Annotated in this window: 46 protein-coding genes and 1 pseudogene (1 of these 47 running past the window's edge); 20 read left to right on the forward strand and 27 right to left on the reverse strand. The window is 46.3% G+C overall.

All coding sequences use genetic code 11. From position 1 onward, the window contains the following. Positions 1 to 74: 74 nt before the first annotated feature. Entirely contained in the window at positions 75 to 521 is a 447-nt protein-coding gene (locus tag QU605_RS11605; protein WP_289725488.1) for a hypothetical protein, read from the reverse strand. Positions 522 to 697: 176 nt separating this feature from the next. On the opposite strand from QU605_RS11605, the gene QU605_RS11610 reads away from it, so the two are divergent. The 4 genes from QU605_RS11610 to QU605_RS11625 all read left to right on the forward strand — a co-directional run bounded on the left by QU605_RS11610 (position 698) and on the right by QU605_RS11625 (position 2,745). Continuing rightward, the gene (locus tag QU605_RS11610; RefSeq protein ID WP_289725489.1) at positions 698 to 976 is read left to right on the forward strand and encodes a p24 family protein; all 279 of its coding nucleotides are present in this window, start codon (positions 698 to 700) and stop codon (positions 974 to 976) included. An 18-nt stretch (positions 977 to 994) separates the two neighbouring features. Further along, positions 995 to 1,345 (forward strand): hypothetical protein, encoded by a 351-nt coding sequence (locus QU605_RS11615; RefSeq protein ID WP_289725490.1) that lies wholly within the window; start codon positions 995 to 997, stop codon positions 1,343 to 1,345. A 112-nt stretch (positions 1,346 to 1,457) separates the two neighbouring features. Then, entirely contained in the window at positions 1,458 to 2,216 is a 759-nt protein-coding gene (locus QU605_RS11620) for a DUF6090 family protein (RefSeq protein WP_289725491.1), read from the forward strand. A 40-nt stretch (positions 2,217 to 2,256) separates the two neighbouring features. Next, complete coding sequence (locus QU605_RS11625) at positions 2,257 to 2,745, forward strand: thermonuclease family protein (protein WP_289725492.1); 489 nt, start codon at positions 2,257 to 2,259, stop codon at positions 2,743 to 2,745. Positions 2,746 to 2,758: 13 nt separating this feature from the next. Here the strand turns inward: QU605_RS11625 and QU605_RS11630 are convergent, their stop codons facing one another. The 13 genes and pseudogenes from QU605_RS11630 to QU605_RS11690 all read right to left on the reverse strand — a co-directional run bounded on the left by QU605_RS11630 (position 2,759) and on the right by QU605_RS11690 (position 22,285). Continuing rightward, positions 2,759 to 3,607 (reverse strand): energy transducer TonB, encoded by an 849-nt coding sequence (locus QU605_RS11630; protein ID WP_289725493.1) that lies wholly within the window; start codon positions 3,605 to 3,607, stop codon positions 2,759 to 2,761. A 40-nt stretch (positions 3,608 to 3,647) separates the two neighbouring features. Further along, positions 3,648 to 4,331 carry a hypothetical protein gene (locus QU605_RS11635; RefSeq protein WP_289725494.1) on the reverse strand — a complete coding sequence of 228 codons (684 nt, stop codon included), beginning with the start codon at positions 4,329 to 4,331 and terminating at the stop codon, positions 3,648 to 3,650. Between the two features lie 322 nt (positions 4,332 to 4,653). Beyond that, complete coding sequence (locus QU605_RS11640; protein WP_289725495.1) at positions 4,654 to 6,417, reverse strand: recombinase family protein; 1,764 nt, start codon at positions 6,415 to 6,417, stop codon at positions 4,654 to 4,656. 228 nt (positions 6,418 to 6,645) lie between these two features. Further along, positions 6,646 to 7,482: pseudogene (locus QU605_RS11645) on the reverse strand (YifB family Mg chelatase-like AAA ATPase); the annotation flags it as partial. Between the two features lie 283 nt (positions 7,483 to 7,765). Continuing rightward, positions 7,766 to 9,547 carry a hypothetical protein gene (locus QU605_RS11650; protein WP_289725496.1) on the reverse strand — a complete coding sequence of 594 codons (1,782 nt, stop codon included), beginning with the start codon at positions 9,545 to 9,547 and terminating at the stop codon, positions 7,766 to 7,768. 5 nt (positions 9,548 to 9,552) lie between these two features. Then, a complete protein-coding gene (locus QU605_RS11655; RefSeq protein ID WP_289725497.1) occupies positions 9,553 to 10,770 on the reverse strand; it encodes a DUF4249 domain-containing protein in 1,218 nt (405 codons plus the stop codon). Positions 10,771 to 10,868: 98 nt separating this feature from the next. Beyond that, positions 10,869 to 12,143, reverse strand: coding sequence for a DUF4249 domain-containing protein (locus QU605_RS11660; protein ID WP_289725498.1), 1,275 nt, complete (start codon positions 12,141 to 12,143; stop codon positions 10,869 to 10,871). 8 nt (positions 12,144 to 12,151) lie between these two features. After that, complete coding sequence (locus QU605_RS11665; RefSeq protein WP_289725499.1) at positions 12,152 to 14,941, reverse strand: TonB-dependent receptor; 2,790 nt, start codon at positions 14,939 to 14,941, stop codon at positions 12,152 to 12,154. Between the two features lie 66 nt (positions 14,942 to 15,007). Further along, positions 15,008 to 17,398 carry a penicillin acylase family protein gene (locus QU605_RS11670; RefSeq protein WP_289725500.1) on the reverse strand — a complete coding sequence of 797 codons (2,391 nt, stop codon included), beginning with the start codon at positions 17,396 to 17,398 and terminating at the stop codon, positions 15,008 to 15,010. 83 nt (positions 17,399 to 17,481) lie between these two features. Next, complete coding sequence (locus tag QU605_RS11675; protein ID WP_353655888.1) at positions 17,482 to 19,506, reverse strand: protein-disulfide reductase DsbD family protein; 2,025 nt, start codon at positions 19,504 to 19,506, stop codon at positions 17,482 to 17,484. Further along, positions 19,494 to 20,801, reverse strand: a complete 1,308-nt coding sequence (tilS, locus tag QU605_RS11680) for a tRNA lysidine(34) synthetase TilS (protein ID WP_289725501.1) — start codon at positions 20,799 to 20,801, stop codon at positions 19,494 to 19,496. The genes QU605_RS11675 and tilS overlap by 13 nt, the downstream gene beginning before the upstream one ends. Before the next feature lie 62 nt (positions 20,802 to 20,863). After that, positions 20,864 to 21,712, reverse strand: a complete 849-nt coding sequence (locus QU605_RS11685) for an alpha/beta hydrolase (RefSeq protein WP_289725502.1) — start codon at positions 21,710 to 21,712, stop codon at positions 20,864 to 20,866. Between the two features lie 30 nt (positions 21,713 to 21,742). Next, positions 21,743 to 22,285: an NADPH-dependent FMN reductase gene (locus tag QU605_RS11690; protein WP_289725503.1), complete on the reverse strand. Its 543-nt coding sequence runs from the start codon at positions 22,283 to 22,285 to the stop codon at positions 21,743 to 21,745. Positions 22,286 to 22,404: 119 nt separating this feature from the next. Here QU605_RS11690 and QU605_RS11695 point away from each other — a divergent pair, with 119 nt between their 5' ends. Beyond that, positions 22,405 to 23,592, forward strand: coding sequence for a heparan-alpha-glucosaminide N-acetyltransferase domain-containing protein (locus QU605_RS11695; RefSeq protein ID WP_289725504.1), 1,188 nt, complete (start codon positions 22,405 to 22,407; stop codon positions 23,590 to 23,592). A 22-nt stretch (positions 23,593 to 23,614) separates the two neighbouring features. On the opposite strand, the gene lpdA is transcribed toward QU605_RS11695, so the two are convergent. Both lpdA and QU605_RS11705 read right to left on the reverse strand, forming a co-directional pair. Beyond that, entirely contained in the window at positions 23,615 to 25,015 is a 1,401-nt protein-coding gene (lpdA, locus tag QU605_RS11700; RefSeq protein WP_289725505.1) for a dihydrolipoyl dehydrogenase, read from the reverse strand. 122 nt (positions 25,016 to 25,137) lie between these two features. After that, on the reverse strand, positions 25,138 to 25,590 hold the full coding sequence (locus QU605_RS11705) for an Lrp/AsnC family transcriptional regulator (RefSeq protein ID WP_289725506.1): 453 nt from the start codon (positions 25,588 to 25,590) through the stop codon (positions 25,138 to 25,140). Positions 25,591 to 25,750: 160 nt separating this feature from the next. On the opposite strand from QU605_RS11705, the gene QU605_RS11710 reads away from it, so the two are divergent. From QU605_RS11710 to ribB, 8 genes are all read left to right on the forward strand, one after another. After that, positions 25,751 to 26,971 (forward strand): aminotransferase class I/II-fold pyridoxal phosphate-dependent enzyme, encoded by a 1,221-nt coding sequence (locus QU605_RS11710; RefSeq protein WP_289725507.1) that lies wholly within the window; start codon positions 25,751 to 25,753, stop codon positions 26,969 to 26,971. A gap of 70 nt (positions 26,972 to 27,041) precedes the next feature. Next, positions 27,042 to 28,520, forward strand: coding sequence for a Na+/H+ antiporter NhaC (nhaC, locus tag QU605_RS11715; RefSeq protein WP_289725508.1), 1,479 nt, complete (start codon positions 27,042 to 27,044; stop codon positions 28,518 to 28,520). A 109-nt stretch (positions 28,521 to 28,629) separates the two neighbouring features. After that, positions 28,630 to 29,136: a thiol peroxidase gene (gene tpx, locus QU605_RS11720; RefSeq protein WP_289725509.1), complete on the forward strand. Its 507-nt coding sequence runs from the start codon at positions 28,630 to 28,632 to the stop codon at positions 29,134 to 29,136. Then, positions 29,129 to 29,497, forward strand: coding sequence for a diacylglycerol kinase family protein (locus tag QU605_RS11725; RefSeq protein ID WP_289725510.1), 369 nt, complete (start codon positions 29,129 to 29,131; stop codon positions 29,495 to 29,497). Before tpx ends, QU605_RS11725 begins: the two co-directional genes overlap by 8 nt. Before the next feature lie 61 nt (positions 29,498 to 29,558). Further along, positions 29,559 to 31,919, forward strand: a complete 2,361-nt coding sequence (locus QU605_RS11730) for an FtsK/SpoIIIE family DNA translocase (RefSeq protein ID WP_289725511.1) — start codon at positions 29,559 to 29,561, stop codon at positions 31,917 to 31,919. Between the two features lies 1 nt (position 31,920). After that, positions 31,921 to 32,568, forward strand: coding sequence for an outer membrane lipoprotein periplasmic chaperone LolA1 (gene lolA1, locus QU605_RS11735; protein WP_289725512.1), 648 nt, complete (start codon positions 31,921 to 31,923; stop codon positions 32,566 to 32,568). A 43-nt stretch (positions 32,569 to 32,611) separates the two neighbouring features. After that, the gene (locus tag QU605_RS11740) at positions 32,612 to 34,111 is read left to right on the forward strand and encodes an LptF/LptG family permease (RefSeq protein WP_434967929.1); all 1,500 of its coding nucleotides are present in this window, start codon (positions 32,612 to 32,614) and stop codon (positions 34,109 to 34,111) included. A 4-nt stretch (positions 34,112 to 34,115) separates the two neighbouring features. Next, positions 34,116 to 35,246, forward strand: a complete 1,131-nt coding sequence (gene ribB, locus QU605_RS11745) for a 3,4-dihydroxy-2-butanone-4-phosphate synthase (protein ID WP_289725514.1) — start codon at positions 34,116 to 34,118, stop codon at positions 35,244 to 35,246. Here the strand turns inward: ribB and QU605_RS11750 are convergent. The 4 genes from QU605_RS11750 to QU605_RS11765 form a co-directional block, all read right to left on the reverse strand. Continuing rightward, positions 35,243 to 36,439 carry a DegT/DnrJ/EryC1/StrS family aminotransferase gene (locus tag QU605_RS11750; protein ID WP_289725515.1) on the reverse strand — a complete coding sequence of 399 codons (1,197 nt, stop codon included), beginning with the start codon at positions 36,437 to 36,439 and terminating at the stop codon, positions 35,243 to 35,245. The genes ribB and QU605_RS11750 overlap by 4 nt on opposite strands. Before the next feature lie 13 nt (positions 36,440 to 36,452). Next, positions 36,453 to 37,091: an NAD(P)H-dependent oxidoreductase gene (locus tag QU605_RS11755; RefSeq protein WP_289725516.1), complete on the reverse strand. Its 639-nt coding sequence runs from the start codon at positions 37,089 to 37,091 to the stop codon at positions 36,453 to 36,455. Positions 37,092 to 37,102: 11 nt separating this feature from the next. Next, complete coding sequence (locus tag QU605_RS11760) at positions 37,103 to 37,858, reverse strand: sulfite exporter TauE/SafE family protein (RefSeq protein ID WP_289725517.1); 756 nt, start codon at positions 37,856 to 37,858, stop codon at positions 37,103 to 37,105. Positions 37,859 to 37,950: 92 nt separating this feature from the next. Further along, positions 37,951 to 39,081, reverse strand: coding sequence for a helix-turn-helix domain-containing protein (locus QU605_RS11765; protein ID WP_289725518.1), 1,131 nt, complete (start codon positions 39,079 to 39,081; stop codon positions 37,951 to 37,953). Positions 39,082 to 39,369: 288 nt separating this feature from the next. Between QU605_RS11765 and QU605_RS11770 the strand changes: the two genes are divergently transcribed. The 3 genes from QU605_RS11770 to QU605_RS11780 all read left to right on the forward strand — a co-directional run bounded on the left by QU605_RS11770 (position 39,370) and on the right by QU605_RS11780 (position 44,155). Beyond that, positions 39,370 to 41,400, forward strand: coding sequence for an alpha/beta hydrolase family protein (locus QU605_RS11770; RefSeq protein WP_289725519.1), 2,031 nt, complete (start codon positions 39,370 to 39,372; stop codon positions 41,398 to 41,400). 276 nt (positions 41,401 to 41,676) lie between these two features. After that, positions 41,677 to 42,249, forward strand: a complete 573-nt coding sequence (locus QU605_RS11775) for a hypothetical protein (RefSeq protein WP_289725520.1) — start codon at positions 41,677 to 41,679, stop codon at positions 42,247 to 42,249. A gap of 109 nt (positions 42,250 to 42,358) precedes the next feature. Beyond that, positions 42,359 to 44,155 carry an adenylate/guanylate cyclase domain-containing protein gene (locus tag QU605_RS11780; protein WP_289725521.1) on the forward strand — a complete coding sequence of 599 codons (1,797 nt, stop codon included), beginning with the start codon at positions 42,359 to 42,361 and terminating at the stop codon, positions 44,153 to 44,155. Between the two features lie 166 nt (positions 44,156 to 44,321). Here QU605_RS11780 and QU605_RS11785 read toward each other — a convergent pair whose 3' ends face one another. From QU605_RS11785 to cphA, 6 genes are all read right to left on the reverse strand, one after another. After that, entirely contained in the window at positions 44,322 to 44,954 is a 633-nt protein-coding gene (locus QU605_RS11785) for a response regulator transcription factor (protein WP_289725522.1), read from the reverse strand. A 613-nt stretch (positions 44,955 to 45,567) separates the two neighbouring features. Next, the gene (locus tag QU605_RS11790; RefSeq protein WP_289725523.1) at positions 45,568 to 47,280 is read right to left on the reverse strand and encodes a PorP/SprF family type IX secretion system membrane protein; all 1,713 of its coding nucleotides are present in this window, start codon (positions 47,278 to 47,280) and stop codon (positions 45,568 to 45,570) included. A gap of 102 nt (positions 47,281 to 47,382) precedes the next feature. Next, entirely contained in the window at positions 47,383 to 48,672 is a 1,290-nt protein-coding gene (locus QU605_RS11795; RefSeq protein WP_289725524.1) for a TolB family protein, read from the reverse strand. A gap of 280 nt (positions 48,673 to 48,952) precedes the next feature. Next, entirely contained in the window at positions 48,953 to 49,369 is a 417-nt protein-coding gene (locus QU605_RS11800; protein WP_289725525.1) for a DUF1801 domain-containing protein, read from the reverse strand. A 154-nt stretch (positions 49,370 to 49,523) separates the two neighbouring features. Further along, entirely contained in the window at positions 49,524 to 50,288 is a 765-nt protein-coding gene (locus tag QU605_RS11805) for a DUF6090 family protein (protein ID WP_289725526.1), read from the reverse strand. Between the two features lie 94 nt (positions 50,289 to 50,382). Next, the gene (gene cphA / locus QU605_RS11810) at positions 50,383 to 53,016 is read right to left on the reverse strand and encodes a cyanophycin synthetase (protein WP_289725527.1); all 2,634 of its coding nucleotides are present in this window, start codon (positions 53,014 to 53,016) and stop codon (positions 50,383 to 50,385) included. 91 nt (positions 53,017 to 53,107) lie between these two features. On the opposite strand from cphA, the gene QU605_RS11815 reads away from it, so the two are divergent. Then, positions 53,108 to 53,965, forward strand: a complete 858-nt coding sequence (locus tag QU605_RS11815; RefSeq protein WP_289725528.1) for a cyanophycinase — start codon at positions 53,108 to 53,110, stop codon at positions 53,963 to 53,965. Here the strand turns inward: QU605_RS11815 and QU605_RS11820 are convergent. Then, positions 53,962 to 54,894: an isoaspartyl peptidase/L-asparaginase family protein gene (locus tag QU605_RS11820; protein ID WP_289725529.1), complete on the reverse strand. Its 933-nt coding sequence runs from the start codon at positions 54,892 to 54,894 to the stop codon at positions 53,962 to 53,964. The two genes, QU605_RS11815 and QU605_RS11820, sit on opposite strands and share 4 nt — an antisense overlap. Before the next feature lie 250 nt (positions 54,895 to 55,144). Between QU605_RS11820 and QU605_RS11825 the strand changes: the two genes are divergently transcribed. The 3 genes from QU605_RS11825 to QU605_RS11835 form a co-directional block, all read left to right on the forward strand. Beyond that, positions 55,145 to 56,017, forward strand: coding sequence for a lysophospholipid acyltransferase family protein (locus QU605_RS11825; RefSeq protein ID WP_289725530.1), 873 nt, complete (start codon positions 55,145 to 55,147; stop codon positions 56,015 to 56,017). Between the two features lie 182 nt (positions 56,018 to 56,199). Beyond that, on the forward strand, positions 56,200 to 56,787 hold the full coding sequence (locus tag QU605_RS11830; protein WP_289725531.1) for a hypothetical protein: 588 nt from the start codon (positions 56,200 to 56,202) through the stop codon (positions 56,785 to 56,787). Between the two features lie 307 nt (positions 56,788 to 57,094). Then, positions 57,095 to 57,671, forward strand: the beginning of a protein-coding gene (locus QU605_RS11835) for a sigma-54 interaction domain-containing protein (protein ID WP_289725532.1). Its footprint extends 1,475 nt past the window's final position; the window shows 577 of its 2,052 coding nt (coding positions 1-577); its start codon is at positions 57,095 to 57,097; its stop codon lies beyond the right edge, outside the window.

Here is a 57,671-nt window from a genome sequence, read left to right on the forward strand (position 1 = left end):
CACTTTGGTCTTGAACTTCGAGGTAAATTTTCTTCGTGTCATTTACAGTAAATTTAATCATTAAACTTACTGCCCTAATTTTTGGGGTATCTACAACCACAACTACTAGAATATCTTATGTATAATCGGGTCTTCTCTTTAAATAAATCCAGGAGATCTGATAGATTTAAGCTGTTGTAGTGAGAAACTTCATTATTATAATCAATAAATGCTGCATCATTATCTGAATTGCTATAAGAATTGTAGGTATATATTTTATCAGTATTATCAAATGTAATTTCGATTGCGGCTGAACCGCAACCTGTGTAACCAATATTAGTTAAGTAAATATTTGGCGTACTTGATTCAAATAAATTAATCACTAAGGTGGGTCTGTTATAGGGCCACTCACTTCCTTTACCAATCACCATTGCGCTCCTATATTTTCCATCAAACTTATTATCTCCTGAACTTGAAGTCCATTGACCAAAAGCCATTACTGGAATAATTAGAATGGTAAAAAACAATACTATTTTCTTCATTCTTTAAATCGGCATTTTAATACTTGGCTAAAATACAGACAACAAAATGTTATAACTATGACACATGTTAGCTCTGAGATTATATGCGCTTTCTTGTTTATGTCTCTGACAATTATCATAGCAACTTAATACGCGATCAAGCATCTTTGATGATTCTAATTAACAATAAGACATATATGGAGCAAAGAGGTTCAAAGGAAAGATCCGTAAATGATCTTGTTTCAACAAACCAAGTAAAGAAATCAAAAAGGCAAGAATACTTTGAAAGTCAAAGAGTAAACTGGTCTGACAGAGACATACAGATGGAAATAATCTATCAGCAAAAGTTACAACTAGAAATGATGGATAGAGTAAGGAGCAACACCAATAAAATGGTTTGGTGGCTAATCGCAATTCCAATTATCCTGGTATTATTTGTTTTCTTTATATCCATCTTGGGGGTAGCCATTGTATAATCATAAAGAAATCATAGAATGAAGAGATTTCTATTTTTAATAGTTCTACTTACCACACTAACTACTGCAGCACAGAATAATTATTTAAGTGATGAGGCTTTGGATATTAAAAAAAATAGTCCTAACCTTTTCTCGTGTATATCACACAATGTGGATCATATAATGCCCGAGATAAATCGACAAGCAATTTCGTATAAGTGGATAGAAGAAGTTGCAGATGCATACAACTATGATACACAGGCTCAGCTGATCATCGTAAGAGCAATAAGAAATTCTGCCAAGTACGAAAAATTTGATCCTGTGCCAGGCTGCGAGGTTGATTGGTACATGGCATACGAACTGATCAAAGATGAATTAAGCATTGATTAAAAATACCTTAAACTCATACAAACAGGGAAGAATCTAATTTGGATCAGTAACTGGAGGCGTATTCTGACCATTATCTTCTTTTTCGTAATTTGAGCAAGTAACCAACCAAACTATGCTCCGCTTCTTCCGCCAAATACGACAACGACTCCTTACTGATAATAAATTCAGTAAATACCTGCTGTATGCCATTGGGGAGATAATGTTGGTAGTGATTGGGATTTTGATTGCCTTGCAGGTGGATAATTGGAATGAAGAAAGGCAGGAGCGTATTGCCGAATTAAACTTCCTGTCCAGACTTCGTGAAGACTTGAAAGTTGATAATGCGTACTTCAGAAAACGGATTGAAGAAGCAAACTCCTCCGAGGCGGCAGGCAAAATATTTCTGAAGAAGCTTTTTGAAAAGCAGCAATCTCTGGAGGAAGCTGTTTCTCTATGGGATTTATTTCGAGAATTTCACAGTTCAGAGATGCTGACCATACAAAATTCGACCTACTCCGAAATGCTTTATGCCGGCAGACTGGAATTAATCACCGATCGCGAATTAAAATCGTTACTACTGGAATATTACAGAGAGTGCGAAAAGGCTGCAAAGCATACCACTGAATTTAATGCTTTCACGGTAGGTGAAATGAGTAATATGGTTGATCAGGCTCCAGGCCTTTATGTAATGCCAACTTACTTAAAGAATACCGACCTGGAATTTGAAGAAGAGTACGGATACCTAAACGATCCTTCTTCTGATGCTTTTAAGAAAATTGTGCATACCGCAGAGATGTACATCTCAAAGCATCATTTTTTAAATGATCTGTATTTCAAGGAGTTGGAAGCACTTTCTACTGATCTAATTACACGGCTTGAAAAGGTGGAGTAATGCTTCTACACACTATTCTCCAAACCTACTACCAAACCCCATGACACTAAGAATCTGCCTCCTCTTTTTTCTGCTATGTTCCACCGCTTGTCGCCCAACAACTACAAAGGAACAAGACACTCTTCAAGGCAAAGTAGTAGGCATAGCTGACGGAGATACTTTCACCCTACTGCTGGATAATAAAACCACCGTCAAAGTCAGATTAGCAAGCATTGATTGTCCTGAACGTAAACAGCCTTATTCAGCAGTTGCCACCAAGTTCATTTCCGATGCGATATTCAGCCGTCAGGTAAGCGTTGTAGTGGATTCTAAGGACAGGTATGGACGTTCTATTGGTTGGGTGTACTATGATGACAAATGCCTTAATGAAGAGCTTCTAAAGGCTGGATTAGCCTGGCATTTCAGAAGGTATTCCAAGGATGAGAGACTGCAAGCAATGGAGGATAAGGCTAGAGCTAATAAGATTGGTCTTTGGCAGGATAGTAAGCCAATTCCACCCTGGGATTGGAGAAGAGGCGTGAGGGATTAGGCTAGGTGTTTACTTAGAAGTTGACTACTACAAAACCTATCTGACGATCTGGAGCATTATCGTCAGAGTTCCAGCTGTATCCTAAGGCCGTCTTTCGTGCAGATTCCAGAAGGCATGAACTGTTATTGGTAGTTCCTCGCACTCCTGGCGTTACTTTGATGACTTTGCCTGAGCGGTCTACTTCAATTTGAACTACTACTCTACCCTCTTCATTACATTCCTGTCGGACAGCTTCTTTGCTGGCCAAGCTGCGACCGCTCAGTCCGTAACTCCCCGAACCAGAACCGCTTCCTGGGCTTCCATAGTAAGTACTTACATACGGGTCTACTAAAGAACTATTGGACTCTTCCACAGAACCATAAGACTCTTTCATTTCCATTTGCTTACTTCTGTACGACTTATCGAAAAAAGCTGTGATTATTTTGTCTGTTTGTGCATCCTTATTTGACGCTGAATAATTCTTCTCTACAAGATATTTTAGTGTATAACGCACTCTAAGTAGATTACTTCCTTTAAGTTGATTTAATTGTTCGTTCGTAAAAAAATAGACTGCTCTAGCGCGACCATCTACAATTTCGGATAATTCAACCTCATCACACGAAATGACATTGCCGTTACTTAGGTATATGATCAATTTACCACCGAACTCACCTAAATCGACCTTCCTATCAAGAGTAATTAGTCCATTGTTTTCCGCTTTTGCAAATGAAATATTCAGATCCTCTTCACCCGAAGAGTTGGATGACAGAATGATAGTTTCGGTACTAGGGAAACTATTCTCACCAATAAAGAAGAGATTCTGTCCATTTGTGGAAAGCGCAACGAAGAATGCTACAAATAGAATTTTCAGACTTTTATTCATATTTACTAATTTATAATCTGACCATCATTGTCTAACACTACTAAAGACCTTCTCCGTTTGCTTTGTTCAATTTATTATCATAGAACATTAAGATGCGATATTCACCATAATCCTCGTTAATCATAAACCAAACATTCTTATTCAAGGTATTCAACTCAACTTGCATCCTTTCCAGAATTAAATCATTAGCTTTTTCATAATCCTCTTCATTATTTCCTTCTTTCGCAATTAACTTATCAATTTCATAGGTTAAAGAATCAGATTTTATTGCTTTTTGTAAGAATGAAGCTTGATATTGTTTATTGTTAACACTCATTTCATATTGAATGTCCTCGTCTTTAGGAATTATGAATTTCGAAATTAATGAGTCAGATGGGGTTGAATACCTTTTGTTATTCAAAAATTGTTGAATTAGTTTATTGAATCTGATTTTAATATTTGTTTCATCTGTGGGATATTTATCTTGAACAGCAATTCGCCAAACCTTATTATTGTTCGTTATAATGAAAATATTAACATCATGTCCATTAAATTCACCATCCAAAATATCTCTAACTTCACTGTTATTTGTAAATCCTCTCGATTTCAATTTCTCAATCATTTCGGGCTTATAGCCATCAACAGGAATATCAAGAAATTTTGTTACATCTTCTTGGGCATATGATGCTACTGGAAATATTAGCAACATTAAAATCCACACTATTTGTTTCAAATTTTTATCCATTTCTTTTAGTCTTAATTGGCCTATTCTTTTCTAAATTTTAGTTTATCCGATTTACATGAAAAATGCCGTTAATAGAATTTTTGGACTTCTTTTCATGCTTACTTAATATTTCAGCGGGCAAACATAGATCAAAACGCAATATTGAAAAGTGACAATAGTCATATTTAACATATTTTAAGAGCTTGATATACTGATACATACGGTGAAATACAGAGTTCTTAGATTAAGTGAAGTCAGAGATAATAAATTATTGGTGGGGCCTTAACAATATAAACCTTTGTGGGTTCAGACTACAGATAAAAAAAGAGTCTATTTGTACGGATCATTCTGACTTGGCCTCCATATAATGCTTCCTAGCAAGTGAGTAATAATCAAAGCTAATGAGATCCGCCTTAGACTTTTTGCCTTCTTTTAATAATTTAAGAATTGACGAAGCCAGTCTATTAATTATCATAGTTTCCGACGGAAAATCATTAACGCCTTCTGGTCGCTCAAGAGGTTGTTGTGTAATATTGAAACCTATCGAATAATCTTTTTCTATATAGTATAATTCTGGTCTCATATTGGACTGCTTAAAATGTAATTTTAAAAAGTAAACATCATTCAGAAAATCCACTTCAATATAATCGAGATACTTGGCAACAAACGTTTGTTTTTCTTCAAACGTAAGTTTCTTCGCCATACTCTTTAGGTCTCGTTTTATCTGTCTCCTATCTTTATCAATGGACACCACGCTTTTCAATTCCTCTTCGGCTTTACTGAGACGTTCCTTAACCTCCTTTTGCTTCTTATCTAAATCTGCCTTGTCCTGTTCGTATTCAGATTTAGTAAAGACACCTTGTACAAGAAATTTCCGCAACTCCTGACGGTCTTTATCTATCTGGCCAAGGTCTTTATTGAGCTTCTTAATTTTCTTCTTTAGAACCGTCAAATTTGATTTGTCGCTGATGTCCTCGAAATAGTCCTCAATGTGCTTTTCAAACTCACCAGAACGGAAGAATTTCAGCCAAACAAATTCCTCAATAAATGGTCTATTAATTGAACGATTACCACAATTTTCTTTGGGGTAACGCTTACTCGTACACATATAGAAATTATCGCTCTTATTCACTCTGCCATGATAGTTTCTTCCACACCTTCCACAAACAAGCATACCACGCATGAGGTGATTATATCTCTTGGCATTACCATGTGTAGTGTTCCTATTATTCTTTATGTTATCATTCACTTTCTGCCAGTAATTAGACTCAAATATGGCAGGAGCTTCGTAGGTTTCACCAGAGAATTTCCGCTCTCCTTTATAAAGTGGATTTTTAACTATATCCAATACCGTTTTCTCTCTCCATTTCAGCTCTGAAATGTTTTTATATTTATATGTTTTTCTAACATTGTCAAATGCCCTATAAGCGGTCTTTCCACTCTTCTCTGCGATCTTTTGGTATCGAGTAGGTATTTCTTCGTCGTTTAAAATTTCAGCGATCTTACGGAATCCTTTGCCTTCCAAAGAGAGTTTGTAAATCCGCTTTACTACTTCTGACTCCTCAGGATCAATAACCATGTAGCCAGCTTCGTCTTTAGTATAGCCATAGGGCATAACTCCTCTGGTTTTACCTTGTCCCACGATCTTTCTTAATGAGTGTGCAATCTTCTCACTCGTCTGATCTATATAGAACTCATTGACACTAGTAACGATGCTATGAATCATCTTCTCTTGTGGACTACTCCAATCAAATTCTTTACCATTGAAGTAGATTTTTATTTCCTCCTTTCCTGCCTTTTTGTGTTTTGCGGAACGAGAAGCAATTAGGAAAAGAAATGTTTCTTTTGTTCGTGAACTACGGTATAACCTGGAATCGTCATACGCCCAGACCGCAGTAAGCTCAGAATCTCTTTTGTCCAGATCTTGAATCATCCTTTGAAATTCTGGTCTATCTTCAATCTCAGCACCACCAGAAACGCCTATATCTTCATAGACTTTTGCTTTTAAGCCTAATTTTTCGGCAAACTGCTCACCATGTTCTCGCTGAACCTCAGTTGAAACCTCATTGGATCGGTCTACGCTAATTCTAACATATACTGCAAGCATAATTTATTTGTTTTAAGGCAATTTAAAGCCCCTCTAATGATCTATCTCTTTTCTTTATCATAATGCCAAGGAATGGCAAATAAAGTCGCCTAAAAGGTTTGCTATGGCTTGGTGTTTCTGTCGGTTGAAAAACGTTAATAACTCCGTTTCTAACAAGCTGAACATTTGGCGATCTTTATATCATGTAAGGTAATGAAAATATTAATGTACCCACAGATATACCTATAAGACATCTGAAATCGAATGATGGGGACTACGGAAGGGACGCAACCGCATCAGACCCGGTCGATGTGTACCCCCTGCCACACTGTGTATTTTTGTGGTTTCCAGCGCTTCCTCCACATTCATCGGCGGCAGGATTCCGGGCAATCGCCGGGCAAGCATCGTCTTACCCGACCCTGGGGGACCAATCAAAATCAGGTTATGCCCCCCGGAGGCCGCAATTTCCATACAGCGCTTAACCGTTTCCTGTCCGCGGACATCACTGAAATCCGGAATAGCCTTCGCTGATCCCCCATTATCTTGGCGGTCTGTATCTTTTTGGGGCGCCAGCTCAAGGGTACCCCTAAAAAATTCAATCACCTGGAGGAGGCTTTCGGCCCCCCGAACGTCCAGATCCTGGACGACTCCGGCCTCTGGGGTGTTACTTATGGGAAGTACGATTCCCTTCAACCCGGCTTTCCGGGCCGCCAGGGCGATGGGCAGGGCTCCTTTGATCGGTTGCAGGTTTCCGTCGAGTGAAAGTTCCCCCATAATCATATATTCGGGCAGGAGATCGGATACCAATTGACCTGAGGCCTCCAAAATACCGAGAGCCAGTGGGAGATCATAGGAAGCCCCTTCCTTTCTCAGGTCGGCTGGGGCGAGATTGATGATAATCTTCTTCCCCGGAATGCGATATCCAATATGCTGCAGGGCTGAAGCAATGCGATAGTTGCTCTCCCTTATTGCGTTATCCGGGAGGCCAACCAGATGATACCCCACCCCTTTATCGATGTTTACCTCAATGGTTACGGGAACTGCTTCAATTCCATAAAGTGCGCTGCCGTAGATTTTCGATAGCATGAATTTGTTTCGGTTGGACAGTATACTGCCCTGGGGTGAAATTACCTTGCAGTTTCTGCCTTCACCTCTTGAGCCCGTAGCAGGTATTATAGTTATCATAAAATACTATATCACAGCGCATTGAGCCCTTTATGATGTTTTAGAAGCGATAGCTCCTACGGTCAAAAGTTGTAAACATTGGTCGTTTACTATGGACTTCAAAAAGCCATCTTCCGAGTAATGCTTACCGCCCCCGGCTTACCTGGAAAATTCCCCAAATCCGTAATTGAATATCGCGTGAAGGTTATTCGGAGGCCACCACAAACGTGGTATGCAAAGAAATCGGCTTTCCAAAGGTGGTAAACCCTTCCAGTCGCACCTCATAAGTACCTGGCACGGAGGAAGTTAAAAAAGAATAGGTTTGAGCTACCCCATTTAAGGCAAGGGTAGGTTCCCAAAGCAATTGATACCTAAAATCCGGTATATTCTCTGAAGGAGTTGCCTGTCGAAAATAATTTTTACGCGGACTGGTCGGAAGAAAAGAAAAACGGGAACCATAGGCTGAATCCCAATTCTCCAGATAGGCATTATCGATGGTTTCAATCGCTACCAGACCCTGATAATTCTGTCCTCCCAGCTGATATTTGTTACGAAGCACTTTTATGGTTTTGATCTTTCGGGCATCATAGCCAAGAAGTGCTTTGTGATTCGGCACGAGTATCCCATCAACTACGACCAAAGGAGGGTCTGTGGTGTAATACGTTCCTTCGCGGGACATAGGCTCCCGGACATAAAACGTATCGGTTCCGTCATCATCCTTTTTGATCCATACATACTCTATGTATTCGATAATGGTTTCCCTGAGGGTCTTGAATCGCGTGTAATCCTCCAGTTCATAGACCTGCGGCAATTCGCCTTCAAAAGGATCAGAAGTTCTATTAAAAATCAGGGTGTCCGGCTTAACTTCGAAGTAGTTGTTTTCGATCTGATTGTGAATACTCCTGTTCCGGATCACTTCCGCCATATCCCGTTTGAGTTCAAACTGAAAGAAATCTGAAAGTTCACCCTCAAATTTATAGGGGGAATACCATTCAAATTGCACATCGGCCTCCTCGAGCCCTGGTGACAATACCTCCGCCATTCCCGTCCTTTCATTATAGGCCCGGGTCAGATAGGTATAAAACTTACCCTCCTCATCGGTACGGACTTTTTTCACTTGAAAATCCGATCCCGGAAGCGATACCGCTATAGTCCGATCGGGTAGCGCTTCTCCTGCCGGGCTTGAGATACGGCCCGAGATCAGTTCTCCCCGCTGTTCGGGAACCGCGAGGATGTCATTAACGCCCTGGGGTATGCGTTTGAGAAGCCCGGCGTAGGCATTCCCGTATTTCTCTGCGGTTACCGGCCCGGGCCCCGGGAGCTCATCTGTTTTGCGGACCGAAAGGGAATACGTCCCATAGCCGCGAGCCCCTCTGAAATTCTTTATCCGCAGCGTGACGGCTTCTCCCATTGCATAGGACGGTTTATCGACTTCCAAACCCAGATCCCGGGACCCGGTGCCCGAATCCCTGGCAGTGACCTCAGAACTTTCAACGTTTGTTCGCTCCCTGTTATCCCCCGGGTTCAGAAACACATTCTGATCTGCCCGATATGGATTGATAAATGTGAGGTCAGAAAGAAAATATTGTGAAATACCTGCATTTTTCATCCAATGGGTATAAGCGACCAGCTTATAATTTCCTGAGGGCATATCTGTAGGGAAGAAATAATCCCCATAACCCCTGCCATCTTCCACATCGATTTTTTTTGTGAACATCACCGCATTGTCCTCATTGAGGAGTTGCACATAAGCCACTTCACTCAATTCGCTGAGCTTATAGGTTTGGGTATTAAAACAATAGGTGCTGTAATACAGGTATTCCCCTGGCATGAATACATTACCAGAAGTGTGCATGTATATAGCTTCCATGGGCGTTTCACGCAAGAGTGCTAATTCCTGTTCACTGGATATACGCACCTGGGCACTTAGAATAAGGCTGGTAAACAGGGTAAGACAAAGACTGATATTTTTGAGGTATGTATTCATATTGTTTATTCAATCCAAAATTCAGGTACTATATTACTCCCCAACACCGTACAATCTCCGCATTCCCTTTTTACATAGGCATAGGTCCCCGGACAGGTACCCAAACCTTCATCATTAGGTGAAATATATGCAATAAGCCCCAGGTTTACGAGTTCTACAATAGACTGTGGACAAGTGCTAGGGGGCATTGGTGCGCAGAATGAAGGATGGGCTTCCGGAGAAGAGGTGGGAACGCAATTTGTAATATACGGAGGCTGCTCCAACTCCGGAAAAATATCTTCGAAATTAAAAAAGAGACGCGCTTCCTGAACAGACGTTACTTCAAAAAAGCCGATAACCGGGGCCTCATCCCGATTTACGGCTTGAATATTACCCGTAAGAAATCCAGGTTGTACGCTGTTAAAAACAGATTCTGTTGCTGAAAAATCATTCAGGCTCTGAAAATATGAGAATGCCTCAGCAGATTGAACAAATTGCCTGACCAGTATGCTGTACCTGTGGCGAATCATAAAATCGGTAGCCCCAAGAAAGCGCACAGGATACTTCAGTATTGCAGGATCGGCGAGCGTGGTTACATCATTTTGTAAAACACGGGTCGAGGGAACCGTCTTATAACAGGTTTGTTGCTCTTCGGTCCTGGGAACAATCTCAAGGTTGTACTGTATGGGGACGGGACACGGATCGTAATCGGTAAGCAAAAAGTCCCGTGGTGTCCATTCCGGGGCGATTACTTTATAGGTTTCCTCATATTCGTACCTATAGTATTGAGCGTCATTGGTTTGGGGTGTCCCATCCAAATACACGAATACCCCATCAGTTCCAATCGAATTTCGATCCCGTTCCGCATAGAGGTTATCAATACTTGCAATTCCGGGCAGTTTTTCAGGGGTTGAACGGTACATTGTGCCCTCCGGAGTGGTAATCATAAGCTCATAAGTCCGATCCGGCACTATAGCAAACTGCTGGGTAGAACTATACACCCCATCCCCCGTATGTGAGAAAGTATAGGCTTCACCCACATCTGTGAGAATGGAAACCTCTGCCCTTGTTTCAACAGGTACACTATCGGTTTCAAACCCAAAACTCCGGGTCAGGCGCACTTGCTGGGTCTTCATTTCATCAGTCAGGGAAGCTTCAATCACAAGCAATGAAGGCGTATCCTGCTCTTCCAGATCCACGGATTCCACACAGGAGATAAAAAGAGACTGAAAAATTGATAACATAAAGGCAGTGGTCGACACGCTTACAAGGGGAAATCTGCGAAAGCAGGTACCCGATTGACGCCTTAAAAGGTGCTTAATACTATGTTTAAAATTCGATTTCATTCGATCCAAAATTCAGGAATTTCTGTACTTCCAACGGCCGTACAATCCACACATGACAGCGGTTTGGTCAGGTATGGCGCTGCACCACCGAGGCGACCTTCACGTTCAATATAATCCTCAAAATCTTCATTCTCTGCATGGTAGGCAATCAGGTTCGCCTGAATCGCATCTAAAAGCGGGGATCCGGTAACCCCATCGAGGACCCCGTCCGGACCGATGTGGAAGCCTTCGGGATAAAGTGGTGGCGCACCGGTGGCGCAATTCGTGAGATAGGGGGGTAAATCCTCGCCGGGGAATAAATCTTCATAGGAAAAGAACACCCGCTGCTCACTGTATGAACTCAGTTCAAAGTATCCTACCACCATACCGCCATCAGCCGCCCGCATGTTCCCTTCCAGAAAACCAGGCTGAATGGTATTAAAAATGCTCTCTGAACTCGAAAAATCTTCGAGGGTACTATAAAAAGAATGGGCCTCAGGACTTTGATGAAACTGACGGACCAAAATGCTGTATCTATGCGCAATTATATAGTTATCCTTTCCGATAAACCGAATTGGAAAATTAACAATCCTATTTTCTCCCAAATTGGCGGTATTGGCCAAGATAATATCCGTTGATTCATTGGTCGCATAGCAGATACTGACGTCAACTGCTCGGGGCTCAACGGCAACTCCCCAACCATCTCCATCATCAAAGGTATAGTCCACTTCACCCCACTCAAAGGGATTGTAAAAAGGAGGTACAACCTTATACGTCTCTTCATACGCATAGCGATAGGCGCCCGAGTTTTCTGACCTGCCCTGATTGCTGACTAAAACACTCACCCCCTCCTGCTGCAATCCGTTAATGTCCCGCACTATTTTAACTTCGGATATCGGTATCTGATCCGGCATGCGCTCAAAACTCGAGTAGTACTCCCTTCCGTCGGTTGTCCGGACCGCAAGACGATACCGCGAACCTCCTGTAAGTCCGAGGACCTGGCTTGAACGATATTCCCCCGCTTCGTGTTCCTGAAACTCATACTGCGGTCCCGATTCCGATTCCAGGAAGACACTGGCTCCGGAAACCGTATAGAGTGTGTCTGTTCCAAAAGCGACCGTACGTGACAAAAACACCACTTGAGTGCTTTCATGATTCGTTATACGCGCATCGATCACCAAAATATTGCCCGAATCTGATGTTTCTGCTTCAAAGGAATCAATACATCCCATGAGACTGCCCATGGCGAAAATGGCAGTCAGCAAGTATCTTATGATATACGGCAACTTCATTATCGGGGTCAGAATTTGAAATTATATGTGATCGAAGGCACCGGGATCGCAAAAATGGAACTCTGCAATGCCTTAACCTCTCCATTCTCCGAAACAAAAAACAAGGAATAGGGGTTGTTCCTGCCCAACACGTTGTAAACCGATATGGTCCAGAAACTGTGGGCGAGTTTATTCTTCTTGTGATTTCCCTCAATGTTGATCCCTAAATCCAATCGGATATAATCGGGAATCCTAAAGGCATTCCGGTCGCTGTAGAAAACGTAATCCGAATTATTAAAATTAAATTGTCCGATGGGATAGGTAATGGGTCTTCCCGTCTGATAGGAGAAATTCATAGAGGCGCTGTAGCGCTTGGTAAACTTATAATTCGCAATCAGGCTGACGTCATGAGGCCGGTCGTAATTGGAAGGGAAAAATTCCCCGTCGTTGATCCGTTCCTCGGGGAATTGACTGTCGTATCGTATCAGGGATCTTGAATAGGTATAACCCAGCCACCCATTGAGCCTGCCCTGGGTTTTCTTAAGGAGGAACTCAACCCCGTATGCCTTTCCGTCCCCCTGAATCACTTCGGTTTCTATGGCGTCGTTGAGCAATATTTGGGCACCGGTCTTAAAGTCCAGGACATCCTGGGCCCATTTGTAGAATCCTTCAACGCTCAATTCCAGGGCACCCTCCTCCAAATTCCTGAAAAACCCCAGGGTGACCTGCTGGGAGGTCTGCGGCCGGATGTTTAAATCGCTCAGTTTCCAGGTATCGATCGGGGAAACCGTCGTGGTATTGGAAAGCGTGTGAATGTACTGATACATATTGCTAAAACCTGCCTTAACCGAAAATTCCGGAGTGATCAGATAGCGGGTGGAGAATCGCACTTCAGGACCTCCGTAGGTTTTGATCGTCTCTCCGCTTCCATAATTCAGGGTATCGATTACCGTGCCCTCATTCCGGGGCTGTCCCGGGGCATAGACTTTTTGTTCTGAAGGCCCGGTAGCGGCAAATACCGAGAGCCGAACCCCCGCATTAATACTCAGTCTGTCTGTCACATCCCAGTCGTCAGAGATAAACACGCCCCCTTCAATACCTTGTTCCCGGGCCAGTTCCTGAGGAACAACATCTGAGTTCGACCCTGCAGGATTGAGGGTCCCCGGACTTACCCGGTAAAACTTTCCTGCCAGGCCAAAGGTCAGGCGGTGTGATTCGTTGATGCGAAACCGGTTAAAGCCTTTCAGTTCCGTTTCCTCAACGGAATATCCCAGGTTAAAATTGGTATTGGAGTTGGCGTCGTACCCAATATCAAAGGCATAGCGGCTGTTTGCGAGGGAAAACGTAGCGTTGTTGCGTTCGCTGAACTTGTGGTCCCAAACCACTGATGCTGCCCGATTTGAATAGGTGAAGGTAGAATCTGCGGTCAGGCTGAACCGATCATTGCTATAGTACCCGGTAGCCTTCAGGCGGTTGTTTTCATTTAACCGATCCGTATAGGTGGCTACAACATCGTAAAAAGAGGCGGTACTGTTGGCCAACTGCTCATCGTCCAGGGCCCTGAGGACCCAATCCGAATAGGCACCCCGACCTCCAACAACAAGAGAAGATTTGCCCTTTCGCACCGGAAGCTCTAAAGCGAGATTTGCTGTAATGGGCCCAATAGAACCCTCCCCTTTGATCTTATCTGTACTTCCGTCCTTGGTTGAAATATCGAAAACAGAAGAAAGTCGCCCTCCGAATTCAACCGGGATCACGCCTTTATAGATTTCCACCTGCTGGGTCACGAACGGATTCAATGCCTGAAAAATGCCGAAAAAATGCGTTGGGTTATACACCACTGCCTCGTTGAGGAGAAACATATTCTGGTCCGTTCTCCCTCCCCTTACATTCAGGCCAACAGCGCCCTCACCTGCCCTTGAAATCCCCGGAAGGCTCGCAGCAACATCAAAAAGATTCCGCTCCCCGAGCACAAGGGGTATGTCCTTGCTCTCTTCAGCATTTATGATTTCAGTACCGGCTATGACGGCCTGCACATTGCGCTCTTGTTCCGCCTGGACAATGACCTCTTCCAGCTGTTCAACCCCTTCCTCGATAAACCAGTCAAAGGTTCCATTATTGTAGATGATGACCTGCTTCACGGTACTTTCCTTCCCTACCGATCGGGCTTCGAGAACATTGAGGCCGGCGGGTAAACGTAATTCATAATACCCGTTTTCGTCAGTGGCACTACCCGCCCCGTTTGTTCTGTCGAGAATAACGAGGTCTGCAATGGGTCGTCCACTTTCGCGTTCGCGTACATATCCTGAGAGCACAAATGTGCTACCCTGGGTGGAAGCGTCCTGTTTCCCAATCCGAACCGTTTCTACCTGAGCGGGCTTTGAAGCCAATTCTTCCTGATTAACAAAAACAGGGACCGGAGCCCTTCCGCTTCGTTCCGTTACAGGCTGTCCTGCGCCCGGAAGTGAATCCTGTGATCTTCCGAAAAACCCATTTGGCAAAGCATCGTAAATCTGATTATTCCTGTTGAGCACGAAAATCTGTTCATTGTAACGATAAAATGTAATAGGCGTCTCCTTAAGCACTTCGCTTAGAAAGGCTTCAGGTGTTATGTCCTCAAAATTTCCCGAAATTGTCTCATCTCCAAACCACTGCGGCAGAAAGTACAACTGATAGGAGGATTGCTGTTTAAATTTTTGCAGAACCTCAGGAATGGTCAGGTCTTCAAACTGTATTTGAATGCGCTCCGGGGTCTGCTGAGCATACACGCCGAAGGATAGCAAGCTTAAGAGAAGAAAGAAACGGAATTTAAGAAGCATATTTAGCAATGCATATAGACATTTGTCCGGAGAGCCGAAACTACCGGATTATGAGGTGATGGTCAGTTATTCATTAAAGCTAAATATAAGTATTGATTTAGAATTCGCTTTGATTTCCTGTTCATTGAGCAACATTTTGCGAAATTTTCCCTGAATGTACATTTCGGCCTGATCGTCGTAATGCGGACTGAAAGGATTCCCGGACTGGCCTGTTGGGAGAATGCTCATGCTTGCTTCAATATCAGAAAAATCGATGACCCTACGGGTGGAAGGCCCTGCGCTCACCTTGTAAAATCCTGATGCATTGTAGGGGAACATCAAATTATTGATAACCTCCCGGGTTCCGTTTACAGGGAACGGGCCCACATTGAAATATGACCTCAGCGATTCCATCCTTCCAAAAGGGTGGCTGAATTCTACTGAATGTACGTCTTTCCATCCCCAGTCTCCTTCATATCCCCCAAAATCTGTATGGATGGAGGCTACGGCAGACCTATAGGACGCCCGAATGATATCCTTTCGCGTCTCGCGGATTTCAGGAGTACGCACGTCATCCCACCAAACAGATGCTTCCTTCCGGCTCATGGGTGAAATCATGCGTTTGAGCAGATGGGTATTTAAAAGGGATTCAAATCCTTCTGCACCCAATTCATCTTCAAAAGTAGCCGAGAGAAATTCATAAACCCATCGGTGGAAAAGCACAGCTTCCTTGCTTTCCAGATCAGCTGTTCCATCCCAGTTTTTTAACGCAATTAGCATTTTTTCAGCCGCTGCTTCCAGGGGTTCACCTGATAAATCGGCTGCCAGAGCGGCCACAATTTCCGGGTTCACCGGAGAGGTAACGTCCGTGATCATTTCCATAACACCATCCCGGTCCCAGTCACTTCTGGGTTCAAGCAGGTTTTCGATCCTGCGCGCGCGGTTCTCCGGCAAATAATACCCCGGGATCATCCCGTACTGAACGCTGTCTGGCTGATTGTTCGCCGAATACACATAGCCCCAGGGCGGGTTGATTGACCTTGGGTTTCGCTCGAATGCCAGGGGTTCTGGTGGGGTTACCGTAGCCCCGTCCAGAAAGAGTTTTGTCGACAAACTATCCGGGTGTACCGAAAGTCTCGCAGCGCCCCACCAGGCTACATTACCCTCTGCATCCCCGTACATTACGTTCAGGCCCGGGGCGTGAATATCGGCTACCGCTTTCTCAAAGCTGTCCATATCCCGGGAATGACTGATTCCGTATAACGCCTGGAGCACATTGTTTTCACCCTGGGTATAAACCCACGACATACTAACGGGTGCCTCTGCCTTCAGGGATTCGAGGGCTTCATTGAGAACCGGTCCCCGATCGGTCTCCCGGTAACGGAAGGTTACAGGTTCCTGATCCTTTACGGGAATTTGTTTTTCCTTTTGCACAAAAGTCCCCAATCTGCCGGGTCGGAGATACCGTGTACTATCCCCGGGGTCCAGGGTCTCCGAATAAAAATCGATATCGTCATTTTCAAACATCGTCAGGCCGTACGCAATCAGACGGTCATGACCCAATAAGGGGTATGGGACTCCCGCCAGGTAATAGCCGTATTTTTCAAAGTCAGGAGTTACTATATGGGCCTCGTACCAGACAGAAGGCTGGGCGAAACCGATATGCGGATCATTTGCAAACAGGACCTTCCCACTTTTGGTCTTTTCGGGCCCCAATACCCAGGAGTTACTGCCTTCAAGAGCCGGAAGGGGTGTTTTTTCGAGTATTTCCCTTATGTGGGCTGAAAGCTGATGGGATGAATCCGAAACAAATCGGGAGTCATGGGTTCTGATCATCGTCGCATTGGACGGTGAAGTCTGCAGTAATTCTGCCAGGTATTCCGGACCAAGGCGGTCCCGTACCTCCATCAGAAAGGGATCCGTTTTATGTGCCATGGCAAAGCTGAATGCCATATAGCCCACCGCGTTGTAGACATCTGCCAGGGTAAATGGCTGTTTGTCCAGCCCGGTGAGGTAAAACTCAATAGGGGTTGGACCTTCCGCAATATACTGGTTGATCCCATCGAGGTAGGCCTGGGCGAGTTGTACCGCAGGCTCTTCGGGATCCAGATCTGCCAGTATTTTTTGTGTCGCCTCATCAATGCCCAGTCCCAGAAACAACTTATCATTCGGCAGGGCCTCTTGGCCAAATACTTCAGATAACCTTCCTGGAGCTATCCGCCTGAGGAGTTCCATCTGCCACAACCGATCCTGGGCATGTACAAAGCCCAGAGCTCGGAAGGCATCCGGTTCATTTTCAGCGTAAATATGAGGAATCCCGTAGGTGTCAAAGTACACCGATACGGAGTCCTTTAATTGGGAAAGCTCTTTGTTGCCCTCATATTCCGGTTTTTGGTGCTGAACAAATAGAAAGCCTACCAGGAGGACAAGGGCCAGGAATATGGCAAGGAAGACAAGGATTCGTTTGATTAGTCTCAAGGATCGTATTTAAAAATTGAATTCTAAATATAGGTCCTTTCCCTTTAAATCAAAAGACCAGCGTAGCGCGGACAGGCAGAATGCTATTGTGGAAGGGAAAATGCATCCGGCACCTCAAAATCATTCGTCTGGAACGCCTTCAGTCCGGAATGCAGCCAGGCGCGATAGGTCTCTATATCTGTGTTTTGAACCGGTGGCGCCAGTATTTTGAGATCAGGCGCTAGCAATACGTAATAGGGTTGGGAAACGGCGCCGAAATTCAGGTTCTGGAATGTGCTCCAATAATCCCCTATGGATTCAATCTCCTTGAGGGTGCCATTCGCATAGGAGAAGGTAAACTGCTGATCTTCCGGGAGCGGTTTCCGCTCATCCACATATAAGGAAACCAGGATGTATTCATCCCGGATCAGGCGGAACACTTCAGGATTACTCCAGACCTGTTCTTCCATTTTCCGGCAATTCACACAGGCCCAGCCCGTGAAATCAAGAAGGATGGGTTTGCCGCTGGCCTGAGCCTGTGCCATACCTTCCTGAAAATCTTTGTAGCAATCCAATCCCAGGGGGCAGTCCGTTTCTTGTTTGCTCAGGGTATAAAAATCCGGTGGCGGAAAACCACTGAGCGCTTTTAAAGGTGCCCCTGTAAGCAAGCCATACCCAAGGTAGGCGGCAAAGCCAATAAAGAATAATGCGCCCACTACAGCCGTTTTGGAACGTCGCCTTTTCACAGTTCCCCCTTCTTTGAACCGGAAGGCTCCCAAAAGGTAGGCAGAAAGCAAAAGGGCCAGTAGAATCCAGATCCCGAGGAATACTTCCCGCTTGAGAAATCCCCAGTTCCCAATCAGATCGGCATTGGAAAGAAATTTTAAGGCAAGGCCCAATTCGAGAAACCCCAGGACGACCTTGACCGTTTCCATCCACCCCCCCGAACTCGGCAAGCGCTGCAACCAGGACGGAAACATGGCAAAGAGCGTAAAGGGTAAGGCCAGGGCCACCCCAAAGCCCAGCATCCCGGCCGTCAGGTTGGTCGCAACGTCCCCTTCGGAAAGCGCTGTGCTCCCTAATAAGCCACCGAGGATTGGACCCGTGCACGAAAAGGAAACAATCGCAAGGGTCAGGGCCATAAAAAAGATTCCAATGGCACCGCCAATCCGGTCAGATGCCCGATCAGCACCGGACGCCCACGAAGCAGGCAGGGTCAATTCGTAATAGCCAAAGAATGAGAAGGCAAAGACGACAAAGACCACAAAGAAGAGAAGGTTCAGCCAGATATTCGTCGCAAGCGTATTCAAGATTTGGGCGTCTACCGAATCGAAGAAATGAAAGGGCAAACTCAAGAGAAAATAGATCAATATGATACAGAAACCGTAAAATCCTGCCCGCGCAATCCCTTTGGAGCGGCTGTTGGTCTGCTTGGTGAAAAAAGATACCGTAAGCGGAATCATCGGAAACACACAGGGCGTAAGCAGGGCGAGCAATCCTCCCAGGAAGCCCAGGCCAAAAATAACCCAGATTCCCTTCCCCTTTCCGGTCCCTGTGGCGTTATGCTGTTCGAGGAAGGCTGTGTTTTTCAGGTCCAATCTGAGGGCATCGCTTTTCGTGAGGGATTCGGCATCGAGTTCCGGGGATTCCGGAACAAATGGTTGATCCGTCAGTGAAAACAAAAAGGTCTTTTCCGCCCCGATGCAGACCTCTTTGCAGACCTGATAAAATATATCAACTTGTATCCCGGGTAGCGATTTATCGTTTAGATAGATCTTCTGAACAAACCTGGCGGTCCCCTTAAAAAAGGTCTCATCAACTTCGAAGATATCGCTGAAAGCGGTCTCCGTCTCGCTCTCCTGGACAGGGCCCAAAGTCTGGTAACCCATGCCGTTGCCCTTAAAGGAAAACTCTGTGGGCAGGGCTCCGCCCTCTGGAGTATGCTGCGAGTATAAATGCCACTCGGGGTCTATGCTAGCCTCAAAAACCAGAGAAAAGGAAGTGTCGGACTCCCGGATCAGCTCCTGAGTCCATTGGACCGGGTGCGCTTCGATCTGTGCGTGTACCGGTTGCCAAAGGCAAACCGTGCACAAAAAAACCATCTGTAAAATTGCCCTTATCCGCGCCATTCAAGCCTGAGTATTTGTTTTGTCTGCCCTGTAACTTTAAAGCGTTCATCCGGGCGATGTCCTACCAGCCAAACGATCGCATCTCCACTGCATAGTATCCACTGGTCCTCTTTTTCAAAGAGGTTGAATTTATGATCTTTAAAGTATTTCGCTATTTTCTGTCTTCCCGACATGCCCAAAGGGTAAAAGTAATCGCCTTTTTGCCATTTTCGCAATTGCAATCCCTCCTTTAACGTTTCCCGATCCACATATAGTACGTTTTTCCCGGCCTGTTCCATATGGGCAACTTCGCTCAGGATCATGGGGAGGTCACTGGGATTGGGAGATACTTGCGGATATATCTGGTAAATCTCCTGGCTTTGTGCCTGGACGGGCCTTAACAACAAGGCGGTTCTGTCCCTGAGTAAGCGATGGGTCGCAGATCTGATCTCCTTCCCACTAATCCCGTCCATCAGCCTCCTTAGGGCCTGCCAGTCTGTGAACCCATAGGGCCTGAAAAGTTCATATAAATAAGGATCAAGCGGGCTCAGTTGCTCCAGGGCCTTCAGCGGGAACCTTACCACTTCTCCTTCTTTCTCGAGCACCCTATCCCGAACTTCAGCTATGTGGTTTCCCAGCAGGGCCCTGCTGCCCTTAAGGAAATCAAGTGACTTCTCGAAGTTTCCGAGCACCCTGGAATCGGCCTTTTTCAAATTCGGAATGACGGATTGGCGAAGCCGGTTCCTCAGGTACTTCTCTTCTGTATTCGAGGCGTCTTCCCGCCAAGGCGTTTTCGTATCATGCGCATAGGCGAGGATTTCCTCCCTGTCAAATGGCAACAAAGGTCTTCTGATTCCCTTCGCAGCAGCCGGAATTCCGGTAAGTCCTTCAAGGCCTGTGCCGCGGATAAGGTTGATTAAAAAGGTCTCCAGCTGGTCATCTGCATGATGGGCTGTGATTGTAAATGTGAGGTTGCGCTCCCTGAGGAGATCCGCAAACCACTCGTATCTCAGCACCCTTGCACTTTCCTGAAGTGATTGTTTATGTGAAGCACTATATGCTACTGTATTAAATTGTTTTACATGTATAGTTTGATTCCATATTATCCCCATCTCTGTCACAAAATCAGCATCCTTTGTACTGTCGTCTCCACGAAGGTTGAAATTGCAATGCGCAACTTCAAAGTCAAGTCCGGATTCCCGGCAAAGGGTCCAGAGTACCATACTGTCCACACCCCCGCTGCACGCGAGCAGGAATGGCTTTTGAAGCATCTCTGGAAAATGGGTTTCAATATGTGCCTTAAAGCGTGTTTTCACTCTGCAAAGTTAGGTACAAATTGTACAGAAACGGCAGGAATCTGAAGGCGTTGGCAGATGAATTACACTTTAAACGTATGGCTTTCCAGCCAGATGTGCATTGCCTCAAAATAGCGTTCCCTTTCAAGATCGTGATGCAATTCATGGTATCCGTCTTCGAGCAGTTCAAGATGGGTTGAGGTTGCACCGGCATGAAAGTCCCGGCTTCCATGAGGATCGATTATGGGATCCGCAGTCCCGTGGAGAATTAACGTTGGCACGTCCAGGTTATGTGCATTTTGAATCGCCCATTCCCCAGCCTCTATTACCGGAAAAGAGAATGTGGGACTGACCTTGTCATGGATAAGCGGATCGGCCTTGTATTTCAATACTTCCTCCGGATCTCTTGAAATCCCTGCAGGATCCAGGCCCGAAGGCACAGTTGCGGAGGGCGCAATACGCGAGAGCAGTTTCCCGAGTTTCCACTTCCATGCCGGAGGATTAAAAGCAAGTCGCAGATAGGGGCTGCTCGCGATTACACCTTCAGGCTTCCCAAATCCACGAAGCACAAAATTCAGGGCGAGGTTTCCTCCCATACTGTGCCCGTAGAGCAGCAGCGGGAGTTCCGGGTATCTCGACCTTAGTTTGTGATACCCTTTTTTGGTTAGTCCCATTAGCTGTTGGTATCCCTGGCAGTGACCTCTTTTCCCACCGCTTTTTCCATGACCAATCAGATCGAATCCGAGTACGGAAAAGCCATGCCGATTGAAAAAAGGGGCTACTTCCTTTAAATACCTTCCTGAATGTTCACCAAATCCGTGGATTAGCAGGATACTCGCCCTGGGATTCTCGACAAGAGACCAAAATCCATGAATGGGCACGCCTTCCCAGTCTTCCTTAAACGTTTGCACTTCGTATTTCCCTTCAGTCATAAAATAAATGTTTGTGGTTTTAACACATTTCTACCTGGCGTCAATATAGGCGAGAAAGTCATTGAGGGCTTGCTCGTGAAGGGAAGCCTGGCCAGGATCTGTGATGCCCGTCTGGGGATCGAAACAATCGTAGTAATTATGAAGCGAAAAGGTCGATACCACTTCGGCCCCAAAGCGTTTCAGCATTTGGGCTACGACATCCCGGGAAGAGGCTGCTCCGCGCTTTCCACCCGAAGCAGACATCAGGAAAACCGGGGTATTGACCAGGAATTTGCGCTCGTCCCTGGAAAGCCAGTCAAGAATATTTTTAAAAAAAGCCGAGGGATTCCCATTGTGCTCATTCACAGAAAGGATTAGGGCTTCGGCCTCTTCTATCTGTTTCCGAAATCCGGTTACTATTTCAGGGATTCCATCTGATTTTTCGAGATCTTCACTGTACATCGGAAAAGCGTATCCGGCCAGTTCAATACACTGAACGCCTCGATCCTTAATTAGGGAGACGGTGTACTTAACTAAATTGAAATTGATCGAAGTTGAGGAATTGCTTCCGGCAGTTGCCAAAATTGCTGACATAAAAACAGGTTTTCAGCGAAAATAAAGGAATTTAGGTGCTGAGGTCTGTAATTTTAATAATTTTGCCAGCGAAAACATCCATAGCAGGCTGTTTTTCAGTATATAGAGTATCTGAATTTATGAAAGAACAGAGTAAACGACTCTATTTTATAGATGCCATGCGCGCCTGGGCCATCCTCATGATGCTTCAGGGGCATTTTATCGATGGCCTGCTGGATCCCGTATATCGCGACCCATCAAATCTCTTGTTTTCCACCTGGAAATATTTTCGCGGGATTACCGCCCCCGTATTCTTTACGGTTTCCGGCTTTATTTTCACATACCTCTTATTGCTGGCACCTGTACAGGGAAAAAACAACCCCCGTATCCGCAAGGGACTAAAACGCGGCCTGGAACTTATCGGTATTGGTTACCTCTTGCGCACGAATCTGTTTGGACTCCTCAATGGTGTAATTTACCCTTCTTTTTTCCTGGTGGATGTCCTTCATTGTATCGGCATTGCCCTTTTACTCCTGATTTTGATCTATCTGGCAGTCCCAAAAGGTAAGATCGGAAGGCTTTCTGTGGTGTTTCTAACTTTGGGAGTACTGCTTTTTGCATTCGAACCCGTTTACAGCGCATGGGATCTTTCATTTATGCCTGTAGCATTGGCGAACTACTTTACCCGGGCAAATGGTTCGGTGTTTACGATTATTCCGTGGGTAGGTTACGCGTTTATAGGTGGTTTTATGGCTTCCCTTTTCTACAGGTATCGTAACATCAAGTACCTGTATCTAAAAAGTATTGGCGTTTTCCTACTTGGGGGTGTCAGCCTAATTTGGTACTCCTCTCCCCTTTTCGATTGGATTAGCGTTAGGGCCGGTATTGCCCTTTTCGAGCGAATCGCCCTGAACAATTACCTGTTTATCCGTCTTGGAGATGTCATGCTCGTTTTTGCAGTGTTCATTTTGCTCAGAGGCCTGATGAAACGAAAGGTATTTCTGAGCATAGGGCAGCATACCCTGTCCATTTATGTGATCCACTTTATGGTTCTGTACGGAAGTCTTACGGGAATTGGTTTATACCAGTTCTGGAACCAGGCGCTCACCCCCGTTCAGGTCATTACGGGAGCATTGATTTTTATGACCTTTTGCACCTGGGCTGCCCTGAGCTACAACCAGCACAAACAATTGCTCCTAACTTCACTGGGCCAGACCCTGGGATGGATTAAGAGCAAAGGGATTTACCTGATGGACCTGGGACTGCGCACGTGTCGCATAGTCTGGACGCGTCTTATCCGATATCTCACAGCTACACAGAGTCGATAAACCTCTGGATTCTTTAGGGCATTTAAGCGTGAAGTGCCCGGTCATCCGTAGCGGCTAAGGCAGCCTCTTTAACGGCCTCAGCATAGGTAGGGTGGGCATGGCTCATTCGCGCGATATCCTCTGCGGAGGCACGGTATTCCATTGCCGTAACGGCCTCTGCAATGAGGTCAGCCACCCGGGCCCCGATCATATGTACCCCCAGCACTTCATCGGTCTTTTTATCCGCAAGGATTTTGACAAACCCATCCGTATCCATACTCGCCCTGGACCTGCCCAGTGCCCGCATTGGGAATTGCCCGCTTTTATAGGCGACTCCGGATTCTTTTAGCTCTTCCTCCGTTTTACCTACAGCCGCAACTTCCGGCCATGTGTAAACAACACCCGGGATTAAGTTATAGTCAATATGGGGTTTCTGGCCAGCCAGGATTTCTGCGACCATCACACCTTCTTCTTCTGCCTTGTGCGCGAGCATTTGTCCGCGGACCACATCGCCTATCGCATAGATGTTGGATGCGGAGGTCTGCAGGTGATCGTTAACGACGACCTGTCCTTTTTCATTCAGTTCCACTCCGGCAGCCTTTGCATTCAATCCTTCGGTGTAGGGTTTTCTTCCTACAGAAACCAGACAGTAGTCCCCTTTAAGCACAATTTCTTTTTCCTTTTTGTCTAAGGCCGTAACTGTGATTTCCTTTCCCTTTCTGGAGACACCGGTCACCTTATGAGAGAGGTAAAATTTCATTCCCTGCTTTTTAAAAACCTTTGTCAGTTCTTTGGATAAAGCAGCGTCCATACCCGGAATAATACGGTCCATATACTCAACAACGCTCACTTGGGCCCCCAATCGCCGATACACCTGCCCGAGCTCGAGTCCTATGACACCCCCTCCGATAATAATCATGTGGTCGGGGATTTCCTTCAGGCTCAAAGCCTCGGTAGAGGTTATAACCCGCTCTTTATCCAACTCGATAAAAGGCAGGGAGGCCGGTTTCGAACCCGTTGCGATAATACTCGACTTCGCCTGAATCTCCTCTGTATTCCCGCCTTTTATTTGGATATGTGTGGCATCCTTAAAACTCCCAATCCCGTGGAAAACATCGATGTTGTTTTTACTCATCAGGAATTCAATCCCCTTTGTGGTCTGGTCCACTACCCCCTGTTTCCTTTCGATCATCTTTTTTAAGTTCACCCGAACTTCACCCGGGATTTCAATCCCATGGGTTTCAAAATGCGCAACGGCATCGTGATAGTGATGGCTGGAATCCAAAAGTGCTTTTGAGGGAATGCATCCTACATTGAGGCAAGTCCCGCCCAGTGTACTGTATTTCTCGATCAACGCGGTCTTCATCCCGAGCTGAGAACAGCGAATAGCCGCTACATAACCTCCGGGCCCTGAACCAATTACAGCAACATCATATGATTTCATAAAATCGTTTTTTCGTTTAAGGCAGCCCCGATCGGGCTGCGTTTTATTGGGTTCACAAAAGTACAAATGTTTTGGCTTCTGACCTCAATTCACAAGAAAAGTAGGTATTGAAAAGGCGCCGATCATAGCGGGAGTTCATGAGTTTGTTTTACCGTATTTATCACAAAGGCACTATGGGTACTGCCAATTTGAGGGATCAGCGTTAGTTTGGAAACCATAAATTCCCGATAGGCGGCCATATCCCGGACGCAGATTTCGAGCAGGTAATCGTATTCGCCCCCGAGGTGATAACAACTAACCACCTCCTTGAGTTGGTCCACCTCTTTCTCAAAAGTCCGGATCTGATGCTGTACGTGCTGACTGAGCTTAACCTGGCAAAATACCCTGAAATCAAGGTGTACTTTCACCGGGTCAATCCGGGCGACATACCCGAGAATCATTCCATTTCGTTCCAGCCTGCGAATACGTTCGTATACCGCGGTAGCTGAAAGCCCCAAATCTGCAGCGAGGGCTTTTGTGGTGAGTTTGCTATTTCGCTGGAGTTGCTGAAGTATTTTCTTATCGGTCTCATCCATAGGGTCACCGGGATTTTATCTGATTCATTGAATAAGAAGAAGAATTTATAGTTTTTTATTCTAAATTTCTTATCTTATATAGTTTTTATTAAAGCAAATATTATTTTATATTGATAATATTCGTGCAATTTAATATTTTTACTGTAAATAATACGACGTCATGGACTATAATGCTCCCGATTCTATTCAGGATTTACAGTATTTCGGTGAATACGGAGGGGTAAATCCTTCTATTTCAGATTCTTCAACCTACACTTTCCTCAATGCGAAGACGATGTTCGATACGTTTGAGGGAAATACGGAAGGGTGTTATCTCTACAGCAGACACTCCTCACCTTCCAACCTTTACCTGGGTGAGGCCCTGGCCGCCCTGGAAGGGACAGAGAGTGCGAATGTGACCGCCAGCGGTATGGGCGCCATCACTGCAGTGATTCTGCAACTCTGTAGCAGTGGAGACCATATTGTGAGCAGCCGGACGATTTATGGTGGCACTTATGCCTTTATGAAGAATTTTTTGAAGCGTTTTGATATTTCGGTGAGTTTTGTCGACATCACCAAACCGGATGTAGTGGCTTCAGCGATCCGCCCCAATACCCGGATGATCTATTGCGAATCGGTGAGCAACCCACTACTGGAGGTAGCTGATATCCCTGAACTTTCCCGAATTGGAAAATCCAAGGATATACCGCTTGTGGTGGATAATACCTTTACCCCTCTTTCCATTGCTCCGGCACGCCTTGGGGCAGACATCGTGATTCACAGCCTGACAAAATTCATCAATGGTACCAGCGACACAGTGGCGGGAGCCGTCTGCGGCTCAACGGAATTTTGCCTTGCCCTTAAAGACGTCAATGACGGGGCCGGCATGCTTCTGGGGAGTACACTGGACAGCCTTCGGGCAGCCTCCATCCTCAAAAACATGCGGACCCTGCACCTTAGAATTCAAAAACACAGCGATAATGCCGCCTACCTGGCCAGGGAGTTTGAAGCCCTGGGATTGCGGGTGGTTTACCCCGGACTTCCCTCCCATCCGGGCCATGAGCTGATGAAAAAACAACATATGGCGCATTTCGGCTACGGCGGGATCCTTACCCTGGATGTACAAACCCTGGAGAAGGCAAATGCACTTATGGAGCTCATGCAGAAGGAAAACCTTGGGTACCTCGCTGTGAGTCTTGGGTTTTATAAGACCCTTTTTAGTGCTCCGGGGGCATCGACCTCCTCCGAAATCCCCGAAGCGGAACAAATCGCCATGGGACTGGGAGAAGGACTCATCCGTTTTTCAATCGGGCTGGACAACAACATCGAACGTACGTTTAAAACGATGAAAGCGTGTATTGAAGCCATCGGAATCATGCCTGTGCATGAGGTTTCAAAATAAAAGGACACCGCGGGACGGTTGCACGATTACCAGCATTATCGTAATATTACCTTCCAACTAAACGCAATCCATGTCCAAATCCAGCGGGAAGAAGTACCGGCAAGACGAGCACATAGTAGAAAACGTAGAATTATCCATTTATGAAGCGCTGATTCCCGTATTCGCCCTTATCGGGATGCTGGCCTACAACGTATATGTATTTGGTGACGACGCCATTAGTGGCTCCAATCAGTTTATACTGTTAATGGGAGGAGCCGTGGCAGCGATTGTTGGTTTCTATAATAAAGTGACCTTCAAACAAATGCTGGCAGAGGTTGCCGAAAACGTAAAATCCACAACAGGAGCGCTGTTAATTCTCCTTATGGTAGGCGCACTTGCGGGAACCTGGTTGATCAGCGGGATTATTCCGGCAATGATCTATTACGGCCTTCAGATCCTCAATCCAACCATCTTTCTGGGCGCATGTGTGGTGATTAGCGCCATTATTTCTATCGCCACGGGAAGCAGCTGGACTACTTCCGCTACTGTCGGGATTGCACTTGTCGGGATTGGTGAGGCCTTGGGGATTTCATTGGGAATGACTGCCGGCGCCATACTATCCGGCGCCTACTTCGGAGATAAAATGTCCCCTTTAAGTGACACCACAAACCTCGCCCCTGCCATGGCAGGTGGTGAGCTTTTCAGTCATATCCGGTATATGACCTATACCACCATTCCGACAATATTGATTACCCTGCTGGTCTTTATTATAATAGGGTTTTCATTGGAAACCTCTGGAAATGCCGATACGGAGGGGATTCTTGCTTCTATTGAAGAGGCGTTTAATATTACCCCCTGGCTTTTTCTAGTGCCATTGGCGGTTATTGTAATGATCATTCGGAAGACACCCCCACTGGTTGCCCTGCTTATCGGGACCTTACTCGGGGGAGTTTTTGCGCTCTTCTTTCAGCCCGGGGTTGTGGCCGGGATCACCGGGGCAGATACCCTGAATTTTGAATCCGGATATAAGGGTATCCTGAATTCCATAACAATTTCAACAGCCATTGAAACCGACAATGCAGCCCTTAATGCCCTCTTTACTGCCAAAGGAATGACCGGCATGCTGGGCACCATATGGCTAATCGTATGTGCTATGGTATTCGGGGGTGTTATGGATGGCATCGGCGCCCTGTCCAGGATTACCAAGGCACTTTTAAGCATGGCCAAGTCCACATTCAGTCTTTTTGCGAGTACTGTGGGAAGTTGCCTGGCATTAAACATTACCGCCTCCGACCAGTATCTGGCGATTGTCGTACCCGGTAAAATGTTTGCCAAGGCATACGAGGACCGCGGGCTGGCACCAGAAAACCTCAGTCGAACCCTCGAGGATTCGGGCACCGTAACTTCCGTACTCATACCCTGGAATACCTGTGGCGCCTACCACAGTGGGGTTTTAGGCGTCCCCGTGGCAGATTATTTCTTTTTTGCGATATTCAATTGGCTGAGTCCTATGATGACCTTATTCTTCGCAGCCCTCGGCATTAAAATCAAAAAATTAGCGACTGGATAGGGATCCTTTGTTCCGGATATAGCGCGATGGTTACAATTCCTTAGGAATCGCCTGGAAATTCCCTAAAGCAAAGCTTCAATTTTTTATTTTTGCTAAAACCTAAATTACTATGACTAAGATAAGCTTGGGAGGTAAGACCGTTCACACATTGGGCAACTTACCAGAAAAGGGCACAGAAGCCCCGGATGTAGAGTTGGTAGACAGCCGTTTGGGCCGAAGACACATTAGCGACTTCAGAGGACAGAAGGTCCTGATGAATATTTTCCCCAGCGTCAACACCGGCGTCTGCTCCAATTCTGTTCGAAAATTTAATGAGGAGGCGGCAGCCCTTTCGAATACCAAAGTACTCTGTATCTCAAAGGACCTTCCTTTTTCTCAGGATCAATTTTGCGCCGCTGAGGGAATCGAAAATGTCGTTATGCTATCCGATTATCGGGATGGCCGTTTTGGGGTAGCCTATAACCTCACTATGACCGATGGTGGTTTTGAAGCCTTATTGTCCCGTTCCGTTATCGTACTCGATGAAAACGGCAAAGTAATCTATACCGAACAGGTCCCGGAAATCGGACAGGAGCCAAATTACACCGCAGCACTGGAGGCTCTTCAAAATGCCTGAACCCTCCTATATCCGCAACCGAATCCGAAGTATTGGCTTCGCAGCTAAAGGCGCATGGATACTCCTTAGAACTGAAGGAAGTATACAGGTTCAGTTCGTTGTAGCAATATTGGTCTGTATCGCAGGCTGGTATTGCGAAATAAGCCGCATGGAGTGGATTTGTCAATTACTTGCAATCGGAATGGTTATGGGCCTTGAAGGAATAAATACAGCCATAGAAGCCCTCTCGGACTACGTTCAGCCCGAGCGGGATTCAAGGATCGGTCACATTAAGGATATTTCTGCAGGAGCAGTGCTCATTGCAGCTGTGGTGGCGGGTATTGTGGGACTCATCATTTATCTCCCCAGGATTTTTAGCTGATCAGAGGGGGGTTGCTTCCCCTGTAAATTTGTAATTTAGCCGCGTTGTCAAAAACAACCGCATGGCCAAAACAAAACGCAAAACTTCGGCCTCCAGGAAACGGAAGCCCCGCGGCATATCCAGGCAAAACAAGATAATCCTTGGCAGCCTGCTGATCCTGCTCAGTCTTGCCCTATTTTTTAGCTTCGTATCTTTTTTCTTCACATGGCAGGAGGACCAGAGCCTCCTGACTGAATTTGCCAATCGGGATAAATCAGCCGAAAACCTGCTGAACAAGTTCGGAGCGGCGATTAGTCATTTTTTTATGTATAAAGGATTCGGCCTCGCTTCCTTTATCCTGCCTGGGCTTATTTGTATTTCGGGTATCTATTTATTTCTGGGAATTAAGGCCAAGGGCCTGCTTTCCAAATGGATCTGGGGGCTGGTGCTCCTTATTTGGTTTTCAATCGCCTTCGGCTTTTTTGCGGTACAAAAGCCTTTATTAGGTGGACAGGTCGGCTATGAAATGAATTTGTTCCTACAGGATTATGCAGGAAAAATAGGAGTGCTCCTGCTCCTGCTCCTCGGTCTGGTTATCATATTGGTTCGCCTATTCGACTTTTCTCCGGAGCGGGTTGCCAAAGGGTTTTCAGGATTGGGGTCCCTGGTGCCAAGTCGGTCCCCTGTGGTGGAAGATCCTCAGGGATACGGTAGCCTTGAGCTGGATCCCATCATGGATAAAGAGGAAGCTCCTGCTACTGCAGACCTCTACACCCATAAAAAAGACATCCCTGTAGTCGAAGAGGAAACTGAAGCTGAGATTCAGGTTGTTACCCCAGAAGTAGCGGAAATCGAAATGGAGGTCGCGCCGGGGACCATTGAGCCTGAAGAGACTGACGCCCTTGCCGATAAACTGGTTGAGGATTTCGGGGAATTCGACCCCACGCTTGAACTTCCGAAGTATAAATTCCCCCATCTGGACCTCCTGGATTCTCATGGTGCCAGTGGCGGAATAACCATAAACCAGGAAGAACTAGAGGAGAATAAGAATAAAATCGTCAATACCCTTAAGAACTATAAAATCGGGATTGCCCAGATTAAGGCTACCATTGGCCCCACGGTGACCCTTTATGAAATTGTACCGGAAGCTGGGGTTCGGATTTCGAAAATAAAGAACCTCGAGGATGATATTGCACTTTCCCTGGCAGCTCTGGGAATACGGATTATCGCCCCCATTCCGGGTAAAGGGACCATAGGTATTGAGGTCCCGAATAAAAAGCCCACAGTGGTTTCTATGCGATCTGTGATTGCCTCCAAGAAATTCCAGAATGCCGAGATGCAGCTTCCCATTGCTTTCGGTAAAACGATCAGCAATGAAACTTTTGTGGTGGATCTGGCAAAAATGCCACACCTTTTAATGGCCGGCGCTACAGGGCAGGGGAAGTCGGTTGGACTCAATGCCATTCTCTCATCCCTTTTGTACAAAAAACACCCGGCTGAAGTAAAGTTTATCCTTGTAGATCCCAAAAAAGTGGAACTCACCCTCTACAATAAAATTGAGCGGCATTTTCTGGCGAAACTTCCCGACAGTGAGGAGGCGATCATAACGGATAACACAAAGGTAATTCACACCCTGAATTCTCTTTGCATTGAAATGGACAACCGCTACGAATTACTCAAAGCGGCGATGGTGCGGAATATCAAGGAATACAATGAAAAGTTTAAGGGAAGGAAACTGAATCCGAACGACGGACACCGCTTCCTTCCCTACATTGTCCTGGTTATTGATGAATTTGCGGACCTGATAATGTCTGCGGGTAAAGAGGTTGAAACGCCAATTGCACGCCTGGCCCAGCTGGCAAGGGCAATTGGAATCCATTTGGTTATCGCCACCCAACGCCCCTCTGTCAACGTGATTACAGGTCTGATAAAAGCGAATTTCCCGGCCCGGATTGCGTTTAGGGTTACCTCCAAAATCGATTCCCGAACCATCCTGGACACAGCGGGTGCAGACCAACTGATTGGGCGGGGCGATATGCTCTATACCCAGGGGAATGAGATTATTCGCCTTCAATGCGCCTTTGTGGATACGCCGGAAGTAGCTAAAATCACTGAGTACATCGGGTCGCAGCGCGCATACCCGGATGCCCACTTATTACCTGAGTATATAGGCGAAGACTCTGGCACAGGAATTGATTACAGCATTGAAGAACGGGACGCCCTGTTCCGGGATGCAGCAGAGGTCATTGTAATCGCCCAGCAAGGGTCGGCCTCCCTGATTCAACGTAAATTGAAATTGGGATATAATCGGGCCGGACGCATTATTGATCAATTGGAAGCAGCAGGTATCGTAGGGCCTTTTGAAGGTAGTAAAGCGAGACAGGTTCTCGTCTCGGATCTGGCCGCTCTGAATGAATTGCTAAACAACGAAACACAAGGATAAGATGAAAATCAGAAATGTATTGATACTGCTGCTGTGCTGTTCCCTGGGTGTATTGCATTCACAGGACGCAACGAAGGCCAAAAACCTGCTGGACGAGGTCTATGAAAAAGTACAGGGTTATGACAACATCGTGGTAGATTTTAAATTCGACCTTTATAACAGTGAGGCCGATGTGCGTCAGGAAACCCGTGGAAATGTAACACTTAACGGAGAAAAGTACTACCTGAATTATATGGGGGCGGAACAGTTATACGACGGTCAGAAGGTGTATACCATCGTCCCGGAAAACGAGGAAATTACCATTGAGGATAAATCTTCCGAGAACGGAACCGTGAGCCCTTCCAAAATGCTCACCTTCTACAGGGAAGGCCATAGTTTTGACTGGGACATCCTGCAGGATGTGCAGGGTCGGAAAATCCAGTTTGTCAAATTAACACCCATCGATACGAATTCAGAGGTAGCCTCGATTCTTCTCGGTATCGACGTGGAGACACGGCACATTTACAAGCTTATTGAAACCGGGAAAAATGGGACGAGAACGACCATTACGGTAAATTCATTTAAAACAGACCAACCCCTGCCGAAAACACTTTTTACCTTCGACGAGAAAAAGTATACGGACGAAGGATACTATATTATTAGGAATTAAGATTTTGCGAATCCTCGATCGATACATCCTGAAGAGGTTTCTGATGAACTTTTTCAGTTCGTTTATCATTCTGATGTTCATTTTTATTTTCCAGACCATCTGGTTATTTATCGATGATCTGGCAGGGAAAGGCCTGGATTTTATAATCATCGGCAAGTTCCTTTTTTACCTGCTCCCCAATCTCACTGAAAAAGTATTACCACTTACGGTTCTGCTTTCCTCAATTCTCACCTTTGGCTCCCTGGCTGAAAATTACGAGTTTGCTGCGATGAAGGCCTCTGGCATTTCACTCCAAAGGGCCATGCTATACCTAATCGTTTTTGTGGTATTCCTCGGTGGCGTTACCTTTTATTTTGCCAATACGGTTATCCCCATTTCCGAACAAAAAATTTACAACCTCAGACGCAATATTGCCACGATGAAACCCGCGGCAGTTATCGTGGAAGGAGTCTTTAGTGATTTTGAAGGCCGTAACATCAAAGTGGCCCGGAAGTATGGGGAAAATGATCGTTTTCTCGAGGATGTAATCATTCATATGAAATCGGGACTTCAGCGAAACACTACCGTTATCCGCGCGCGCAAGGGGGAGTTGGTCAGTGGGGAAGGTTCTGATATTATCCAACTCAAACTTATCGACGGGCATTACTATGAAGAACACATTCAGAAGTCAGGTACCGCAGGGAATGCCCATCCCTTCACAAAGGCAAATTTCGATACCTATATTATGAACATCGAGATTCCGGATAACCTGGAGGATCTTGAAGCCGATCGGAATGTGGAAACCGACAAAATGAAAAATGTCGGACGTTTGATAAAAGATATCGATTCCATTGCCGAACACAACCAGAACCTGATAGAAGCATTTTCCAGTAGCATCACCTCCAGGATCGGAGCCTATCCCATAAGGGACCGGGATAGTGTACCCACCCCCGCGGACTCCTTGCTCAAAATCCCTGATTCCACCAGAACACTCAACATAACCCAGATTTCGGAGCGCGCTTTGGATTCTGCTACTGCCAAAAGGAAACCTAAACGCACGTACGTACCCGGAGATCCGCTTAGCCCTTTTAAGACCTGGGAACAGGGCCAGGTTCTCGACGCCTCAAAAAATGCCGTCAGGAATCTCCTGAATTCCGTCCGGGGCAAAGGAGATGATCTCGAGTTGAGCTACAAGCGGTACAATATGCACATCCTGAGTTTGCACAAGAAATTTGCGCTAGCCTTTTCCTGCATCATTCTCTTTTTTGTGGGTGCCCCTTTAGGTGCCATTATTCGAAAGGGAGGATTGGGATTGCCTATGGTTATTGCGATTGTACTGTTTCTGGCCTATTATTTCTTCGGGGTGTTTTCAGGTAATTACGCCAAAGAGGGAAATATACATCCCATCCTGGGAGCCTGGATGCCGACCCTGATCATGCTCCCGCTGGGGATTTGGCTGACGCGTCGCGCAACCGCCGACAGAGGCCTGATGAGCTTCGGTCATTTTATCGATTTTATAAAAGAACGTTTTACCCGCGCTAAAAAAGAGCCGGCAACTGAATAAAAGAATGAAGACCAAATTAAAACTCGATTCCATTGAATCTGCCATAGAAGATATCCGGCTAGGGAAGGTAATCATTGTAGTGGATGATGAAAACCGCGAAAACGAAGGGGATTTTATTGCCGCCGCCGAAATGGTAAGCCCGGAGATGATCAACTTTATGGCCACCCATGGAAGGGGCCTTATTTGTGCCCCATTGACCGAGGAACGCTGTGCGGAACTGGATTTAAATATGATGGTGGAGAACAACACCGTCCTGCACCACACCCAGTTTACGGTATCTGTCGATCTTATCGGACAGGGCTGCACAACCGGGATTTCGGTCCACGATCGTGCCAAAACAATTAAAGCCCTAGTCGATCCGGAAACACGCCCGGGTGCGCTTGGGCGCCCGGGCCACATCTTCCCGCTAAGGGCCAAAAACGGAGGCGTCCTGAGGAGGACCGGGCATACCGAGGCCGCGGTTGATTTTGCGCGCCTGGCCGGCTTTGCCCCGGCCGGTATTTTGGTTGAAATCCTCAATGAAGACGGGACGATGGCCAGATTACCACAATTACAGGAAGTCGCTCGAAAATTCGATTTAAAACTGGTCTCCATAGAGGATTTGGTGGCCTATCGCATGCAGCACGACAGCCTGATCCATAAAAAAGAATCCTTTGACTTGGAAACCCGATTCGGGAAGTTTCACCTCCACGCCTATCAGCAAACCACCAATGATCAGATTCACATTGCCCTGACAAAAGGAAGCTGGAACGCAGGGGAACCGGTACTTACACGGATAAACTCAACCCTGGTCAACAACGACATCCTGGGAACACTGACCAATGACGCAGAAAAAAAATTGGACGATATGTTCCGCGCCCTTAATGATGAGGGGAAAGGGGCCATTGTATTTATCAACCAGCAAAGTGAATCCTTTAACCTGCTGCAACGCCTGAAAGGGCTTAAGGAAAACCAGGCAAAAGGCATCATGAAAGCCCCGGGTATTCCAATGGATAACAAGGATTTCGGTATAGGTGCACAAATACTGCACGACCTGCGTATCCACAAAATGCGCCTGATGACCAATAGTACGCAAACCAAGCGGGTGGGAATCGTGGGTTATGGCCTGGAAATCATCGATTACGTCCCGTATTAGGCCAGCACTTTCGAGATCACATCGCTTAAGGTACGGCAGCGGGATTCCAGTTCCGTTTCATCCCAGGATAACTTGATCAGAACGGACAGGTTACGGCCCATCCAATGATCCGAAACCTCAAAAGATTGTGGATAACGCCTTTCAAACTGCGTCCTGAGTTCCTCAGGCAGCGAGGACAGGGATTTTAGTTGGTGAAGATGCTCCCATTTTCTGTGATAGTGCCAATTGTTATCATACCAGTAAAAAACGCCGTCAAAACCAGCTTCCCCTAAAGCCTTGGAAGCCTTGCGGGCACTTGCTTCATCAGGCATAAAGAAATTGAGAAAGGAGTAATTCTCAACGCCCCCTTCAGGAACTTTCCGAAACGTAATACCGGAAATCCCATCCAGGCTGTTCCGCAGTCGGGTATAATGTGTTTTTTGAATCGCCAGGAATTCATCCAGACGGCTTAACTGAACAAGGCCAATAGCGGCATTTACTTCCCCGATGCGGTAATTGTATCCCAGGTGTGGATGGCCCTCAGCGCCCCGGTCCGTTCCTATATGATCGTGTCCGTGATCGCTAAAGGCGTGGGCCTTCTGGTAAACGGTTTCTGAATTTGTAATCAAACCGCCGCCTTCTCCACAGGTAATCGTCTTCACGTAGTCAAATGAAAAACACCCCATATGGCCAATACTCCCCAAGGGCTGTCCTTTGTAACTGCCTCCGATAGCCTGGCAGGCATCCTCCAGCAGTATCAGATCATGAGCTTCTGCGATTTGCTTTAGAGCACTCAGATCTGCCATGGAACCACACATATGAACAGGCATTATCACCCGGGTCTTAGGCGTGATGGCTTTCAAAACCGCATCGGGCTTTAAGGTAAGGGTATCGTCAATATCGCAAAGAACGGGTATGGCACCCACCGAAAGCACGGCTTCAAAACTGGCAACAAAGGTAAAGGTGGGAACGATGACCTCATCCCCCGCCCCAACACCTGCGCTCGCAAGTGCGACAGTCAATGCGGCTGTACCACTGCTCACAAGGTGCGCATACCGGGTCTGCATGCGCTTTGCCAATGCGTGCTCCATTTCCTTGGCCATCCAGCGGCCATTGCGCATTCCGTCAAATCCATAGCGCATAAGCACTCCAGTCTCCAGGACTTCTCCAGCTGATTTGCGTTCTGCGGCTCCAAAATATTCAAATCCGGGCATGAGTCAATTCAAGTTACTCTTTATAATATATAACGGTTTCTGTTTCGTCCTTGCGGACCTTTTTAAATTCCGAGAACATATCCGTTTCCGAACGATAGCCCACAGGGAGCAATAATACGGGTTCGAGGTTCTTCTCAGACAGATCGAGTATTTCTGAAAGTGCAGCAGGATCAAAGCCCTCCATCGGGCAGGAATCTATGCGCTCCACGGCACAAACGGTCAGCAAATTCCCCATCGCCAGATACGCCTGATTAACAGCCCAGTTTCGGATTTCCTCTGGGGTCTTTTCAGAAAAGCTTTCCAGCAGGCCTTCCCTGAATGGCCTCAGGATTTCCTGAGAAGTTCCCCTCACCTGATGTACACGTTCAAAATATGACTCTATGTAGTCCCGGTCGATGGATTTCTCAATACAGAGTACCAGAAGATGGGAGGCATCGGCTACCTGTCGCTGTCCATAGGACGTCGACACCAGTTGATCCTGTAGGGCCTGATTCCGAACGATTAGAAGCCGTATGGGCTGCAGGCCATAGGAAGTCGCCGTCAGGTTAAAAGCAGCCCCGAGCAGGGTGATTTTCGCCTCCGATACTACTCGCTCCGGACTGAATTTTTTAACAGCGTACCTCCAGGATAAGGAATCCAGTGTTTTCTCCATACCTCTTGAATTCAAGTGAAAAACCAAAGTTTTACGGCCATGACCAGTACCATTCCAATAAGAAATATTTTTATATAGCCATCGCCTTTGTTTACGGAAATCCGGCTGGAAAACCAGGCACCAAGCCCATTGCCCAGTGCCAGCACCAGGCCAACTTTCCAAATAACCTTATCATTGAGGGCAAAAACGACCAGGGCGGCAAGTGTATAGATAAATACAACCGCCACTTTGGTCGCATTGGTGCGTACAAGGGACAGTCTGTGTACATAATGCAGGAAAAGGATGATTATAAAACCGATCCCGGCATTAATAAAACCTCCGTAAATGCCGATAAAGAAGAAGGCCAGCATCCCGATCCACAGGTACTTTCCCGTGATCCGTTCCTCGAGTTCCGAAACATTTACTTTGGGTTTAAAGATGATGATCAAAACCACGATTACCATAATAATGGCCAGGATCCTGTTAAAAGTCTCGCCTTTGATGTCCACGGCTATATAAGCTCCGAGGATGGATCCAACCAAAGCAGAGAGGCCCAGATAAACGTTAAAAGGAAAGGTACTGACGCCTTTGCTTTTAAATCCGGCAACCGCAATAGCCGTCTGTAAAACGATAGCGACCCGATTGGTTCCGTTTGCCACAGCAGGCGGCAGACCGAGAAAAATAAGTACCGGAAGCGAGATTAGTGATGCTCCCCCGGCTACGGTATTGATAAATCCCACAACGAAGCCGACCCCGACTAACAGCAGGTAATGGTACCATTCTTCCATGAGGTCAAAAATACTGTATCTGAATGAATTTCATGAGTCCTGTTTCCCTTCTGATCTCATTTAAAGATAGTGGGCAATAGTTCTTCACCCCCCTACATAGAATCACGGAATTGAGAAGGGGTTTGATTGGTGAACTTCTTAAAAGCACTGTAGAAGGTTGATTTGGAATTAAAACCACACTCTAAGCCAATGGAGACAATGGTATAGGGATCGTACTGAGCATCCGATAAGAATTCTTTTGCCTGTTCCACCCTGAGTTCATTGACAAAATCATTAAAACTCCTTTGGCCATAAAGATTTATGATCCGGGAAAGGTGGCCACTGCTGATAGTCTGATGCCTGGCGAGTTTTTCAAGGGTCAGGTCAGGGTCCAGGTACTTTCGGTTTTGGATTAGGTCCTCCCGTATACGGTCAAACTCCCTCATATGTTTTTCGTAGAGTTGATCTCTGGGTTCGGAAACTTCTGAGGCTATTCTTTTTTCCTCCTGTTCCAGAGATTTTCGGATCAGGATCCTGTCCTGAACGATATTATAACGGTAGAGTCCCTGATATCCAATCCAGTACAGAAGAAGGGAAGAAGCCAGTCTGAGAGGATAGTAAATGGAGATGTTATATCCTACGGTTGCCCGCAAAACCAGCCCGAAGATCCATAGCATCATGATGCAAAATCCCAGGATGATGAAGGCTTTAATCCACCCGATTCGATCAAAAGTCAGGATTTCACGATACCAGTCGCGTCTTCTGAAAACCAATTGAGCCGCTTTGAGGTAAATAAAGATGCATACACAGATATTGACGATTTCCTCCACGACATGATAAGCCTCCACACGTATAGCAAGGGGTTCTGTTTCAAAAGAAGGGGCGGTTACTATTATGCCAACCCGCGTCAATGCCTCCACGACGAAGAGTCCGACTACCCATGGCATATAGTCCCGTGTTTTAGAAAGTACCCCCAGGTAATGCCGTACAACATTGTAAAAACTGGGGAAGACCAGGAGGTACCAAGGCACGACCATGCTCTTCATAAAAAAATGATTGGATCCATAACCCATGGCTGGCAACCATGCCTGTAAGTTATTCAGGGAGATAAAGAGAACCACCAGGTTCAGATACAACACGACCGGCCCATACTTTTTTCGGAAGAATAAAGTGACCAGATTGAAAAGAAACCCCTGAACAACGCCAGCGATCAGTAAATAATTGATAAAAGAATCAAGGGTCATGGTTAGGTTGACTATTTCGATTCCCCAAAGCTCTTGTTGCTCTGTAAGTTAAAAAATTTTTATTGGTCTGTATCCGCCGACAGGCTTTTGAAATTCGCAGCCTCCTTTTTTCTGCAAAAGTGTAAACCCATCATAAACAGGAATGTGGCAAGCAAAACAAATACTCCGAAAAGGGACATCACCCTTACGGCGGCTCGTAAACCTTTTGAAAGTCGCTCCTTTAAGTCGTTTGAACAGGGTGGTTTTCGGGGATTATTTTGTACTTTTTACCAAACTAATCCCTTGAAAATGAAAAACGGAATCCTGACCACCCTGCTCTTTATTTTTTTCCTGTCTGCGGGAATTGCCCAACAAAAAAGTCCCCTGGAACTCACGGATATCTTTAACCTGGAATACGTCTCAGAACCCCAAATTTCTCCGGACGGAACAAAGGTGGTCTACGTCCGTAACTTTAAGGACATCATGACGGACCGGAACCTTTCCAACCTATGGATTGTCAATGTGGATGGAAGCGGAAACAGGCCTCTGACAACCGGAAACAATAATAGTCGCAGTCCGCGTTGGTCACACGATGGGACAAAAATTGCCTATTTATCCAATGGGGAGGATGAGAAGACCAAACTCTATATGATGTGGCTTGAGACACGGGAATCGGCTGCCCTGACCAATACCCCCCAATCCCCGGGGAGCCCCGTGTGGTCTCCAGATGACCGGCACCTTGCCTTTACCATGTTTGTTCCCGAGCAAAATGCATCCCCGATTAAACTGCCCTCCAAACCGGAAGGGGCCAAATGGAATGCCCCACCAAAATACATCGATGCCTTGCGGTATCGGGGGGATGGAGCGGGGTATCTGAAATCGGGGAACCGACAAATTTTTGTGCTCTCCACAGATGGGGGGACACCAAGGCAACTTACCACAGCATCCCAGAACCACGGTACACCCTCGTGGAGCTCGGACGGCAGGGCACTCTATTTCAGTGCCAACCTCAGGGAGGATGCCGACTACAACCCGGCCAACTCAGAAGTCCACCGACTGGAACTGGGAAGTGGTGAGATCGACACCCTGACGGACCGGAATGGTCCGGATCGCAGTCCTGTTGTCTCCCCAAATGGCAGGTACATCGCCTATGTCGGATACGATGACCGCTACCAGGGTTACCAGATCAGCCGATTATACGTAATGGACCCGGACGGTTCCAATCAAAGGAAAGTTTCGGGGGACTTCGATCGCTCTATTGGCAACGTTCAATGGTCCGGCGACAGTAATTCCCTGTATTTTCAATACGACGACAACGGGGATACCAAGGTGGGGAAACTCAGTGTTTCCTCCGGCAAGGTTGAGACGGTACTGGAAGGACTGGGTGGACTGTCCCTGGGACGCCCTTACAATGCGGGTGACTTTTCCGTAGCCTCCAACGGAAGCTTGGCTTATACACTTGGAAATACGGGCTTACCAGCAGATCTCGCCATTAAAACTCGGAAAGAAGCCCGGAGAATTACCCAATTAAACGCAGATTTATTTGACTTCCGTGCCCTGGGGGAAATGGAGGAATTGCGCTGGAAATCCTCCTTTGATCAAAGGGAAATGCAGGGATGGATCGTAAAACCCCCGAACTTCGATCCCAATAAAAAGTATCCGATGATCCTGGAGATTCACGGTGGGCCTTTTGCCAGTTATGGATCCGTATTCTCCTCGGAGGTCCAACTCTATGCCGCTGCCGGGTATGTGGTCCTCTATACAAACCCGAGGGGAAGCAGTGGGTATGGAGAAGAATTCGGCAACCTGATCCACCACGACTACCCCAATCACGACTACGAGGATCTGATGTCGGGTGTAGATGCCCTGATCGCTAAAGGTTACGTGGATTCAGAAAACCTATTTGTTACCGGAGGTAGCGGAGGAGGTGTGCTTACGGCATGGATTGTGGGCAAAACCGACCGCTTTCGGGCGGCGGTTGTCGCAAAACCCGTGATCAATTGGTACAGTTTTGTCCTGTATGCGGACAATCCGGCCTTTTTCTACAGGTACTGGTTTCCCACAAAACCCTGGGAAGATCCCGAGCATTACATGAAACGTTCGCCATTGAGCTACGTCGGAAACGTCACAACCCCAACCATGCTGTTGACGGGGGAGGAAGACTATCGAACACCCATCGCAGAGTCGGAACAATTCTATGCGGCCCTCAAACTCGAGGGGGTTGAAACAGCAATGGTACGTATTCCCGGGGCTTCACACGGAATTGCGAACCGCCCCAGCAACCTGATTGCCAAAATTGCCGGTGTGCTGATGTGGTTTGAGAAGTACAGAGGAGAATAATCAAGAATGAAGGTTTTCTTAAACAGGTAGTCCTAAGGCAGTATATGGCCGCCCGGGTGAAGCGATACGGTTTAACGGATGGCTGTCAACGAGCATGTTTTTAGAAGCCTGGCTCAGCTTGTCAATGTGCTTAGTGTCCAAATTTTAAAATTCATGGAAGTATTTCTCATTGATTTTTAATACCTTATAAATCATTAGTCATTTTGATTTTTCTATTTATTTAAGTTGATATTATTTGAGTTTTACAGAAATACTTTAACCCTTAATTAATCCAAAATGGACCAACAAGTAAATTTGTCAGCTGGACCTCTGAATGGGGAATTAACCATTATCGAACTCCGAATAAAAAATGCCAAAAAACTCTTTGCGAATCCATCGGATTGGCAATCCTATTGCAGATTGGCAGACAATTCAGGGAAAAATAGCGATGGTATAAAATTAAAAGATTTTGAATCTGTTGTTTTTCCGGATAGTGTTGTCCTATGGTTGGGGAAGTTCACAAAAAATAAAGATCGGAAAGGATATTCACTTTCGCTTGATGCCATAGAAATTAATGGTGTCAATGAGTCCGAAATCTTTGAAGGCACCCTTCAGATCGGGTCTGGGAAAGGCATCTTAGCCTGGACCCGATCTGTTTTTGTGGGAAACCCGGAGGAAAAATACAATTTGGTTTTCACACTCACCGATGATGAAGGCAACTCAAAACAAATTAGGATAGACCCCAAACTCAAACCGGGAACCCAGGCTGTTTATCAAATCCTATTGAATTACATCAGCAAAATTGGTGATAATGTTGCCCTGCGAACCGCTTTGATAGAAACTTACAGAAAATTTATCAAAGGTTCTTAAGGTTATCAAGACTCCTAAATTCCTTAAAATGGTGTTGAATGCGCGTTGTTTTTTAAGATGCTGCCCGAGCCGCATTTTTTGGGTGCCTCTGTTTTTTTTTTCCTTTCTAGTGACAATTCATGGCCAGAAACAAGCCGTTGCAGATAGCCTGCGCGTAATTTATAAGGCAGACACCCTCCAGGGTGCCGAAAAGCTGAAATTACTCAATCTTTTGGCTTTCAATGAAATGAATGATCCACAAATGGCCCTGGAATATTCGGAAGAATTAATCGCACTCTCTGAGTCAATGGATAACTCCAGAGGTATCTCAGACGGGTATCTGATTAAAGGAACCCTTTTATCTATAAAAGGAGATCTTCCAGGGGCCTTAACCGCCCTTCAACGCAGCGCTGAGGTCGCAGCCCGGTCTGATTATGCATTTGGAGAAGCCAGTGCCAATATGGCTTTGGCAGACACTTATTCGGAAGCAAAAGACTACCGCAGGGCCGAGGAAACATATCTGAAATGCATTTCAAATTTTCGTCGGATGGATAACGATGAACACCAATCCACAAACAGGCAACTGGGTGTTGCGCTATTTAACCTCGGAGATTTATACCTCACCATCGAGCAGCCCGAGAAGGCTCAAAAGTACTTAGAGGAGGCGGGGGTTCTCTTTGAAGAATTGGGTCTCATTACCGAATCTTACTCAGTAATCGGAAATCTGGGTAGGTCATATGCGGGTATGGGGGACTACCAGAAGGCTGAAGACCATCTCCTTCGTGCCATTGAGCTATTAGAAGAAGCTGAATATCATGACCATGTTGCCGCGTATCAAGAGTCCTTAGCGGAGTTATATTCCGAACAACGCCAATATGAAAAAGCCCATGCCGTTGCTATGAGGAGTCTGAATAAAGCAGAGCTACAGGCAGATAAGCCTCAGATCAGCAATACCAGTAAGATACTTGCCCGACTGGATTCCATCACCGGGAATTATAGGGAAGCCTATGATCATTTAAACCAGCATATGGCCTATAAAGATTCCATGGGCATGGCAACCGTTACTATGACAAGACTCGAGCGGGAAAGGGCAGAACTACAGGTATTAAAACAGGAAAGTGAACTGGAACTCCAGGCGCTGCAGCAAAGACGGCAACGCCTGGCTATTTGGGCTGGAGGGATAACCTCACTTCTTTTGATTATTATTGCCATAGGCAGCTATAGGCGCTATCGATTCATTAAGAAAACCAACAATATTATCTCGCAGGAGCGGGATCGCTCGGATGGGTTATTGCTGAACATACTCCCCAAGCAAACAGCTATGGAGCTCAAAAACCTGGGGCGTGTCAAGGCCCAGCGTTTTGATGAAGTATCCGTCTTATTCACTGATTTCAAAGGCTTTACCAGCCATGCGGAGAGTATGGATCCGGAGAAACTCGTCACGAGTATAGATTACTATTTTTCGCATTTTGATTCCATAATGGACAAATATGGACTTGAAAAAATTAAAACCGTAGGCGATGCCTATATGTGTGCCAGCGGACTCCCCTACCCATCCGAAGATCACGCCATACGTATTGTAGAGGCGGCCATGGAAATCCTTGAATTTGTTGAAGCTGCAAAAAGGGACAACTCCGGGGATCGTGTCCGGTTTGATATCCGAATCGGGATCAACTCAGGTCCTGTAGTGGCAGGTGTGGTAGGAACCAAAAAATTTGCCTACGACATCTGGGGGGATACGGTTAATATTGCATCGAGAATGGAATCGGCTTCAGAAGAAGGCAAAATCAATATTGCAGAAAACACCTATGCCCTGATTAAGGATCATTTTGACTGTGAAAACCGGGGGAGTATCGCCGTTAAAAATCGGGGTGAACTCACCATGTATTATGTCCTTAGCAAAAAAAAACAATCGCAGTCTGCCTGATACTTTTTTGAAAGCATCTTAGGTGTTAAACCAAAATACCGACAGCCAACCTGGAAAATCCCAGGCTGATCTGCCGGTACCATAGCAGCAATTCCCACAAAGCAACTATTGGTGGTCCTCCGACGAGTCGGCTGACCTGAGCAGGGGCTTCCCCCCACTCGTGGACTTAGGCACAGTCCAGATTCTGAAGCTTTTGTAAAGCCTCAGACTTTGAATTCACATCCAGCTTCAAATAAATGTTCTGAATATGAAAATTAATGGTGCTTGGGGAGACAAATAACTCCTCAGCAATGGTTTTATACGTGGCTCCCTGGCTTAAGTACTCCACAATCTGATTCTCCCGTTCGGAAAACCCACTGTAGGTTTTTCGCCTGAATGCATTGATGATCTCCCGGGCAACCTCGTTGCTCAGGGCAGCTCCTTCAAAGCGAATGGCATTCAGGGCGTCTTTCAGCCTGTTTTTGGTAATGGGCTTGGTCAGGTATCCCACTGCCCCATTTTTAAAGGCGTTTTTAATAATCTGGAAATCATTCTCCTCGCTGACCATAATGACCTTTACATCTGGGTTTTTTTTGCGGAATTCACAAATACCGTCAACTCCTGACAGGTCTGGAAGCATGGTTTCAGAGAGGATAAAATCAGGGCTTTCCTGATCAAAATCCCTCAGTGCAGTTTCAATACTGGGGTAAATGCCCGTTAGTTCATACTCCGGATAGGTGCTGAAGTAATAGGAATAGGTTTCGTGAAACCTTGGAGTGGGGTCGATTACAAAGACCTTAAGTTTGGTAGTTATATTCATGGCAGATCAGATTTGGGTTGTACAATTTGGGTTAAAAAATCTGGGGATTTCTAAGACAGTATCCTTCCCGTCCACTCGGATTTAAGCGGCATAATAACATCGAAGAAATCCGGTTCAGGAACTTGTTACGACGTAGGTAATCAGGATGTGAAATAGTCTTTTACAGGCATCCAATAAGTTTGGATTCGGGATGCCCGGAAGAAATCCTAAACGATTTTCTTCAGATCCGGAGGATCTAAATTAAACTCAATTCGCGGGCCGGAAGTCTTCGCGGCTGTTCTGCGCATTTTGGGGTGTAGATTTCGTTTCATAAGAGATCGATTTGGGTCGTATTTCTATAAAATGAAATTAGATAAACGGTCCCTCCCATCCTAGGAAATGCGCTTTTTTTCGATCAAATACCCTGTTTTTTTTATACGGAATGCATTTCATCGATGCCCGATCCAAACCGCTGATACTGTGACTTTAATAAAAAACCACCTGCTTTGTTTCAAGCAGGTGGCTTACTTGGGCGAGGTCATGGGGGTGGGCAATTCGCCACACCCCCCATTTTCCTCATGCAGGGCAAATTCCCGGATTCGCGTCACCTATAATGGAGCGTCCCAGTCAAGGATCATTCCTCATAAGTGACTTCAGCAGTGGCAACCGGATTGTAGACCTCCATGATCCACTTTTCATCCCGGTATTGTCCCTCCAGGTTGGAGACAAAAGCGTTTTTAGCCGCCACCTTATTGTTAAAACCGGCCAGATATACATAATACAACCCATTCTCCGTGTTATAGAATTGCTTGGCATCCAAACCCTTTTCCTTTAGTGAATCCATAAAGGCGTTTAAATACTTCTTGTTTTTGTAAACATTTGCAATCACATAATATCCAGAGGTAACCCCAACGACATCCGACCGGTTTTTAGCTCGTATGGGTAATTCCCGAAATTCCTTTCGGGCTGGCATTTCTTTAGTTTCTTTTTGAACCGTACCCGAAGCAGCAATTGCCGTTTGGCTGCTTCCAGCATTCAGATCCAGTGTTTTTATCGGGTTATTTGTGGCATCCCGACGTATTTCATTGCGTATGGTTCGCACCAGAGTTTCGAATTTGCGTTCCATCTGATCATTTCTGGCCCGTTCTATGGAGTCCTGTCTCCATATAAGCTCATCTAAAATCATCCGGTTTTCCCAGGCCAGGGCTTCAACGGCAGAATTTTCTCCTCCTGTTGAAGACACAGCTGAAGACACGGCAATTGTTGCTGGCGCAGCGCCCCCTGAAGATTTTGCGGCAATTTGCGCCCGAAGCTCCAGGATCTGCTCTTCGTAATTTCGCACCACATCGTCCACGCGTTTATCCGTACTGCTATCTGCAAAACTGTCCCTGTCGTTCTGGTCATCCTTAAAGGTATAGGCCAGGGACAACTCGTGATTCCAGCCCAGATTCCCACCGGCCTCGGTCACGTCCTTTTCCATAAGGTAGCCCAGGGAAAGTCGCTGACTCAGGTTGAATCCCAGCCCCATCGACAAACCATAGGTCTGATCGTAGGTAGTTTGAAACCATCCGTATTCCGGGAGGTCCAACAACAGGGAGCCGATGTACGAGATCCTGTCCAGGTGATTTTGACCGGCCTGTACCATAGGCATAATTCGACCCCCTTCAAAGAATCCCGAACGTGCAGAAAGATAATGGGTGTACTGCAGGGATGCCCGAAGGTTCTCCGCACGAAAGCCTGTCAGGAGTTCATCTGTGGTTTGGTTGTACCGGATGAGATTCGTGGCATAAAGGCCCACATCAAATCTGCCAACACTTAATGCCATCCCGGGTTGTATGGCGATCTGGCTTTGGTTTGCAGCTTCCTGCAACACAGGATCCTCTTCCTGGGCAACGATGCGGTTCCGATCCAGGCCCCGGCTGATGTAGGTGAGATTTGTCCCAAAAGCCAACCTTGTTTTTTCTCCGAGACGCACCGAAGTTGCGTAATTGGCATTAAAGCCAAATTCCTGAACAACGCCTTCCCACTGTCCGTAAACTCCTATTCCAAGCGCAGTCCGCTCATTCATCTTATTGGAGAATCCCAGATAATAATTCTGAATATTGTCCTCAAAGGAGGCATACTGATTCCTGTGGAGGATATTCAGGTAGGACTTGTTTTCCCGGACGAGGGAAAACGTGGGGTTGATCAAAAATCGATTAAAGAATAATTGATTGTGAAACGGACTTTTGGCTTTGAGTGTTTCCTGTGCCGCTACCTCCTGGGCAAGGGTGCGCTGCGAACCACAGATCGCAAAGAGCATGATTATGCCGGCCAGGATCTTATATGTATGAGTACAGCTTTTCATCGGATTGGGGTTTTAAGGGAAAGTTGGGTTGCCTGGGCATCGGCCAACTTTCCCATTATTGGGCTAGTTTCTGGGCAACAGACGTAAGATTCAGGATTCGTCTTAGTCTTCGTACTCTTCAAACACCGTATTAGTGTAACCTGTTGGAACCTCCAGAGGTCTGAGCTCCAGGAATCGGTAATCTCCGTTATCGGCAAGTCGACTTTTCTCGGGATTGCCGTAGGTGAAAACAACTTGTTGCACAACCTGGTCGGTAGTCGCCCTGTTGGACATCACCAGAGCCCTCCCCTTTTCTTTCATCAGATTCATCGCAAAATCATCCTTACGACTGTTAAAAGGACTCCCGACGTTTACCGCCAGACCCACTTTCCTTGAGGCCACCTGCACGGCAAAGAGATCGAGGCCGCCATACCCCTTGTGTCCTTCAGAGGCAAAAAACAACATTTCATTATCCAGTATCTGGGGATAGAGATCGTTTTTGGCGGTATTTACTTTTTCACCAAGATTTCGTGCAACGCCAAGGCTTCCGTCCCTGCTGATGTCGGCGACATAAATATCGAATTCACCATAGGATCCCGGCATGTCAGAGGCAAAAAACAGCCGCTTGCCATCCCTGGATAGGGTTGGGTGCATGGCAGAGGCGTATTTCGGAGCCAAAGGAATTTCCTGAATGTTTGTCCAGGTACCCTCGGAATACTCCGCACGATACACTTTGTGCTGCAGTTGTTTCTTTGAGAACAACCCTGTGAGTGGTTTTACGTAAACCGCCCGGCTAAAGTAAGCCGTCTTACCATCGGCAGACATAGCTACCGGAGGATTATAGGCATAGGGCAGGTTGGAACGCCCAGCAATTCCCTCAGCTTCTCTTGGAATGGCATAGCTCTGGAGGCGCGTCAGCGCGTCGGATTTGGCAACTTCTCCTGTACTCAGGAATTCAGGCACTTCATACTGGTCGGCCAGGGTTTGGGTCAACTGGTCCCCCACGGGGCCTTTTTGGATTTGATAGTCCTGTGCAACCCGGCTATGCCAGTCGCGTTCTGTATCAAGCTCCGGGAAATTCCGGATTCCCGCTTTGTGCTGCGCCACCATAAGCCGCTCTTTATAGCTGAGGGAAATGGCATCCTCACCTACTAGATCTACTAATTTCTGATACCAGAAAGATGCCGTACGGAACTTTCCGGTCAGGAAGTTGACATTACCCAGGTCTTCAAAGATTTCCTTTTCTGAATATCCCATCTGAACCAGGTTCATGTAATCATCTATTTGCCTGTCGGCTTCTTTTCGCAAGGCCTCATGGGCAGCTTGCTGCCTGGCGATCTGACCTACTGCGTTGAATGTCAGCAGGAAAAATCCCAGAATCACTGTCATCTTAAAGGGGTTGAAATTGATCATAATTTAAGATTTGGGGTTTGATATGCTCAAATTTCAGAAAGCCACTCGTTGTCTACTTATGAATTTTTCATAGGATTGCGTCCAAAATGGGTGTGAAAATGTTAAAATGCTGGCAAGCTCCTGTGAATAATTCACAGTTTCGTCCATGGAAGGGGTTTAACCGCTGAATGATGCTTCAACGAACAATTCTGTATAAAGAGGGGTGCGGGATATCGAAGATTTGTGCACTTTGTCAGAGACGTATACCTAAACCATAACTGCGCTGTCCCAAACCACATACTCAGGTCTTTCCGGGTCGGATCTTTTTATCTGAAACAGACATCAGCTTGCTTTCGCCCTCCGAAATTTTATCTTTTAAATCCGGATTTATGGCCTCTGACAGCAATACAGCTTCAAGTATCAGCCTTTTAACCGCCGCCTCTGGAAAGGTTTCCATATCCGTAACCTTTATATGCCTGATAAGCCTGCCCTTACCGGCTAATCCAATCGTAGCTCCTGTGAGTTCCGCCCCCCGGTTAAACCCGAGATTCACGTGTTTTGAATAAACGGCTATATGGCAAAAGGCATCTTTGAGCTGAAAGGACTTTGAATAGGCTATGGCTACCGCATTGTAATTATCCCAAATGAGTTCATTGGCCTCCGGAATCAGTTCAGAAACCAACCCGCGCAGCTGAAGGGCTATTGCCTGAATGCCCATGTCATAGGGGGAAAGGCTTGTATGTAAGTGAGGATGCGGGATCAAATTACTTGTAAATAAATCGGCATACGTAGTCCGATGTTCTTAAATGAGGTTACTTCAGAGATTCTAATAAGGACAGCCTTCAGAACGAATGAGCTGAAAACTCCTGTACCTACCCTTCCCGACGGCTGAGTTCCCTGTCGATCAGGGTGATTATCATTTTGGATTTATCTGCAATCTCGTTGTATTGGCTTATAAAGCTTTTGGAAATCAAGATCATAATTACCAGGCCATTTTTATATTCGGGGCTCTGAAATAAAGCCTGAAAATCTTCTCGGGAAATATCCTGTTGTGCACTGCTCTGCCCATCAATAAAAATAGCAGCGAGCTTTTCCGTATCCATGTATTTAAAAACAGGCTTTGAAATGTATTCCCGGTATTCGTACGTCTCGTGGTCAATCCCAAAAGCATTGTCTTTGTAGAGCTCTTCCAGTTCCAGGAGCAGGATTTTAATGCTGTCCACGGAAATTAAATTCAGGTTCCCCGAACTTGCCAACTCCGTATATGTGGAATTATTCGGGGTAAACCGTTCTTCATTCAGCGTATTGAAGACGTTTCTGGAAAGTTCTGTCAGGTCATCCACAGGGGTGCCATTGATTTGCGCAATAAGCTTTTCGGTCCCGGCTATTTTTTCACGTCGGAAACCGATGTTGTACTCCAGGCTTGCCAGGTCTTTTTCAAGATCGAGTTTGATGTTCTTTAGGTATTTAGACTCCTGCAATCGCTCAGCCTTCTCAATACTCCAGTCATTGGCTGCCAGGGCAATTAAAATACCTATGACGACAAGTACAATTTCGCCAATGGCATAGAGCAGGTACTTGCTGAATTTCCCTTCAGTGAGCAACTGCTGCCGAATGCGCCTGAAAAATTTAATCATATTGAATCGTTCTGAGTCAGCGCGGCTGTCCCTGACCTATTCCATTCCCGCCTTGCACGAAGAGCCGGGCGAAATCGGGATGCCGATACTTCTTTTAGGAAGCCGGATTTGTGGCCCTTTGTTCCTTTTCTTTCAATCCTTTGACCAACTCAAGTGCATCCGGCACAACATCACTGCACAATACGATTAAGGCGCCTTCCACAGCGTGCTCAACGGCATGGTGGATCGCCTCCTTTTCTGAAGGGATCACGGTTATCTTCTTCTCAGGGTATTTAGACAGGATGCCCTCGCGTAACATGGCGATGAGCTCTTCTTCTGTACGGCCCCTCAGGTGCTTGTCCTGCCGGATAATAATTTCATCGAACATCTCGGCCGCGATACTTCCGATTTCATTGTTATCCTCCTCGCGCCGATCACCGATTCCCGCGACGACACCCACTTTGACTGTGGCCTCCATTTCATCGGTAAACCTCTGGAGTGCCCGCATTCCTGCCGGGTTATGGGCATAATCCAGTAAAATCCTGAATTTATTGAATTCAAACAAGTTCAACCTGCCGGGGGTTTGGGATGCCGAAGGTAAAAAGGTACTTAAGGCGGCCTTCATATCCTCAATACCGATACCCCTTACATTAGAGGCAATAACGGCTGGTAATATATTTTGTATCATGAATTTAGCCCTCCCACCATAGGTCAGCGGGATGTTTTCTGCCCTCATGATGCGCATTTTCCACGTACCCCTGCACAGGGTTACAAAACCGTTTTCATAGACTGCGGTGATGCCGCCTTTGCGTTGAAGGGCCTTGATCCGTGGATTTTCCTCATCCATGGAGAAAAGGGCAATATTGCAGTTTACGGACTTTCGCATCTCATAGACCAAATCGTCATCGGCATTTAAAATCGCATATCCATCCGGGAGTACGGTCTCCGGAACCACAGATTTAACACGGGCAAGTTGTTCAATGGTATGTATCCCTTTTAAACCCAAATGGTCTGCCGAAATATTGGTCACAATGGCGATATCACATTTTGAGAATCCGAGACCCGCCCTGAGGATACCCCCCCGGGCACACTCCAGAACCGCAAAATTGACGGTGGGATCCTTTAAGACAAATTCTGCGCTTTGGGGTCCGGTGCAATCCCCCTTCATCAACAACCTGTTTTGTATATAAACACCGTCACTGGTGGTATATCCCACCCGATATCCGGACATTTTGGCGATGTGGGCCATTAACCGACTCGTGGTAGTCTTCCCATTGGTCCCGGTTATGGCTACAATGGGAATTCTCCCTTTGTCGCCTTGTTGCGGAAATAATTTGTCCACTACAGGAGCTGCAACGTTTCGTGGCAGGCCTTCAGTGGGTGCCAGGTGCATCCGGAAACCGGGGCCGGCATTGACCTCCAGTACCGCACCCCCGGTCTCGGAGAGCGGTTTACTGATATCTGTCGTCATGATATCAATCCCACAAATATCGAGATCAATAATTTTTGATATTCGCTCAGCCATGGAGACATTGGCAGGGTGGACAATATCCGTAACGTCTTCAGCTGTCCCACCTGTACTGAGGTTTGCCGTGTCCTTTAAAACCAGCTTTTCTCCTTCTGGCAGGACGGAATCCACCGTATAACCGGCATCGGCTATGATCGTTTTTGTAAGGTCGTTTATAGTGATTGCCGTCAATTCCTTTTCATGCCCATAGCCGCGACGCGGATCCTTATTGACCTCTGCCACCAGTTCTTCTATTGTAGATTTTCCATCACCAATCACATGGGCCGGAGATCTCAGGGCTGCAGCGACAAAGTTGTGGTTAATCACCAACAGCCGATAATCCTCACCCTGAATATATTTTTCAACGATGACCCGCCTGGAGACTTCTTTAGCGGCGTGAAATGCCGTAACAGCTTCTTCATAAGAATTGATATCCACCGTAATTCCCCGGCCGTGATTTCCATCTATGGGTTTAATTACCAAAGGATAGCCGATGTATTTACATGTTTCTTCCAAACTTCGCTCCCTCGAAATGATATCCCCTTTCGGGACTTCGATCTCTGCCTGTTCTAAAAGAAATTTGGTGTCTTCCTTGTCGCAGGCGAGTTCCACGCCTATACTACTTGTTTCGCTGGTAACCGTGGCTTGAATACGCTTTTGATTTGCCCCGTAGCCCAATTGGCAAAGGGAGTATTTATTTAAACGAATCCACGGAATTCCACGGCTTGCCGCTTCCTCGACAATAGATCCTGTACTGGGCCCGAGCCGTTCTGCCTCCCGAAGTTCCCGCATTTTCTGGAGATCCGGCTCCAGATCGTAATCGACGCCATCGACCAGGGCCTGGCATATGTCAACGGCAGCTTTGGCAGCATATCTGCCCGCGTTTTCCTCTATATAGGAAAAAACCACGCTGTAGACGCCCTCTTCCCCATATCCCCGGGTACGTCCAAAACCCGTATCCATTCCTGCCATGGTTTGTATTTCCAGGGCGATATGTTCAATCACATGTCCCATCCAGGTACCTTCTTCAACCCGCATAAAGAAACCTCCCGGGCATCCTTCAGAACACCTGTGGGAATACATACTTGGAAACATGGCTTTTAAGCGTTCTAAAAAACCGGGACACTTATCTGTGGGGAGCTGTTCCATCTCCTCCAGGTCCAATACCATAACGATGAGTTTTTCGCGGCGAACGGACCAGTAATTTGGCCCCCGCATGGCCCTTATCTCTCTTATTTTCATTCGGGTTTTTTTTAATGTTTGATTTAATTCTTTTAATATATAATATTATTTCCAAGGAGAGCCGTAATTTTAACGCTTCAAAGCAGATTATATGAGTATAAAGGGAACTTTGATACCTATCGGAGGTAATGAGGATAAGGGTATTGAGACTCACGAGGCCTATCATCTCGAATTTATTGAAGCAAGTATTCTTTCGCGGGTAGTACGCGAAAGCGGCGGCCCGGAAGCGGTCATCGCCGTTATTCCGACCGCATCCCGTATCCCGGTGGAGGTGGGTGAGAATTATATCGAGGCCTTTGGGAAATTGGGATGCCGCAACGTGCATGTCCTGGATATCCGAAATCGCGAAGAATCAGAGAAAAAAGAGTATATCGATCTTGTAAAGAAGGCGGATTGCATCATGTTTTCCGGTGGAAATCAGGCGCTGATAATCGAAAAAATAGGAGATACCACCATCCATAAAATTCTTCTGGACCGGTACAAAAAGGACGCTATAGTTATCGCGGGAACCAGCGCGGGAGCCATGTGTATGTCTGATGAAATGATAACCGGCGGCAGCAGCAAGGAATCCTTTTTTAAAGGGGCCGTAGGGTTGAAAAAAGGGATGAACTTTATTCCCGAACTCATTATCGATTCCCACTTTATCCGGCGGGGTCGCTTCGGAAGGTTGGCAGAAGCCGTAGCTGCCTTTCCAAAACTCCTGGGTATCGGCCTTGCGGAAGATACCGGCCTGGTCATCAAAAAAGGCAGCACTTTTGAAGTTATCGGTTCCGGGATGGTCCTTTTGTTTGACCCCAGTAAACTAAAGCACAATAATCAAAAAATACTTGCTGTAGGGGAACCAATGTCCCTGTCCAATTTAAAGACCCATGTTTTATCCAACGGGGACCGATTCAATATCAAAAAGAGGAAGCTGAAGGTTTTGCCCCTGGACGCTCCCCTGGTTTAATTGGAATAGATCTGTACGGTTTTTCCACCGAGGGAAGTGTTGCTGGCCCTGTACATGCCTTCCGTATTAAAGGGCATTGCGATATTGCCATGGACATCTACAGCGATTAGACCTCCGTCCCCACCGATTTCCAGGAGTCGTTTCTGTATGACTTCATTGGTGGCCGCTTCCAGGGAAAGCCCTCTGTACTCCATGAGACAGGAAACGTCGTAGGCGGCCACCCCGCGTATAAAAAATTCTCCACTACCCGTGCAGCTTACAGCGCAGGTCTTGTTATTCGCATAATTTCCCGCTCCGAGTATCGGACTGTCGCCTATACGTCCAAAACGCTTGTTGGTCATTCCTCCCGTTGACGTGGCGGCGGCAAGATTCCCATGTATATCACAGGCTACTGCACCCACAGTGCCAAATTTGGAGTCCTTTTTAACAGAATGGTCCAACTGAAACGCATCGGTGCCCTTGAGCTCCTTCCACTGGTCATATCGAAACTGATCAAAAAAATAAGCCTCATCCTTCAGCTTGTAGTTTAGACTCCTTGCGAACTTCATAGCACCCTCCCCCGCCAGAAAGACGTGGTCGCTTTTTTCCATAACATCACGTGCGAGAACTACGGGATTTTCAATTCCGGAAATCAGGGAGACCGCCCCGGCATTCAAAGCACTTCCTTCCATGATGGCCGCATCCATTTCATGGGTGCCATCGGCCGTGAAGACACTTCCTTTTCCGGCATTGAACAAAGGACAATTCTCCAGCTCAATTACAGACTGCATTACGGCATCCGTAGCCGTGCCTCCGGCGCTTAAAACCGCATAGCCCTTATCGAGGGCCGTTTCTAGGGCTTGTTTATAGGCCTTTTCTTTTTCGGGTGTCATCATCCCTTTTACAAGTGTGCCAGCTCCCCCATGTATGGCAATAGCGAATGGTTGCATCTGTTTCAATTTAAGCTTTCATAACCCCTGACATCTTTCCATGCAGCAAGGTGATAAAAGTACGGAATCAGGACGGTTTCATGGAACCATTGCAGCATACTTTATTTGATTCAAAGAACAGGGGCGCTCTTACATTAGCACCCGGCTTTCTCATGGCTTCAGGAGCGGAAACCCTAACCCATAGCTAAACTACCTTCCTATTAATTCCTTCAGGAAGGTGAATTAATCTTACTTTTGACAAACCCCCGTCATGAAAAAGGTTTTTTACAAGGTTCTTTTTGGTATTATCGACCTGCTTTCCTTGTTGCCATTCTGGATACAACACCGAATCTCAGACCTGTTGTTTATCCTGATATACTATATTGTAGGATATCGGAAAACACTGGTTTTAGAAAACCTGAAAAATTCCTTCCCAGAGAAGTCAGAAGCTGACATCCGAAAGATCAGGAGGGCGTTTTTCCGACATTTTTCCGATTTAATGGTTGAATCTGTCAAGAGTTCAACCATGGGACAGAAGGCGTTTCAAAAGCGATATTTTATTACGAATCAACACCTACTCGATGCCTATCACAAAACGGGTAAATCCATCATTATCCTATCCCCCCATACGGGGAATTGGGAGTGGATTTTTTCACTTGTGCCCAGAATTCCTTATGATGTATTCGCTGTATATCAGCGTCTTACAAACCCCTACATGGATGAGTACATCAGGCGTACAAGACAGCGTTTCGGAGCCGAGATGATTCCCACGACCAAGACTTTCAGAATCATAATGGGTGCTTTGCTTAAAGGCGATCAGTTTCTGACATGGTTCGCAGCAGACCAGTCCGCAAGGCCGGATAAAGCGATATGGGTTAATTTCCTAAATCAGGACACTTCCTTTCACAGGGGTTTCGAAGACCTGGCTAAAAAAACCGATCAGCCGGTTCTTTTCCTTGACATTAAAAAAGTGAGGCGCAGCTATTACGAATTGGAATTTCACGTGATATCGGACGATCCCAAATCGATGAAGGAGGGCGCAATCGTTACAGAGTTTGCCCGCCTTACTGAAAAAAGGATTCGTGAAAACCCGCCTTACTGGCTCTGGTCCCACAGACGCTGGAAACACAAAAGAGTTGAATGATTTCAGATCAGTAAGTCCTTTTCTGATCTGCCGGAACCCTTGACCGAACTGCCCAAATAAGTCGTAAATGTCTTTATTTTGAGCGACTTAAGTCTCATTTTTATCCTACATTTACGGCCACCTGTGATAAACGTATCATTCACAGGCTTAAAACCTTTAAAATCTTCAAAATTTTACCAACCATGAGAACATTTTCAAAATCGATCTTCACACTTCTGCTTTTTGCGTTTATCGCGGCACCGCTCTTCGGTCAGGAATCAGGTCAGGGCCAGCCCCCAAAAGAGAAATGGAGCCTGGTATCCACAGAGGGAACGGTTACTGAGATCGACAAGCAAACCCGAAAAATAACGCTGAAAGGTCCCGACGGGGAACTTGCTACAGTAACAGCCAGCGAAGAAGTAGAAAGATTTGATGAAATCGCCGTAGGTGATGTCATTACTTTTGAATACTACACCTACATGATGGCGGAATTTCGCAAGCCCACGGAAGCGGAACTGGCAGAACCCATAGTCGCTCTGGCCGAGGCTGGAAAAGCACCTGAAGGAATGGATCCCGGCGCTGTGGTCGGTGCGGTAGTCAAAGCGGTGGTAACCGTGGAAATTCTTAACCGGCCGAATATGTTGGCTACCGTTAAAGGCCCCAGAGGGAACTACCTTACCGTAGAGATGGAAGATGAGGCGCTAATGCGTAAACTCAATATCGGCCAGCAGGTTATCCTCACCTACGCAGAAGCGATGGCCATTTCCCTGAACAAAAAGGACGGACAGTAGATGAATCTGACCATAAAGTGAGTTATTCCTTTTCCTGTATTTGCAGAAATTAGAGTACTACAGGTCATTAAAACGCCAGAAAGTGAGAATCGCGGATTTTCCTTTCTGGCTTTTTGTTTTCAGATGACCTTCGGGCTTTTAGGCCATTTCCAACAGCCAAAAGTAGATTACTCGTTCCTAACCCCCGTCCTAAGCATCCTCATTTGGTCCTGGAATTTTGGACGAGTTCTCTCTTGTTGGATGATGTGATTCCAAGGCGCTGTTAAATTCAGGTTATCCCTATATTTGGTCAGAACAGTATCAGACAGTGGAGAATTTACTTTATATTTTTCTTTCGGGTATTGCCCTTACCACAGGAACTAATTATTTGTGGTTAGGAGTTATAAAGAAACGTTCTTTTACGGACGTTCTATTCGGCCTTTTTGCCTCAGCAGCTGGGGTATACTATCTGCTGACAAGTCTGGAAGGGGTACCTCGCCTCGTCATTCTTTTCTTTGCCACGATAATGTTTGTCCTCTTCCCCTGGTATTTCGCCTACGAGTCGGACTTTATAAAGCGTAAATTACTTTGGGTAATCACATTTTTGGGATTTGGCTATTACTTTTGGTCCGCCCTTTCTGCATACACTGAAATTCCACAGCTTACCCTTGTGTTCAGTTACGGGGTTTATGTCCTCTCGGCCATTTACGCATTGGGCTCTACCCATAACCTGAGGTTGCTTAAAAAAGAACCCGTTGGTCCGTTCATCGCCGTTACGATCTACTATATTGTTTGTATCCTTGAAGAAATAGCCTACAATGCCTTCGGCTTATCCCTCCCCTGGCGAAGGATTATAAACTTTTACTATCTGGACCTTTTTCCGGTGGTGCTCATCTCTTTTAAGA

It is taken from the genome of Robiginitalea aurantiaca (assembly GCF_030380815.1).
GTDB lineage: Bacteria > Bacteroidota > Bacteroidia > Flavobacteriales > Flavobacteriaceae > Robiginitalea > Robiginitalea aurantiaca.

Excerpts from the sequence above, each read along its gene's own strand:
- QU605_RS11605 (WP_289725488.1), bottom strand. The coding sequence starts at position 521 with ATGAAGAAAATAGTATTGTTTTTTACCATTCTAATTATTCCAGTAATG.
- QU605_RS11610 (WP_289725489.1), top strand. The coding sequence starts at position 698 with ATGGAGCAAAGAGGTTCAAAGGAAAGATCCGTAAATGATCTTGTTTCA.
- QU605_RS11615 (WP_289725490.1), top strand. The coding sequence starts at position 995 with ATGAAGAGATTTCTATTTTTAATAGTTCTACTTACCACACTAACTACT.
- QU605_RS11620 (WP_289725491.1), top strand. The coding sequence starts at position 1,458 with ATGCTCCGCTTCTTCCGCCAAATACGACAACGACTCCTTACTGATAAT.
- QU605_RS11625 (WP_289725492.1), top strand. The coding sequence starts at position 2,257 with ATGACACTAAGAATCTGCCTCCTCTTTTTTCTGCTATGTTCCACCGCT.
- QU605_RS11630 (WP_289725493.1), bottom strand. The coding sequence starts at position 3,607 with ATGAATAAAAGTCTGAAAATTCTATTTGTAGCATTCTTCGTTGCGCTT.
- QU605_RS11635 (WP_289725494.1), bottom strand. The coding sequence starts at position 4,331 with ATGGATAAAAATTTGAAACAAATAGTGTGGATTTTAATGTTGCTAATA.
- QU605_RS11640 (WP_289725495.1), bottom strand. The coding sequence starts at position 6,417 with ATGCTTGCAGTATATGTTAGAATTAGCGTAGACCGATCCAATGAGGTT.
- QU605_RS11650 (WP_289725496.1), bottom strand. The coding sequence starts at position 9,547 with ATGAATACATACCTCAAAAATATCAGTCTTTGTCTTACCCTGTTTACC.
- QU605_RS11655 (WP_289725497.1), bottom strand. The coding sequence starts at position 10,770 with ATGTTATCAATTTTTCAGTCTCTTTTTATCTCCTGTGTGGAATCCGTG.
- QU605_RS11660 (WP_289725498.1), bottom strand. The coding sequence starts at position 12,143 with ATGAAGTTGCCGTATATCATAAGATACTTGCTGACTGCCATTTTCGCC.
- QU605_RS11665 (WP_289725499.1), bottom strand. The coding sequence starts at position 14,941 with ATGCTTCTTAAATTCCGTTTCTTTCTTCTCTTAAGCTTGCTATCCTTC.
- QU605_RS11675 (WP_353655888.1), bottom strand. The coding sequence starts at position 19,506 with ATGGCGCGGATAAGGGCAATTTTACAGATGGTTTTTTTGTGCACGGTT.
- QU605_RS11685 (WP_289725502.1), bottom strand. The coding sequence starts at position 21,712 with ATGACTGAAGGGAAATACGAAGTGCAAACGTTTAAGGAAGACTGGGAA.
- QU605_RS11690 (WP_289725503.1), bottom strand. The coding sequence starts at position 22,285 with ATGTCAGCAATTTTGGCAACTGCCGGAAGCAATTCCTCAACTTCGATC.
- QU605_RS11695 (WP_289725504.1), top strand. The coding sequence starts at position 22,405 with ATGAAAGAACAGAGTAAACGACTCTATTTTATAGATGCCATGCGCGCC.
- lpdA (WP_289725505.1), bottom strand. The coding sequence starts at position 25,015 with ATGAAATCATATGATGTTGCTGTAATTGGTTCAGGGCCCGGAGGTTAT.
- QU605_RS11705 (WP_289725506.1), bottom strand. The coding sequence starts at position 25,590 with ATGGATGAGACCGATAAGAAAATACTTCAGCAACTCCAGCGAAATAGC.
- QU605_RS11710 (WP_289725507.1), top strand. The coding sequence starts at position 25,751 with ATGGACTATAATGCTCCCGATTCTATTCAGGATTTACAGTATTTCGGT.
- nhaC (WP_289725508.1), top strand. The coding sequence starts at position 27,042 with ATGTCCAAATCCAGCGGGAAGAAGTACCGGCAAGACGAGCACATAGTA.
- tpx (WP_289725509.1), top strand. The coding sequence starts at position 28,630 with ATGACTAAGATAAGCTTGGGAGGTAAGACCGTTCACACATTGGGCAAC.
- QU605_RS11725 (WP_289725510.1), top strand. The coding sequence starts at position 29,129 with ATGCCTGAACCCTCCTATATCCGCAACCGAATCCGAAGTATTGGCTTC.
- QU605_RS11730 (WP_289725511.1), top strand. The coding sequence starts at position 29,559 with ATGGCCAAAACAAAACGCAAAACTTCGGCCTCCAGGAAACGGAAGCCC.
- lolA1 (WP_289725512.1), top strand. The coding sequence starts at position 31,921 with ATGAAAATCAGAAATGTATTGATACTGCTGCTGTGCTGTTCCCTGGGT.
- QU605_RS11740 (WP_434967929.1), top strand. The coding sequence starts at position 32,612 with ATGAACTTTTTCAGTTCGTTTATCATTCTGATGTTCATTTTTATTTTC.
- ribB (WP_289725514.1), top strand. The coding sequence starts at position 34,116 with ATGAAGACCAAATTAAAACTCGATTCCATTGAATCTGCCATAGAAGAT.
- QU605_RS11750 (WP_289725515.1), bottom strand. The coding sequence starts at position 36,439 with ATGCCCGGATTTGAATATTTTGGAGCCGCAGAACGCAAATCAGCTGGA.
- QU605_RS11755 (WP_289725516.1), bottom strand. The coding sequence starts at position 37,091 with ATGGAGAAAACACTGGATTCCTTATCCTGGAGGTACGCTGTTAAAAAA.
- QU605_RS11760 (WP_289725517.1), bottom strand. The coding sequence starts at position 37,858 with ATGGAAGAATGGTACCATTACCTGCTGTTAGTCGGGGTCGGCTTCGTT.
- QU605_RS11765 (WP_289725518.1), bottom strand. The coding sequence starts at position 39,081 with ATGACCCTTGATTCTTTTATCAATTATTTACTGATCGCTGGCGTTGTT.
- QU605_RS11770 (WP_289725519.1), top strand. The coding sequence starts at position 39,370 with ATGAAAAACGGAATCCTGACCACCCTGCTCTTTATTTTTTTCCTGTCT.
- QU605_RS11775 (WP_289725520.1), top strand. The coding sequence starts at position 41,677 with ATGGACCAACAAGTAAATTTGTCAGCTGGACCTCTGAATGGGGAATTA.
- QU605_RS11785 (WP_289725522.1), bottom strand. The coding sequence starts at position 44,954 with ATGAATATAACTACCAAACTTAAGGTCTTTGTAATCGACCCCACTCCA.
- QU605_RS11790 (WP_289725523.1), bottom strand. The coding sequence starts at position 47,280 with ATGAAAAGCTGTACTCATACATATAAGATCCTGGCCGGCATAATCATG.
- QU605_RS11795 (WP_289725524.1), bottom strand. The coding sequence starts at position 48,672 with ATGATCAATTTCAACCCCTTTAAGATGACAGTGATTCTGGGATTTTTC.
- QU605_RS11800 (WP_289725525.1), bottom strand. The coding sequence starts at position 49,369 with ATGGGCATTCAGGCAATAGCCCTTCAGCTGCGCGGGTTGGTTTCTGAA.
- QU605_RS11805 (WP_289725526.1), bottom strand. The coding sequence starts at position 50,288 with ATGATTAAATTTTTCAGGCGCATTCGGCAGCAGTTGCTCACTGAAGGG.
- cphA (WP_289725527.1), bottom strand. The coding sequence starts at position 53,016 with ATGAAAATAAGAGAGATAAGGGCCATGCGGGGGCCAAATTACTGGTCC.
- QU605_RS11815 (WP_289725528.1), top strand. The coding sequence starts at position 53,108 with ATGAGTATAAAGGGAACTTTGATACCTATCGGAGGTAATGAGGATAAG.
- QU605_RS11820 (WP_289725529.1), bottom strand. The coding sequence starts at position 54,894 with ATGCAACCATTCGCTATTGCCATACATGGGGGAGCTGGCACACTTGTA.
- QU605_RS11825 (WP_289725530.1), top strand. The coding sequence starts at position 55,145 with ATGAAAAAGGTTTTTTACAAGGTTCTTTTTGGTATTATCGACCTGCTT.
- QU605_RS11830 (WP_289725531.1), top strand. The coding sequence starts at position 56,200 with ATGAGAACATTTTCAAAATCGATCTTCACACTTCTGCTTTTTGCGTTT.